General features: G+C 63.5%; 57 protein-coding genes and 1 tRNA gene (2 of these 58 running past the window's edge). 18 read left to right on the top strand and 40 right to left on the bottom strand.

What is annotated here, in order from left to right:
• The 12 genes from nuoI to tpiA form a co-directional block, all read right to left on the bottom strand.
• Positions 1-138, bottom strand: partial view of an NADH-quinone oxidoreductase subunit NuoI gene (gene nuoI / locus AC3WG5_RS09445; RefSeq protein ID WP_198019650.1) — the 5' end (the start) only. It extends 342 nt beyond the left edge of the window; only the first 138 of its 480 coding nucleotides appear in the window; the start codon lies at positions 136-138; the stop codon falls past the left edge of the window.
• Between the two features lie 28 nt (positions 139-166).
• Positions 167-1,216: an NADH-quinone oxidoreductase subunit NuoH gene (gene nuoH / locus AC3WG5_RS09440; RefSeq protein WP_008953445.1), complete on the bottom strand. Its 1,050-nt coding sequence runs from the start codon at positions 1,214-1,216 to the stop codon at positions 167-169.
• Positions 1,217-3,574 carry an NADH-quinone oxidoreductase subunit NuoG gene (gene nuoG, locus AC3WG5_RS09435; protein WP_492568503.1) on the bottom strand — a complete coding sequence of 786 codons (2,358 nt, stop codon included), beginning with the start codon at positions 3,572-3,574 and terminating at the stop codon, positions 1,217-1,219.
• Positions 3,575-3,577: 3 nt separating this feature from the next.
• Positions 3,578-4,873 carry an NADH-quinone oxidoreductase subunit NuoF gene (nuoF, locus tag AC3WG5_RS09430; protein WP_014085964.1) on the bottom strand — a complete coding sequence of 432 codons (1,296 nt, stop codon included), beginning with the start codon at positions 4,871-4,873 and terminating at the stop codon, positions 3,578-3,580.
• Complete coding sequence (gene nuoE / locus AC3WG5_RS09425; protein WP_008953448.1) at positions 4,873-5,373, bottom strand: NADH-quinone oxidoreductase subunit NuoE; 501 nt, start codon at positions 5,371-5,373, stop codon at positions 4,873-4,875. Before nuoE ends, nuoF begins: the two co-directional genes overlap by 1 nt.
• On the bottom strand, positions 5,373-6,626 hold the full coding sequence (locus tag AC3WG5_RS09420; RefSeq protein ID WP_008953449.1) for an NADH-quinone oxidoreductase subunit D: 1,254 nt from the start codon (positions 6,624-6,626) through the stop codon (positions 5,373-5,375). Before AC3WG5_RS09420 ends, nuoE begins: the two co-directional genes overlap by 1 nt.
• Positions 6,619-7,212, bottom strand: a complete 594-nt coding sequence (locus AC3WG5_RS09415) for an NADH-quinone oxidoreductase subunit C (RefSeq protein WP_492568502.1) — start codon at positions 7,210-7,212, stop codon at positions 6,619-6,621. The genes AC3WG5_RS09420 and AC3WG5_RS09415 overlap by 8 nt, the downstream gene beginning before the upstream one ends.
• An 11-nt stretch (positions 7,213-7,223) precedes the next feature.
• Complete coding sequence (locus tag AC3WG5_RS09410; RefSeq protein WP_008953451.1) at positions 7,224-7,700, bottom strand: NuoB/complex I 20 kDa subunit family protein; 477 nt, start codon at positions 7,698-7,700, stop codon at positions 7,224-7,226.
• Positions 7,691-8,047 (bottom strand): NADH-quinone oxidoreductase subunit A, encoded by a 357-nt coding sequence (locus AC3WG5_RS09405; RefSeq protein WP_008953452.1) that lies wholly within the window; start codon positions 8,045-8,047, stop codon positions 7,691-7,693. Before AC3WG5_RS09405 ends, AC3WG5_RS09410 begins: the two co-directional genes overlap by 10 nt.
• A gap of 90 nt (positions 8,048-8,137) precedes the next feature.
• Positions 8,138-8,222 (bottom strand) — tRNA-Leu (locus AC3WG5_RS09400).
• A 14-nt stretch (positions 8,223-8,236) separates the two neighbouring features.
• Positions 8,237-8,581 carry a preprotein translocase subunit SecG gene (gene secG / locus AC3WG5_RS09395; protein WP_081455941.1) on the bottom strand — a complete coding sequence of 115 codons (345 nt, stop codon included), beginning with the start codon at positions 8,579-8,581 and terminating at the stop codon, positions 8,237-8,239.
• 1 nt (position 8,582) lies between these two features.
• Positions 8,583-9,329 carry a triose-phosphate isomerase gene (gene tpiA, locus AC3WG5_RS09390; RefSeq protein WP_492568501.1) on the bottom strand — a complete coding sequence of 249 codons (747 nt, stop codon included), beginning with the start codon at positions 9,327-9,329 and terminating at the stop codon, positions 8,583-8,585.
• A 156-nt stretch (positions 9,330-9,485) separates the two neighbouring features.
• Between tpiA and pstS the strand changes: the two genes are divergently transcribed.
• From pstS to AC3WG5_RS09365, 5 genes are all read left to right on the top strand, one after another.
• Positions 9,486-10,526, top strand: a complete 1,041-nt coding sequence (gene pstS / locus AC3WG5_RS09385) for a phosphate ABC transporter substrate-binding protein PstS (protein WP_008953454.1) — start codon at positions 9,486-9,488, stop codon at positions 10,524-10,526.
• A gap of 120 nt (positions 10,527-10,646) precedes the next feature.
• Positions 10,647-11,609, top strand: coding sequence for a phosphate ABC transporter permease subunit PstC (gene pstC / locus AC3WG5_RS09380; RefSeq protein ID WP_008953455.1), 963 nt, complete (start codon positions 10,647-10,649; stop codon positions 11,607-11,609).
• Positions 11,610-11,686: 77 nt separating this feature from the next.
• On the top strand, positions 11,687-12,535 hold the full coding sequence (gene pstA, locus AC3WG5_RS09375; protein ID WP_050773221.1) for a phosphate ABC transporter permease PstA: 849 nt from the start codon (positions 11,687-11,689) through the stop codon (positions 12,533-12,535).
• 12 nt (positions 12,536-12,547) lie between these two features.
• Entirely contained in the window at positions 12,548-13,312 is a 765-nt protein-coding gene (gene pstB / locus AC3WG5_RS09370; RefSeq protein ID WP_008953457.1) for a phosphate ABC transporter ATP-binding protein PstB, read from the top strand.
• A 216-nt stretch (positions 13,313-13,528) separates the two neighbouring features.
• Entirely contained in the window at positions 13,529-14,989 is a 1,461-nt protein-coding gene (locus AC3WG5_RS09365; RefSeq protein WP_492568500.1) for an inorganic phosphate transporter, read from the top strand.
• Between the two features lie 46 nt (positions 14,990-15,035).
• Here AC3WG5_RS09365 and recG read toward each other — a convergent pair whose 3' ends face one another.
• The 3 genes from recG to AC3WG5_RS09350 form a co-directional block, all read right to left on the bottom strand.
• Positions 15,036-17,084: an ATP-dependent DNA helicase RecG gene (gene recG, locus AC3WG5_RS09360; RefSeq protein WP_492568499.1), complete on the bottom strand. Its 2,049-nt coding sequence runs from the start codon at positions 17,082-17,084 to the stop codon at positions 15,036-15,038.
• A gap of 80 nt (positions 17,085-17,164) precedes the next feature.
• Positions 17,165-17,599, bottom strand: coding sequence for a DUF2147 domain-containing protein (locus tag AC3WG5_RS09355; RefSeq protein ID WP_492568498.1), 435 nt, complete (start codon positions 17,597-17,599; stop codon positions 17,165-17,167).
• A gap of 82 nt (positions 17,600-17,681) precedes the next feature.
• Positions 17,682-18,527 (bottom strand): PhzF family phenazine biosynthesis protein, encoded by an 846-nt coding sequence (locus tag AC3WG5_RS09350; RefSeq protein WP_492568497.1) that lies wholly within the window; start codon positions 18,525-18,527, stop codon positions 17,682-17,684.
• Between the two features lie 337 nt (positions 18,528-18,864).
• Here AC3WG5_RS09350 and sstT point away from each other — a divergent pair, with 337 nt between their 5' ends.
• Complete coding sequence (gene sstT / locus AC3WG5_RS09345) at positions 18,865-20,115, top strand: serine/threonine transporter SstT (RefSeq protein ID WP_492568496.1); 1,251 nt, start codon at positions 18,865-18,867, stop codon at positions 20,113-20,115.
• Between the two features lie 118 nt (positions 20,116-20,233).
• On the opposite strand, the gene AC3WG5_RS09340 is transcribed toward sstT, so the two are convergent.
• The 17 genes from AC3WG5_RS09340 to AC3WG5_RS09260 form a co-directional block, all read right to left on the bottom strand.
• Positions 20,234-20,617, bottom strand: a complete 384-nt coding sequence (locus tag AC3WG5_RS09340) for a RidA family protein (protein ID WP_008953463.1) — start codon at positions 20,615-20,617, stop codon at positions 20,234-20,236.
• A 2-nt stretch (positions 20,618-20,619) separates the two neighbouring features.
• Positions 20,620-21,804 (bottom strand): radical SAM family heme chaperone HemW, encoded by a 1,185-nt coding sequence (hemW, locus tag AC3WG5_RS09335; RefSeq protein WP_492568514.1) that lies wholly within the window; start codon positions 21,802-21,804, stop codon positions 20,620-20,622.
• Positions 21,805-21,916: 112 nt separating this feature from the next.
• Positions 21,917-22,510 carry an RdgB/HAM1 family non-canonical purine NTP pyrophosphatase gene (rdgB, locus tag AC3WG5_RS09330; protein ID WP_492568495.1) on the bottom strand — a complete coding sequence of 198 codons (594 nt, stop codon included), beginning with the start codon at positions 22,508-22,510 and terminating at the stop codon, positions 21,917-21,919.
• A 249-nt stretch (positions 22,511-22,759) separates the two neighbouring features.
• Positions 22,760-23,797 (bottom strand): tRNA dihydrouridine(20/20a) synthase DusA, encoded by a 1,038-nt coding sequence (gene dusA / locus AC3WG5_RS09325; RefSeq protein WP_492568494.1) that lies wholly within the window; start codon positions 23,795-23,797, stop codon positions 22,760-22,762.
• A 328-nt stretch (positions 23,798-24,125) separates the two neighbouring features.
• Complete coding sequence (locus AC3WG5_RS09320) at positions 24,126-24,698, bottom strand: peroxiredoxin (RefSeq protein ID WP_492568493.1); 573 nt, start codon at positions 24,696-24,698, stop codon at positions 24,126-24,128.
• A complete protein-coding gene (locus tag AC3WG5_RS09315; RefSeq protein ID WP_492568492.1) occupies positions 24,695-25,666 on the bottom strand; it encodes a hypothetical protein in 972 nt (323 codons plus the stop codon). Before AC3WG5_RS09315 ends, AC3WG5_RS09320 begins: the two co-directional genes overlap by 4 nt.
• Positions 25,667-25,677: 11 nt before the next feature.
• Complete coding sequence (locus AC3WG5_RS09310) at positions 25,678-27,141, bottom strand: hypothetical protein (protein WP_492568491.1); 1,464 nt, start codon at positions 27,139-27,141, stop codon at positions 25,678-25,680.
• Positions 27,142-27,206: 65 nt separating this feature from the next.
• Positions 27,207-27,404 carry a hypothetical protein gene (locus AC3WG5_RS09305; protein WP_492568490.1) on the bottom strand — a complete coding sequence of 66 codons (198 nt, stop codon included), beginning with the start codon at positions 27,402-27,404 and terminating at the stop codon, positions 27,207-27,209.
• Between the two features lie 395 nt (positions 27,405-27,799).
• Positions 27,800-29,098 carry an NAD(P)/FAD-dependent oxidoreductase gene (locus AC3WG5_RS09300; RefSeq protein WP_492568489.1) on the bottom strand — a complete coding sequence of 433 codons (1,299 nt, stop codon included), beginning with the start codon at positions 29,096-29,098 and terminating at the stop codon, positions 27,800-27,802.
• A gap of 70 nt (positions 29,099-29,168) precedes the next feature.
• Positions 29,169-29,999: an ABC transporter permease subunit gene (locus AC3WG5_RS09295; protein ID WP_492568488.1), complete on the bottom strand. Its 831-nt coding sequence runs from the start codon at positions 29,997-29,999 to the stop codon at positions 29,169-29,171.
• A 10-nt stretch (positions 30,000-30,009) separates the two neighbouring features.
• The gene (locus AC3WG5_RS09290; RefSeq protein WP_492568487.1) at positions 30,010-30,981 is read right to left on the bottom strand and encodes an ABC transporter permease subunit; all 972 of its coding nucleotides are present in this window, start codon (positions 30,979-30,981) and stop codon (positions 30,010-30,012) included.
• Positions 30,978-32,108 carry an ABC transporter ATP-binding protein gene (locus AC3WG5_RS09285; protein WP_492568485.1) on the bottom strand — a complete coding sequence of 377 codons (1,131 nt, stop codon included), beginning with the start codon at positions 32,106-32,108 and terminating at the stop codon, positions 30,978-30,980. The genes AC3WG5_RS09290 and AC3WG5_RS09285 overlap by 4 nt, the downstream gene beginning before the upstream one ends.
• Before the next feature lie 66 nt (positions 32,109-32,174).
• A complete protein-coding gene (locus AC3WG5_RS09280; RefSeq protein ID WP_294864325.1) occupies positions 32,175-33,275 on the bottom strand; it encodes a polyamine ABC transporter substrate-binding protein in 1,101 nt (366 codons plus the stop codon).
• Between the two features lie 81 nt (positions 33,276-33,356).
• A complete protein-coding gene (locus AC3WG5_RS09275) occupies positions 33,357-34,775 on the bottom strand; it encodes an aspartate aminotransferase family protein (protein WP_492568484.1) in 1,419 nt (472 codons plus the stop codon).
• Positions 34,776-34,794: 19 nt separating this feature from the next.
• Positions 34,795-36,123 (bottom strand): glutamine synthetase family protein, encoded by a 1,329-nt coding sequence (locus AC3WG5_RS09270; protein ID WP_492568483.1) that lies wholly within the window; start codon positions 36,121-36,123, stop codon positions 34,795-34,797.
• A gap of 47 nt (positions 36,124-36,170) precedes the next feature.
• Entirely contained in the window at positions 36,171-36,917 is a 747-nt protein-coding gene (locus tag AC3WG5_RS09265) for a gamma-glutamyl-gamma-aminobutyrate hydrolase family protein (protein WP_492568482.1), read from the bottom strand.
• Positions 36,918-36,936: 19 nt separating this feature from the next.
• Complete coding sequence (locus AC3WG5_RS09260; protein WP_492568481.1) at positions 36,937-37,161, bottom strand: hypothetical protein; 225 nt, start codon at positions 37,159-37,161, stop codon at positions 36,937-36,939.
• A 303-nt stretch (positions 37,162-37,464) separates the two neighbouring features.
• Here AC3WG5_RS09260 and AC3WG5_RS09255 point away from each other — a divergent pair, with 303 nt between their 5' ends.
• The 6 genes from AC3WG5_RS09255 (at position 37,465) to AC3WG5_RS09230 (ending at position 43,093) form a co-directional block, all read left to right on the top strand.
• Positions 37,465-38,013, top strand: coding sequence for a cupin domain-containing protein (locus tag AC3WG5_RS09255; RefSeq protein ID WP_008953488.1), 549 nt, complete (start codon positions 37,465-37,467; stop codon positions 38,011-38,013).
• Between the two features lie 40 nt (positions 38,014-38,053).
• Positions 38,054-39,544: an aldehyde dehydrogenase gene (locus AC3WG5_RS09250; RefSeq protein ID WP_492568480.1), complete on the top strand. Its 1,491-nt coding sequence runs from the start codon at positions 38,054-38,056 to the stop codon at positions 39,542-39,544.
• 208 nt (positions 39,545-39,752) lie between these two features.
• The gene (gene rstA, locus AC3WG5_RS09245; protein WP_492568479.1) at positions 39,753-40,460 is read left to right on the top strand and encodes a two-component system response regulator RstA; all 708 of its coding nucleotides are present in this window, start codon (positions 39,753-39,755) and stop codon (positions 40,458-40,460) included.
• Between the two features lie 3 nt (positions 40,461-40,463).
• Positions 40,464-41,801, top strand: coding sequence for a two-component system sensor histidine kinase RstB (rstB, locus tag AC3WG5_RS09240; protein ID WP_492568478.1), 1,338 nt, complete (start codon positions 40,464-40,466; stop codon positions 41,799-41,801).
• An 81-nt stretch (positions 41,802-41,882) separates the two neighbouring features.
• The gene (locus AC3WG5_RS09235) at positions 41,883-42,215 is read left to right on the top strand and encodes an acid-shock protein (RefSeq protein ID WP_482583289.1); all 333 of its coding nucleotides are present in this window, start codon (positions 41,883-41,885) and stop codon (positions 42,213-42,215) included.
• A gap of 74 nt (positions 42,216-42,289) precedes the next feature.
• Complete coding sequence (locus AC3WG5_RS09230) at positions 42,290-43,093, top strand: trypsin-like serine peptidase (protein ID WP_482583290.1); 804 nt, start codon at positions 42,290-42,292, stop codon at positions 43,091-43,093.
• A gap of 48 nt (positions 43,094-43,141) precedes the next feature.
• Here the strand turns inward: AC3WG5_RS09230 and rph are convergent, their stop codons facing one another.
• The 3 genes from rph to AC3WG5_RS09215 form a co-directional block, all read right to left on the bottom strand.
• Entirely contained in the window at positions 43,142-43,858 is a 717-nt protein-coding gene (rph, locus tag AC3WG5_RS09225) for a ribonuclease PH (protein ID WP_008953494.1), read from the bottom strand.
• A gap of 191 nt (positions 43,859-44,049) precedes the next feature.
• The gene (locus tag AC3WG5_RS09220; protein ID WP_492568477.1) at positions 44,050-44,928 is read right to left on the bottom strand and encodes a PP2C family protein-serine/threonine phosphatase; all 879 of its coding nucleotides are present in this window, start codon (positions 44,926-44,928) and stop codon (positions 44,050-44,052) included.
• Between the two features lie 10 nt (positions 44,929-44,938).
• A complete protein-coding gene (locus tag AC3WG5_RS09215; RefSeq protein WP_008953496.1) occupies positions 44,939-45,907 on the bottom strand; it encodes a serine/threonine protein kinase in 969 nt (322 codons plus the stop codon).
• 99 nt (positions 45,908-46,006) lie between these two features.
• Between AC3WG5_RS09215 and AC3WG5_RS09210 the strand changes: the two genes are divergently transcribed.
• From AC3WG5_RS09210 to cyoE, 6 genes are all read left to right on the top strand, one after another.
• Positions 46,007-46,873, top strand: a complete 867-nt coding sequence (locus tag AC3WG5_RS09210) for a YicC/YloC family endoribonuclease (protein WP_492568476.1) — start codon at positions 46,007-46,009, stop codon at positions 46,871-46,873.
• Between the two features lie 918 nt (positions 46,874-47,791).
• Complete coding sequence (gene cyoA, locus AC3WG5_RS09205; RefSeq protein ID WP_014085856.1) at positions 47,792-48,724, top strand: ubiquinol oxidase subunit II; 933 nt, start codon at positions 47,792-47,794, stop codon at positions 48,722-48,724.
• A gap of 8 nt (positions 48,725-48,732) precedes the next feature.
• Positions 48,733-50,778, top strand: a complete 2,046-nt coding sequence (cyoB, locus tag AC3WG5_RS09200; protein ID WP_008955579.1) for a cytochrome o ubiquinol oxidase subunit I — start codon at positions 48,733-48,735, stop codon at positions 50,776-50,778.
• A gap of 6 nt (positions 50,779-50,784) precedes the next feature.
• The gene (gene cyoC / locus AC3WG5_RS09195) at positions 50,785-51,399 is read left to right on the top strand and encodes a cytochrome o ubiquinol oxidase subunit III (protein ID WP_294864315.1); all 615 of its coding nucleotides are present in this window, start codon (positions 50,785-50,787) and stop codon (positions 51,397-51,399) included.
• Positions 51,399-51,722 (top strand): cytochrome o ubiquinol oxidase subunit IV, encoded by a 324-nt coding sequence (cyoD, locus tag AC3WG5_RS09190; RefSeq protein WP_492568475.1) that lies wholly within the window; start codon positions 51,399-51,401, stop codon positions 51,720-51,722. The genes cyoC and cyoD overlap by 1 nt, the downstream gene beginning before the upstream one ends.
• A gap of 11 nt (positions 51,723-51,733) precedes the next feature.
• Complete coding sequence (gene cyoE, locus AC3WG5_RS09185) at positions 51,734-52,660, top strand: heme o synthase (RefSeq protein WP_482583294.1); 927 nt, start codon at positions 51,734-51,736, stop codon at positions 52,658-52,660.
• A 67-nt stretch (positions 52,661-52,727) separates the two neighbouring features.
• Here the strand turns inward: cyoE and AC3WG5_RS09180 are convergent, their stop codons facing one another.
• From AC3WG5_RS09180 to AC3WG5_RS09160, 5 genes are all read right to left on the bottom strand, one after another.
• On the bottom strand, positions 52,728-53,594 hold the full coding sequence (locus tag AC3WG5_RS09180; protein WP_492568474.1) for an NAD(P)-dependent oxidoreductase: 867 nt from the start codon (positions 53,592-53,594) through the stop codon (positions 52,728-52,730).
• 156 nt (positions 53,595-53,750) lie between these two features.
• On the bottom strand, positions 53,751-54,089 hold the full coding sequence (locus AC3WG5_RS09175) for an EscU/YscU/HrcU family type III secretion system export apparatus switch protein (RefSeq protein ID WP_014085852.1): 339 nt from the start codon (positions 54,087-54,089) through the stop codon (positions 53,751-53,753).
• Entirely contained in the window at positions 54,070-55,077 is a 1,008-nt protein-coding gene (gene fliK / locus AC3WG5_RS09170; protein ID WP_492568473.1) for a flagellar hook-length control protein FliK, read from the bottom strand. The genes AC3WG5_RS09175 and fliK overlap by 20 nt, the downstream gene beginning before the upstream one ends.
• Positions 55,074-55,397, bottom strand: coding sequence for a DUF2802 domain-containing protein (locus AC3WG5_RS09165; protein ID WP_148282927.1), 324 nt, complete (start codon positions 55,395-55,397; stop codon positions 55,074-55,076). Before AC3WG5_RS09165 ends, fliK begins: the two co-directional genes overlap by 4 nt.
• Positions 55,398-55,514: 117 nt before the next feature.
• Positions 55,515-55,701: the 3' portion of a flagellar protein FliT gene (locus tag AC3WG5_RS09160; protein ID WP_492568472.1), read on the bottom strand. The gene runs 131 nt beyond the window's last position; 187 of the gene's 318 nt are visible here — the last part of the coding sequence; its start codon lies beyond the right edge, outside the window — the gene reads right to left on this strand; it ends in the stop codon at positions 55,515-55,517.

Here is a 55,701-nt window from a genome sequence, read left to right as displayed (position 1 = left end):
GCCACGGAAGCGAGGCGACAGCGGCGTCTTCTCTTCCGGGAACTGCACGGTAATCTTGCGTGCGAAGAAGTGACGACCCGTCAACATCAGGCCCTGCACCAACTCCACCAGCAAGAACGTTTTGAAAAAATTGCGAATCGTATCCATGCTCTTCACCTAACCCGTATCAGTTCCAGAGCGTCAACGGGCTCATCATCCACACGCCGACGACAAATACCCAAACCAGCGTGACCGGAATGAACACCTTCCAGCCCAGACGCATGATCTGGTCGTAGCGGTAACGCGGGAAGGTCGCGCGGAACCACAGGAAGCAGAACAGAACCAGCGAGATCTTCAGCGCCATCCAGATGAAACCGGAGGCTCCGAGCACGCCCCACGATGCCGGGAACGGCGACAGCCAGCCCCCCAGGAACATCAGCGAGGTCATTGCCGCGACCAGAATCATGTTGGCGTATTCGGCGAGGAAGAACACGGCAAAGGCCATGCCGGAATATTCCACGTGGAAACCAGCCACGATCTCGGACTCACCCTCGGCCACGTCGAACGGGGCACGGTTGGTCTCGGCGACACCGGAGATCAGGTAGACGATGAACAGCGGGAACAGCGGCAGCCAGTTCCACGACAGCGCCGAGCCGCCAGCCACGCCGTGACCCTGCTGGTTGACGATGTCGACCAGGTTCAGGCTGCCGCTCACCATCAGCACGCCCACCAGGGCGAAGCCCATGGCGATTTCGTACGACACGATCTGTGCCGCCGAACGCAGCGCCCCCAAGAACGAATACTTCGAGTTGGCGGCCCAGCCGGCGATGATCACGCCGTACACGCCCATCGAGGTGATGGCCATGATGTACAGCAGCGAGGCGTTGGTATTCGCCAGCACCAGCTTGTCGGTGAACGGCACCACCGCCCAGGCGGCCAGCGCCGGACCGATCGACAGCACCGGCGCCAGCAGGAACAGGCCCTTGCTGGACTGGGTCGGGAGAATGATCTCCTTCAGCAGCAGCTTGATGCCGTCTGCCAGCGGTTGCAGCAGGCCGAAGTAGCCGACCCGGTTCGGGCCGATACGCACCTGCATGTAACCGATCACCTTGCGTTCGGCCAACGTGAGGTAGGCCACCGCACCCATCATCGGCGCCACGATGGCGACGATCTTGAGCAGGGTCCACACGGTGAGCCCCGCCTCATTGCCAAGAATGCCTTGCAAGAACTCCATCATTTACCCCTGCTTGATCTCGATCGGGTCAAACATGCCGCCCAGTGCGATGGTGGTCGGATGCGCGGTAGCCAGGCGTACGACGCCGGCCGGCAGCGCAGCGTCGGCCTCCAGCGCCACACGCACCTGGCCCTCGCCCTGCTTCAGCACCACGACGGCACCGGACTGCACGCCGGCGGCGTCCAGCACGCTCTGCGCTGCATGCGCCACCGGCACGGCGGCGGCACGCGTCGCCTGCAGCGACGAGGCGCGGCGGCAGATAGCATCGGCCTGGTACAGCGGCACTTCGCCGACGCGCACCAGCGCGGAGGCGGCGGGCTGAACGTTGGCCGAAACGGAGGCCAGCACATTATTCAGGCTCGGTGCGATCTCGCCCTTGCCCTGCCATTCGGCGCGGACTTCTTCGACACTGGTGTACTCGAAGCCGGACAGGCCGAGCATGTTGCCTAGCACGCGCAGCACCTTCCATGCCGGGCGCGCTTCACCCAGCGGGCGCACCACGCCGTTGAAGGTCTGCAGGCGGCCTTCCATGTTGACGAAGGAACCGGCGGTCTCGGAGAACGGCGCGATCGGCAGCAGCACGTCGGCGTAGTCAAGCAGGCCCTCGGCCTTGAACGCGGCCAGCGCGATCACGGTCTCGGCCGACTTCATCGCGGCGACGGCGGCTTGCGGGTTGTAGCTGTCGAATTCGACTTCGGTGTTCAGCAGCACGTAGGCCTTGCGCGGCTCGGCAATCATCTGCTGGGCGTTGAGACCCGCCGATACGGCGGCACCGAAGACACCGCGCGTCGGCACGGCACCGACCAGTTCGGCGCCAACGCTGTTGGCGGCCTCCGCCGGCAAGCCGAAGCGGGCACCGCTCAGACGGGCGATTTCCTGGGCCAGCGACAACAGTTCGGAGAACGCCGGATGATGCTGCGCCACGTTGCCCAGCACCACCGAAGCGGTCTCGGCGCCACACAAGCTATCGGCGATACGCTGCGCGTCGGCCGACACGGTCACGGCGGCCAGATCGATCGCGCTCTCACCCGACTTGATCGCCACCACGGCTTTCAGCACCTGGGCCAGCGCGTTCACCAGCGCCTGCGGCGACACGATCAGCTTGGCGTTGAGCTTGGTCAGCAGTGCGTCGTCGGCAACGTGGATGACGTTGAGCTCGCTGCCCTTCTTAACCGCCTGACGCAAACGCGAGGCCAGGAGCGGCTGCTCCTGACGCTGGGTACTGCCCACCACCAGCACGGACTTGGCCGAAGCCAGCTGGACGATGCTGGAGCCCAGCCACAGCGCCCCCTGCTGGGCGGCGTCGGCGCGGAAATCGGAGCGGCGCAGACGGTAGTCGACGTTGTTCACGCCGAAGCTGCGCGCCAGTTTTTGCACCATGAACAGTTCTTCGGTGGTGCTGTGCGGGCTGGCCAGCACGCCGATGGCGTCCTTGCCATGATCGCGCGACACGCCGTTCAGACCCTTGACCACGTATTCCAGTGCGGTCTGCCAGTCGGCTTCGTGCCACTTGCCGTCGTGCTTGATCATCGGCTTTTGCAGACGCTCGGCGCTGTTCAGGCCTTCGTAGGAGAAGCGGTCACGGTCGGCGATCCAGCACTCGTTGACGTCTTCGTTCTCGAGCGGCAGCACGCGCATCACCTGGTTGCCCTTGACCTGGACGATCAGGTTGGCGCCGAGGCCATCATGCGGGCTCACCGACTTGCGGCGCGACAGCTCCCAGGCGCGGGTGCTGTAACGGAACGGTTTCGAGGTCAGCGCGCCGACCGGGCACAGGTCGATGACGTTGCCGGAGATTTCCGAATCCACGGTCTTGCCGAGGAAAGGCAGGATTTCCGAGAACTCACTGCGGTTGGCCATGCCGATTTCCTGGAAGCCGCCGATTTCTTCGGTGAAGCGCACGCAGCGGGTGCAATGGATGCAGCGGCTCATTTCCTCGGCGGAAACCAGCGGCCCCATGTCCTTGCCCACCACCACGCGCTTCTCTTCCTGGTAGCGCGAAGCGGAATTGCCATAGCCCACGGCGAGATCCTGCAGCTGGCATTCGCCGCCCTGGTCGCAGATCGGGCAATCCAGCGGGTGGTTGATCAGCAGGAACTCCATCACCCCGGCCTGGGCCTTCTTGGCCATGTCGGAGTGAGTGTGCACCTTCATGCCGTCCGTCACCGGCGTGGCACAGGCCGGCAGCGGCTTGGGAGCCTTCTCTACCTCGACCAGGCACATGCGGCAGTTGGCCGCGATGGAGAGTTTCTTGTGGTAACAAAAGTGAGGGATGTACGTGCCCACCGAGTGGGCCGCATCCATGACGGTGCTACCCTGCGGGACCGTCAGTTTCTTACCGTCGATTTCAATTTCTAGCATCGCTCAACACCATTTGTGGTCCACCAAGGTCTTTCCGTGTTCGATTGCGTATTCGAACTCGTGACGGAAATGCTTGGTGAAACTGCGAACCGGGAACACCGCGGCATCGGCCAGGGCGCAGATGGTGCGGCCCGCCATGTTGTTGCCAACGGAATCCAGAAGCTCCAGATCGCCCGGACGGCCTTCGCCGTTGGCGATGCGATGGATCACGCGATAGAGCCAGCCGGTGCCTTCACGGCACGGCGTGCACTGACCGCAAGACTCTTCGTGGTAGAAGTAGGCCAGACGCTCCAGCGCCTTGATCATGCACACGTCTTCGTTCATCACGATCACGGCACCGGAGCCCAGCATGGAGCCGGCCTTGCTGATGCTGTCGTAATCCATGGTGCAGCTCATCATGATTTCGGCCGGCAGAATCGGAGCGGAAGAACCACCCGGGATCACCGCCTTAAGCTTCTTGCCGTCCCTCATGCCGCCGGCCATTTCCAGCAGCGTCGAGAACGGGGTGCCCAGCGGAATCTCGTAGTTGCCCGGACGATTGACGTGACCGGAGACCGAGAACAGCTTGGTGCCGCCGTTGTTCGGCTTGCCCGCCTCGAGGAACTTCTGCGCGCCGTCGCGGATGATGAACGGCACCGAGGCGAACGACTCGGTGTTGTTGATGGTGGTCGGCTTTCCGTAGAGGCCGAAGCTGGCCGGGAACGGCGGCTTGAAGCGCGGCTGGCCTTTCTTGCCTTCCAGCGACTCCAGCAACGCGGTTTCCTCGCCGCAGATGTAGGCACCGTAGCCGTGGTGGGCGTACAGCTCGAAGCTGAAGTCGGTGCCGAGGATGTTCTGGCCAAGGAAGCCGGCCTTGCGGGCCTCTTCCAGCGCCTCTTCGAAGCGCTGATACTCGGCGAAGACCTCGCCGTGGATGTAGTTGTAGCCGGCCTTGGTGCCCATCGCGTAACCGGCGATGATCATGCCTTCGATCAGCGCGTGCGGGTTGAAGCGCAGGATGTCGCGGTCCTTGAAGGTGCCCGGTTCGCCCTCGTCGGTATTGCACACGACGTACTTGTCGCCCGGGAACGAACGCGGCATGAAGCTCCACTTCAGGCCGGTCGGGAAGCCGGCACCGCCACGACCGCGCAGGCCGGAGTTCTTCACCTCGGCGATCACGTCTTCCTGCGGCAGCTTGCTGTCGAGAATCTTGCGCAGCGCCTGGTAGCCGCCACGTGCCACGTAGGCATCAAGGCGCCAGGCATCGGCGGCGGCCGTGTCCACCCCGTCGAAAATCACACCATTGACGAAGACTGCCATTATTTCAACTCCGCCAGTTTTTTATCGATAGCTTCGGGCGTCATGAAGCTGCACATGCTGTGGTTGTTCACCAGCAGCACCGGCGCGTCGCCACAGGCACCCATGCACTCCCCTTCCAGCAGGGTGTACATGCCGTCGGTACTGGTTTCGCCGATGGCGATGCCCAGCTTGCCCGAGATGTACTCGGCCGCGTTGACGCCGCCGGACAGGGCACAGGGCAGGTTGGTACAGACGGTGATCTTGTATTTGCCCACCGGCTTCATGTCATACATGTTGTAGAAGGTGGCGACTTCGTAGGCAGCTACCGGGGGAATTTCCAGGTAGTTGGCGACGAACTCGATCACCTCTTGATTCAGGCAGCGGGCTTCCGGGGTTTCACCGGTGGAACGCCGCTCTTCCAGCGCGATGCGCAGAGCACCCATGACGGCGGAGCGCTTCTGGTCGGCCGGATATTTGGCGACCTCGCGGTCGATCAAGGCAAGCGATTGTGCGGACAGCATCAGCGGTCAATCTCCCCAAACACGATATCCTGTGTACCGATGATCGCCACCACGTCGGCGATCATGTGGCCGCGCGACATTTCGTCCAGGGCCGCCAGATGGGCGTAACCCGGCGCGCGGATTTTGAGACGGTACGGTTTGTTGGCGCCATCCGACACCAGGTAGATGCCGAATTCACCCTTGGGGTGTTCCACCGCGGCGTAGGCTTCGCCTTCCGGCACGTGCATGCCTTCGGTGAACAGCTTGAAGTGGTGGATCAGCTCTTCCATGTTGCTCTTCATGCCTTCGCGCGAAGGCGGAGCAACCTTGAAGTTGTCGGTGATGACCGGCCCCGGATTTTTCTTGAGCCAATCCACGCATTGCTTGACGATGCGGTTGGACTGGCGCATTTCCTCGATGCGTACCAGATAGCGATCGTAGCAGTCGCCATTGACGCCAACCGGGATGTCGAAATCCATGCGGTCGTAGACGTCGTAGGGCTGCTTCTTGCGCAGGTCCCACTCGATACCCGAACCGCGCAGCATCGGCCCGGAGAAGCCCAGGTTCCGTGCGCGCTCCGGCGATACGACGCCGATGCCGACGGTACGCTGCTTCCAGATGCGGTTGTCGGTCAGCAGGGTCTCGTACTCGTCCACGTAGGTCGGGAAACGCTGGGTGAAGGCGTCGATGAAGTCGAGCATGCTGCCCTGGCGGCCTTCGTTGAGTTTGGCCAGTTCACGCGCGTTCTTGATCTTGGAAACGGTGTACTGCGGCATCGAATCCGGCAGGTCGCGGTAGACGCCACCCGGACGGAAGTACGCCGCGTGCATGCGCGCACCGGAAACGGCCTCGTAGCAGTCCATCAGGTCCTCGCGCTCACGGAACGCGTAGAGGAACACGGTCATCGCACCGATGTCGATGGCGTGGGCCCCGATCCACAGCAGGTGGTTCAGGATACGGGTGATCTCGGCGAACATGACGCGGATGTACTGCGCCCGCTCGGGAACTTCTACCCCCAGCAGCTTCTCGATCGCCAGGCAGTAGGCATGCTCGTTGCTCATCATGGAGACGTAGTCGAGACGGTCCATGTACGGCAGCGACTGGATGAAGGTCTTGCTTTCGGCCAACTTCTCGGTGCCGCGATGCAACAGACCGACGTGCGGGTCGGCGCGCTGGATCACTTCACCATCCAGCTCCAGCACCAGGCGCAGTACACCGTGTGCCGCCGGGTGTTGCGGACCGAAGTTGAGCGTGTAGTTGCGAATCTCAGCCACCGTAGGTCTCCTCGCGAATGATGCGCGGGGTGATTTCCCGCGGTTCGATGGTGACCGGCTGGTAGATCACCCGTTGTTGCGTCGGGTCATAGCGCATTTCGACGTAGCCGGACAGCGGGAAGTCCTTGCGGAACGGGTGGCCGACAAAGCCGTAGTCGGTCAGCAGGCGGCGCAGGTCCGGATGGCCGTCGAACACGATGCCAAAGAGGTCGAACGCTTCGCGCTCGAACCAGTTGGCGGAATTCCACACGCCGACGACGGAATTCACCACGGGGAAATCGTCTTCCGGTGCGAAAGTCTTAAGGCGGATGCGCCAGTTGTACTTGAGGGACAGGAGATGAGAAACGACGGCAAAGCGCGGACCATCCCAGGGCTGGTCCTTGTAGCTGCTGTAATCAACGCCGCACAGATCGATCAGTTGCTCGAACGACAACTCGGCGTGATCACGCAGCAGGGAGGCTACTTCGACGATGTTTTCTGCCTTGCAGACGATGGTCAGCTCATCGAGCGCCAGCGTGCTCTGGACAAGCCTGTCGCCCAGCACCTGCTCGACAACCGACTTGAGCGCTTCCATTTTGGAGGCCATGGGTTTCTACCTTAGCGGGCAATGGTGTTAGTACGTTTGATCTTGTTCTGCAGCTGGATGATGCCGTACAGCAGCGCTTCGGCAGTCGGCGGACAGCCCGGCACGTAGACATCAACAGGAACGATTCGGTCGCAGCCCCGCACCACGGAGTACGAGTAGTGGTAGTAGCCACCGCCGTTGGCACAGGAGCCCATCGAAATGACCCAGCGCGGCTCGGCCATCTGGTCGTACACCTTGCGCAGGGCGGGGGCCATCTTGTTGCACAGCGTACCGGCCACGATCATCAGGTCAGACTGGCGCGGACTCGGGCGGAACACCACGCCGAAGCGGTCAAGGTCATAACGGGCCGCACCCGCATGCATCATTTCCACCGCACAACAGGCAAGACCAAAGGTCATCGGCCACAGCGAACCGGTACGCGTATAGTTGATGAGCTTATCGGCGGTAGTGGTGATGAAACCTTTTTCGAGAATGCCTTCTACTCCCATTCCAGGGCTCCCTTTTTCCACATGTAGACGAAGCCGAGCGTCAGAACCGCAATGAACTCCACCATGACACCAAAACCGAACGCACCGAGTTCCTTCAGCACGACGGCCCAAGGGAACAGGAAGGTGATTTCGAGATCGAACAAAATGAAGAGGATGGCTACGAGGTAATAACGCACGTCGAACTTCATGCGCGCGTCTTCAAAGGCCTCGAAGCCGCACTCGTAAGGAGAGAGTTTTTCAGGATCAGGACGATTAGGAGCAACCAGCCACCCCAGCAGGATGGGGCCGACACCAACCAAGAGCCCTACTATGACGAACAACAGAATGGGAAAGTAATTTTGCAGCATTTCCCGTATACCCCCAAAAAAAGGAGGTATGACCCTCCTTGGCTCGAAATAAAACAGGCCACCGGAATCCCGGTGGCCTGTTTTTTACGGTGGTGCCGACAGTGAGACTCGAACTCACACAGCTTTCGCCACTACCCCCTCAAGATAGCGTGTCTACCAATTTCACCATGTCGGCACATAACTAAACTTTTATTCCGGTATCTTCGAACCGGCAGGCTTCTGATTCGCGGCACCGCCCGGGAGTTGCGGCACTACTTTTTCAATTTGCCCACCCATCACACCCAGCTCGCTAGAGGGACCAGCAGAGAGCTTAACCAAGGCAAGACAGGTCGAGAAAAACACAATAGCTGCAACAGCAGTGGTGCGACTCAGAAAGTTTGCCGAACCAGAGGCTCCAAACAAACTACCGGACGAACCTGCGCCGAACGCCGCCCCCATATCCGCACCCTTGCCGTGCTGCATCAGGACAAGAACAATAATTGTTACTGCGGATATGATATTAATTACCCAAACGAGCGTTTTTAGAATTTCCATACTATATCAATTTTCTAGCGGTTTGGCAAATCATCGAAAACGACTCTGGAACCAGGGATGCACCCCCTACCAGCGCCCCGTCAACATTATCGAGAGACAGGATTGCCATCGCATTGTCTGCTTTGACGCTGCCGCCGTAGAGGACGCGAATATTAGCAGAGCCCTTGAGCCGGCGCAAGCATTCGGCTTTTATTTCACGGTGGATTTCGTCGATCTGCTCGAGACTGGCCACCTTGCCCGTACCGATCGCCCATACCGGCTCATAGGCCACCACCACCTGCCCGCCGTCGATGCCGTCGAGCACCGACAACTGCTCGCGGATTACGGCGAGATGACGATCCGCTTCGCGTTCAGCCAGAGTCTCGCCAACGCAATATACCGGAGTGAGGCCGGCCGCGATGGCGTTGCGCAGCTTCAGACTCAGCGCCTCACTGCCTTCACCAAGATACTGACGGCGCTCGGAATGGCCTACCAGCACGTAGCGGCAGCCAACGTCAGCCAGCATGTTGGCCGAGCTTTCTCCGGTAAAGGCACCGTCTTCGGCGAAGCGACTGACGTCCTGGGCCGCCAGCACTAGGCCCTGCCCGCCAAGCAAGGATCCGACCGATACCAGGTAGGGAGTGGGAACCGCGATGGCGACGCCGGAACGGTTGACCGACTCAGACGCCAACAATTGCGCCACCAATTGCGCGTTGAACGCATGGCGCCCATGCATTTTCCAGTTTCCAATCACCAACTTATCAGCCATAACACCCCCATATTATTTCGACGCGCATTATATCCCCGATCTAAGGAGCGTCAAATCGCCTACCGGCAGCGCCCAAAAGACAACTTGTAATATTTCTGCAAAATACGAGGACTAGGATGCGTCCATCGTCAACTGTGTCGCTCACACGGAGTAAGCATGAAACAGTCCATTCGCCTGGCCGCCTCGTTGGTTCTGACGGGGGCCGTTGTGTCCGGAACGGCTTTCGCCGCAGACATTACCGGTGCCGGCGCTACCTTCCCTTACCCGCTGTATGCAAAATGGGCCGAAGCCTACAAGGCGGCCAGCAACAACAGCATGAACTACCAGTCGATCGGTTCGGGCGGCGGCATCAAGCAGATCCAGTCGAAGACCGTTGATTTCGGTGCTTCCGACATGCCGTTGAAGCCGGAAGAACTGGCCAAGTCGGACCTGACCCAGTTCCCGACCGTGATCGGTGGCGTGGTGCCGGTGTACAACCTGCCGGGCGTGGCTGCAGGCCAGGTCAAGTTCACCGGCGCGCTGCTGGCTGAGATATTCATGGGCAAGGTCAGCAAGTGGAACGACCCGGCCATCGCCAGCCTGAACCCGGGCGTGAAGCTGCCGGATCAGAAGATCACCGTGGTGCGCCGTTCGGACGGCTCCGGCACCACCTTCATCTTCACCAACTACCTGTCCAAGGTGTCCAGCGACTGGGCCGGCAAGGTGGGCTCCAACACCGCCGTGAACTGGCCGACCGGTGTGGGCGGCAAGGGTAACGAGGGCGTGGCCAACTACGTGACCCGCATCAAGGGTGCCATCGGCTACGTCGAGTACGCCTACGCCAAGCAGAACAAGCTGTCCTACGGCCAGCTGCAGAACCAGGCTGGCGCCTATGTTGCCCCGAGCGAGGAGAGCTTCAAGGCCTCTGCCGGCAACGCCGACTGGAAGAACGCCCCGGGCTTCTACCTGATCCTGACCAACCAGCCGGGCAAGACCAGCTGGCCGATCTCCGGCGCCACCTTCATCCTGATGCACAAGAAACAGGACAAGCCGGTACAGGGCAGCGAAGCGCTGAAGTTCTTCGACTGGGCGTACAAGAACGGCGATAAGACCGCGCTGGATTTGGATTACATTCCGATGCCGGCCAACGTCAAGGCCACCATCCGCGACAGCTGGAAGCAGATCACCGACAACAGCGGCAAGGCCATCTGGAAGTAAATCGCCATATCAGACGGCGGCTGGCACAATGGGGGTTACGCCCTGCCAACGCCGGGCGATCAGGCCGGGGAGACGACTCTCCCCGGCTTTTTGTCTGGATCGAAATACATAGAGCCATACATGGAAAAGTACAATAACGAGCAGCGGATGAACCGTCAGATGATGCTCGACAAGCTGTTCCGGAACGTCACGCGAATGTTCGCGTTCCTGGTTCTGGCGTTGTTGGTCGGCATCCTGATTTCTCTCGTCATTGGCGCCCTGCCCAGCATCAAGGCCTTCGGCTGGCAGTTCTTCATGACCAGCGACTGGGACCCGGTATCCCAGAAGTTCGGCGCGCTGGTGCCGATTTACGGCACTCTGGCCACCTCGCTGATCGCCCTGTTGATCGGCGTGCCCGTCAGCTTCGGCATTGCCCTGTTCCTCACCGAACTGTGCCCGACCTGGCTCAAGCGCCCGCTGGGGATTGCCGTGGAGCTGTTGGCAGGCATTCCGTCCATCATCTACGGCATGTGGGGCTTGTTCGTGTTCGCACCGCTGTTCGCCGACCATGTGCAGCCGATGCTGATCGACAACCTGGGCGAGCTGCCGCTGATCGGTTTCCTGTTCCAGGGTGCGCCGATGGGTATCGGCATCTTCACCGCCGGGCTGATCCTGGCGATCATGATCATTCCGTTCATCGCCTCGGTGATGCGCGACGTCTTCGAAGTCGTGCCAACCCTGCTCAAGGAATCGGCATACGGCCTGGGCTCCACCACCTGGGAGGTGGTGCGTTACGTGGTGCTGCCCTACACCAAGACCGGCGTGGTCGGCGGCATCATGCTGGGACTCGGCCGTGCCCTGGGGGAAACCATGGCGGTGACCTTCGTGATCGGCAACTCGTCGAATTTCGCCACCGGTCTGTTCGAGCCGGGCAACTCGATTGCCTCGTCGCTGGCCAACGAATTTGCCGAGGCGAGCGGCGAACTGTACATGTCCTCGCTGATTCAACTCGGCCTGATTCTGTTCTTCATCACCTTCGTCGTGCTGGCCTGCTCCAAGATGCTGTTGCTGCGCCTGAAAAAGCAGGAAGGGAAGGCATCATAATGAATGATCGTACACATATCCCTGCGGCCATCCCGTCCCCTGCGACCGAGAACCCGGGACAGACTGGGCGCTTTGCCATGGATCCATCGATTTACCGCCGCCGCCGCCTCATCAACGCCATCAACATGGGGGCGTCGATGATGGCGATGATGTTTGGCCTGTTCTGGCTGTTCTGGATCCTGTGGACCCTGATCGACCAGGGCCTGGGCGGACTGTCGCTCGACGTGTTCAGCCGCAGCACGCCACCCCCGGGCAGCGTCGGCGGCCTGGCCAACGCCATCTACGGCAGTCTGCTGATGACGCTGTTCGGCACCCTGATCGGCACCCCGATCGGCATCCTGGCCGGCATCTACCTGGCGGAGTTCGGCCAACGTGGCTGGCTGGCGCCGGCGACCCGTTTCATCAACGACATCCTGCTGTCGGCACCGTCGATCGTGATCGGCCTGTTCATCTACGAGATGTACGTGGTCAGCGTCGGCCATTTCTCCGGCTGGGCCGGGGCGCTGGCCTTGTCGATCCTGGTGATCCCGGTGGTGGTGCGCACCACCGAGAACATGCTGCGGCTGGTGCCGGGCAGCCTGCGCGAAGCCGCGGCGGCCCTGGGGGCACCGCAGTGGAAGGTAACGCTGTACGTGACGCTGCGCTCGGCCAAGGCCGGGGTGCTGACCGGCATCCTGCTGGCGGTGGCGCGCATTTCCGGCGAGACCGCACCGCTGTTGTTCACCGCGCTGAACAACCAGTTCTGGAACAGCAATATGAACCAGCCGATGGCCAACCTGCCGATCGTGATCTTCCAGTTTGCCATGAGCCCCTACGCGGACTGGCACACCCTGGCCTGGGCCGGGTCGCTGCTGATCACCTTCAGCGTGCTGGCGCTGAACATCGTTGCCCGCTGGATGGGCAGTCAGAAAACCCAATCGCATTAAGGCTTGACGGACATGGCTGAAAACAACATCAAGCTTCAGGTCAAGAATCTGAACTTTTACTACGGCAAGTTTCACGCCCTGAAGGGCATCAACCTCGATATCGCCTCGCGCAAGGTGACCGCCTTCATCGGCCCCTCTGGCTGCGGCAAATCGACCCTGCTGCGCACCTTCAACCGCATGTTCCAGCTCTATCCCGGGCTGAACGCGGAAGGCGAAATCCTGCTCGACGGCCACAACATCCTCGGCCGCGACGTCGACATCAACCTGCTGCGCGCCAAGGTCGGCATGGTGTTCCAGAAGCCGACGCCGTTCCCGATGTCGATCTACGACAACATCACCTTCGGCGTGAAGCTGTACGAGAAGCTGTCGAAGGCGGAGATGGACGATCGCGTGGAATGGGCGCTGCGCAAGGCGGCGCTGTGGAACGAGGTGAAGGACAAGCTGAAGCAGTCGGGCAACTCGCTGTCCGGCGGCCAGCAACAGCGCCTGTGCATCGCCCGTGCCGTGGCTTCGCGTCCGGAAGTGCTGCTGCTCGACGAGCCGACCTCGGCGCTGGACCCGATCTCGACCGCCCACATCGAAGAGCTGATCCACGAGCTGAAAGAGGACTACACCATCGCCATCGTGACCCACAACATGCAGCAGGCGGCGCGGGTGTCCGACTACACCGCCTACATGTACCTGGGCGAAATGGTCGAGTTCGGCGATACCGATGCGATCTTCACCACGCCGAAGAAGAAGGCGACCGAAGATTACATCACCGGCAAGTTCGGCTGATCGCCGTTACCTCACGTCATTTGCCACGCCCCTGCCTGCAGGGGCGTTTTGCTTTGGGGATGCTCCGTGGCGAGACTATGACAGAATGCTGGATTTGACGCCGTCAAGTTGGCGTGGCGCACCCGGCCTCCATTGCCACACCCGGCGTGAAAAACTTGACGTTCCCACGGCCAAAGCCAACAATTCCGCCCTTCTTTCATCTTATTGAAACTTATCATGCTGGACATCTTTTCAGGGCTGGAAACCCATGTGGCCCTGACCCTGATCCTGTCACTGGGCTTCGTTCTGGCCTTCGAATTCATCAATGGCTTCCATGACACCGCCAACGCCGTGGCGACGGTGATCTATACCCAGTCGATGAAACCGCAGGCGGCAGTCATGCTGTCGGGCATCTTCAACTTCCTCGGGGTGCTGACCGGCGGTCTGGCCGTGGCCTACGCCATCGTTAACCTGCTGCCGGTGGACCTGCTGGTGGCGGTCAACTCGAACCGCGGCATGGTAATGGTGTTCTCGCTGCTGGCCTCGGCCATCATCTGGAACCTCGGCACCTGGTATTTCGGCATCCCCTCCTCCAGTTCGCACACCCTGATCGGCTCGATCCTCGGCATCGGCATCGGCAACTCGCTGATCAACGGCACCGATGTCAGCACCGGCATCAACTGGGGCAAGGCGATCGACGTCGGCATGTCGCTGCTGTTTTCGCCGCTGTTCGGCGCCGGCCTGGCCGGCCTGCTGCTCTACCTGCTGATGAACTGGTGGCCGCGCAGCAACATCCACAAGAGCCCGTTCCAGCGCCAGCAGATCGAAGGCCGCAAGCATCCGCCGTTCTGGGCGCGCTTCATGCTGATCGTGTCGTCGATGGGGCTGAGCTTCTCGCACGGCTCGAACGATGGTCAGAAGGGCGTCGGCCTGGTGATGCTGGTGCTGATCGGCATCGTGCCGGCGCAGTTCGTGGTGAACCTGGACAGCGACCCGATCCAGATCGAACACACCAAGATCGCCGCGCTGCAGCTCAAGGAGCTGTACCAGCGCAACGAAGCGGCGATCCTGGCGCAATACCCGGCCTCCGCCAAGCCGAAGCAGGCGTTCAGCTGCAGCCCGGCGGCCACGCAACAGTACGCCGGCACGCTGCTGTCGGCGATCGGCGAGGCCCGAAGCTTCCAGCAGTTGCCGGAAAGCCAGCGCTGGGCTATCCGCACCCAGCTGATCTGCCTGGCCGACAGCGCCAAGAAGATCGCCAAGATCGCCAGCATCGGCGACGTCGAGAAGAAACAGCTCAAGGGCATCCAGCGCGACCTGACGGTCACCACCGAGTACGCCCCGATGTGGGTGATCGCGGCGGTGGCGCTGGCCATGGGCATCGGTACCATGGTGGGCTGGAAGCGCGTGGCACTGACCGTGGGCGAGAAGATCGGCAAGAAGGACATGACCTATTCGCAGGGGATGTCGGCACAGATCGTCACCGGCGTGGCGATCGGTCTGGCCAGCCTGGTGGGGGCCCCGGCCTCGACCACCCACGTGCTGTCGAGCGCGGTGGCGGGCACCATGGTGGTGGGCCGTTCCGGCCTGCAGCTGTCGACGCTGAAAAGCATCCTGATGGCGTGGATTCTGACGCTGCCGGTGTGCATCGGGCTGTCGATCGGCTTCTACTACCTGGGCGTGCATCTGTTCGTCTGAGCGTTGCCGCAGGACAAGACCAGGGCCGCTGCAAGCGGCCCTTTTTTCATGCCTTGAGGAAGTGTTCGCGCCCGGCCAGCCAGCGCGTGAGATGGGCCGCGGCTTCGTTCGGCCAACGTTTGAGCAGTTCGGGGGCCAGTTCCTTGGCCGCTTCCAGCAGTTCGATATCCTGCTCCAGGTCGGCGAAGCGCAGCATCGGCAGGCCGCTCTGGCGCGCGCCGAGGAATTCGCCGGGCCCGCGGATGTTGAGGTCCTGGCGAGCGATCTCGAAGCCGTCGGTGTTTTCGTAGATCACCTTGAGCCGTGCCTTGGCCAGTTCCGACAGCGGGGTATCGAACATCAGCACGCAGGCGCTCTTGGCGGCGCCGCGCCCGACGCGGCCGCGCAACTGGTGCAGTTGCGCCAAGCCCATGCGCTCGGCGTGCTCGATCACCATCAGGCTGGCGTTGGGCACGTCGACGCCGACCTCGATCACCGTGGTGGCCACCAACACCTGCAGCTCGTTGGCGGCAAACGCCGCCATCACCGCCGCCTTTTCTGCCGGTTTCATGCGGCCGTGCACCAGGCCGACGCCCCATTGCGGCAGGTCTTCGGCCAACTGGGCGTGGGTGTCGACCGCGGTCTGCAGCTGCAGCGTTTCCGATTCCTCGATCAGCGGGCACACCCAGTAGGCCTGCTGGCCGCCGCTGCAGGTGCGGTCGACGTAGGCCACTACCTCGTCGCGGCGCGCGCTGTTGATCAGCTTGGTGACGATCGGGGTGCGCCCCGGCGGCAATTCGTCGATCACCGAGACGTCGAGGTCGGCGTAGAAGCTCATCGCCAGGGTACGGGGGATCGGCGTGGCCGACATCATCAGCTGGTGCGGCTCGCCGCCCTTGCCCTGCAGCGCCAGGCGCTGGCCGACGCCGAAGCGGTGCTGCTCGTCGACGATGGAGAGGCCCAGGTTGTCGAACACCACCTCGTCCTGGAACAGCGCGTGGGTGCCGATCACCAGCCGCGCCTGGCCGCTGGCGACCTGCTCCAGCGCCGCGCCCTTCTGCCTCTTGCGCAGCGAGCCGCTGAGCCAGGCCACCTCGATGCCAAGCGGCGCCAGCCAGGCGGCGAGCTTGAGGTAGTGCTGCTCGGCGAGGATCTCGGTCGGCGCCATCAGCGCCACCTGGAAGCCGGCCTCAATCGCCGCCAGGGCGCTCAACGCCGCGACCACGGTCTTGCCGCTGCCGACGTCGCCCTGTAGCAGACGGTGCATGGGGTGGGGCTGCGCCAGATCGGCGGTGATTTCCCCCAACACCTTCTGCTGCGCCGCAGTCAGCGCGAACGGCAGGCTGGCGGACAGCGCGGCGCGCAGCCGGCCGTCGCCGGCAATCACCGGCGCCTTGCTGCGCCGCCGCGCCCGGTACGCCAGCCGCATCGACAGCTGCTGCGCCAGCAGTTCATCGAACTTGAGGCGCTGCCAGGCCGGCAAGGCCGGGTCGGCAAGCTGGGTGGCGGAGTATTCCGGCGTCGGCGCGTGCAGCAGGCGGATGCAGTCGACGAACGGCAGCAGCCGGTGTTGCTCGCGTACCGCCTCCGGCAGGGTGTCGCTCAGGCTCTGCGCCTTCAGTTCGGCGTGGATCAGGCGACGCAGCACCGGCTGGGTCAGGCCGTTGACGGTGGGGTAGACCGGCGTGAGGCTGTCGGCCAGCGGATCGCCCTCCAGCACCTCGCGAATTTTCGGATGCACCATTTCGTCGCCGCGAAAACCGCGCCGCACCTCGCCCAGCGCGCGCACACGCTGGCCTTGCGCCAGCTGCTTGAGATGATTGGGATAGAAATGGATGAAGCGCAGCATCAGCGTGCCGCTCTTGTCCTCGAGCTGCACCAGGAGCTGCTTGCGCGGGCGGTACTGCACTTCGTGCGCCACCACCTCGCCCTCCACCAGCACCGCCTGGCCATACGGCGCCTGGGCGATCGGGTAGAGGTGCGTCTCGTCCTCGTAGCGCAGCGGCAGATGCAGGACGAGATCGAAACGGCGGCGAATGCCCAGCTTCTCCAGCCGCTTGGCGGTGGCGGGCGCCACGGCGGGCGGCTGGCTGGCGATATCGGGAAAGGTGCTCATCACCGGCCGATTGTACCGAAAAACAAAAAGGCGGAAGACACTGCGGTGTCATCCGCCTCGTCGGGCGTCGGCATGCAGCCTTATTGACGTTCCCACACCTGGGTCCGCCCCAGCAGCGACACGCCGAGGAAACCGCGCACCTCCAGCTTGTTGCCGCCCTCCACCAGCTTCATCTTGGCGCTGTAGACCTTGCCCGACTTGGGATCGAGTATCTCGCCGCCGTTCCAGACTTCACCGTCCTTCTTCAGGCCCCAGACGATGGTCAGGCCGTTGATCGGCTTGCCCTTGTTGGCGCCGTCGCACTTCTCGCACACGGCGTCCGGCTTGTTGAACAGCTTGACGATCCGGCCCGAGAGCTGGCCGTCGGCGCCCTCGCTGATCTGCACCAACGCCTTGGCCTGCTTGGTTTCGTCGTCGATGGTCTTCCAGGTGCCGGCGGCGCTTTGCGCCCAGGCCGCCGGTGTCAGCAGCGCGCAGGCCAGGACCAGCAGGGTTGCTCTTGTCGCGTTTTTCATGGTGTTTTCTCCTCGTGTCAGCCCACTATTTAAACGTTGGTTTGGAGCCGTGACTCGAGGATGCCCGTGCACCGGGCCAGCGTCAAGAATCGGGTAGCTCGAACACCCCGGACGCGACAAAAATGACACGCCCGCCCACCCTCACGCGTCCCGCCGCATCGACCGACAGTTGCAGCACGTTGAGGCGGTCGATGGCGTGCCCCTGCTCGATGCGCCAGGCCAGAGGATGGCGCCCGTTCAGCGCGCACCAGCCGCCCAGGTTGGCACAGGCCGAACCGGTGCCCGGATCCTCGATCACCGCGCCGTGCTGCTCGAAGAACAGCCGCACCGTGGCGACGTTGTCGCTCTCGTGCCACAGGTAGGCAACGCTGCGCCCGGGCTGAAGCGTGGCACGCTGCATGAACAACTGGGGGTCGGGGCGCGCCGCCAATACCGCCTCACAGCTGGCGATACGCACCAACAGCTGCTCGGCGCCGGTGTCGAGCCATTCCGGTGCGGCGACGATGTCGGCTTCGGCCAACCCGAGCATCTCGGCGGTATCCGCCAAGCCGAGTCCGGACGGGCGTGCCGTGGCGGCGTTGGCCTGCAGCGTGAACACGCCATCGCGCTGCGTCAGCGGAATCGGCCCGGCCTCGGTTTGCAGCACGAAGTCGTCGCCGGCCCGCCCCAGCCGATACAGCACCGCGGCGCTGCCGAGCGTGGGGTGGCCGGCGAACGGCATTTCGTAACTTGGGGTGAAGATGCGCAGGCGTGCCGCCGCCTTACTGGAGGGGAACAAAAACACCGTTTCCGACAGGTTGAACTGGCGCGCGATGGCCTGCATGGCCGCATCGTCGAGCCCTTCGGCATCGGTGAAGACTGCCAGCGGGTTGCCGCCGAAGTGGCTTTCGGCAAACACGTTGACAAGCTGGAAGGGGAACAGGCGCATCGCGACTCCTCGGCAGGCAATGAAAATGCTTGATTAGGCCATAGCCCCTCGCCTCACGACAGATGACGCCGCCAAACAGTCTGTTCTGCGCCGGCGTCATGACACGCTACCGCGCGGACCCGCGCGCAGCGGATGCTGCATTTTTTCTCATCAGTGAAATTTGTTATGATCATCCGCTGATGCGCTTGTTTTCCATTGCTTTATCGTCGTAAAACACACACCTTTCACTACGGAAAAGCCGAAAGCCATCGATCAGCGGACTGTCATGCATCAGCTCCAAAAGCGCTGCCGGCATCCTGTCCGCCCTTGCCAACCCACGATCTGCGACAGGGACCTTATGCAGCAGAAATCTTCCATCTTCAGCCGGATCACGAGCGGCAGCATCGTGCTGCAGATTCTGCTCGGCATGCTGGCCGGCATGGCACTCGCCATGACTGCGCCGGAAGCGGCCAAATCCGTTACCTTCCTCGGCAGCCTGTTCGTCAAGGCGCTGAAGGCCATCGCCCCGCTGCTGGTCTTCGTGCTGGTAGCCAGCGCCATCGCCAGCAAGAAGCAGGGGGTGCAGACCAATATGCGCCCGGTGCTGACGCTGTATCTGGTCGGCACCTTCCTGGCCGCGCTGACCGGCGTGATGGCCAGCTTCCTGTTTCCGACCCAGCTGACCCTGGCGGCGGCGGCCACCGGCACCACGCCGCCGGGCGGGATCGCCCAGGTGATCAACAACCTGGTGTTCCAGATCGTCGACAACCCGATCAACGCCATCGCCAGCGCCAACTACATCGGCATCCTGGCCTGGGCGGTGGCGCTGGGCATGACGCTGAACCATGCCAGCGACAGTACCAAGCAGATGCTGAACGAAGTCGCCGACGCGGTGTCGCGCATCGTGCAGATCATCATCCGCTTCGCCCCGGTCGGCGTATTCGGCCTGGTGTCCGACACCATCGCCACCACCGGTTTTGGCGCGCTGTTGGGCTACAGCCAGCTGCTGCTGGTGCTGGTGGGTTCGATGCTGTTCATCGCGCTGGTGGTGAACCCGGTGATCGTGGCGCTGACCCTGCGTCGCAACCCGTTCCCGCTCGTGTTCACCTGCCTGCGCGAAAGCGGCGTGACCGCGTTCTTCACGCGCAGCTCGGCGGCCAACATCCCGGTCAACATGAACCTGTGCAAGAAGCTGGGTCTGAACGAAGACACCTACTCGGTATCGATTCCGCTGGGCGCCACCATCAACATGGCCGGCGCAGCGATCACCATCTCGGTGCTGAGCCTGGCGGCGGTGCACACCCTGGGCATCCATGTCGACCTTCCCACCGCGCTGCTGCTGTCGGTGGTGTCGACCGTCGCCGCCTGCGGCGCTTCCGGCGTGGCCGGCGGCTCGCTGCTGCTGATTCCGATGGCGTGCAGCCTGTTCGGCATCAGCAACGACGTGGCGATGCAAGTGGTGGCAGTCGGCTTCATCATCGGCGTGGTGCAGGACTCCGCCGAGACCGCGCTCAACAGCTCCACCGACGTGCTGTTCACCGCGGCGGCCTGCCTGGCGGCCGGCGACGTCGCCGACTGCGAACCGGAGCTGGCCAGCAACGAGGCCTGAGCGTCGCGCCCCCCCCTCCGAAGGCACCCGCGCGGTGCCTTTTTTGCGTGCCAAGGTTGGCCGAAGGCAAAGAAAAAGCGGCCACCTGGGCCGCTTTGACGCCGATTCGGGCGGGCGCTTATTCCAGCACCAGCACCGCGTCGGCTTCGACCTGCACGCCCTTGGGCAGGCTGGCCACGCCGATGGCGGCACGCGCCGGGAACGGCTGGCTCATGTACTGGCCCATCACTTCGTTGAACACGGCGAAGTTGGACAGGTCGGTCAGGTAGGCGTTGAGCTTGACGATCTGGTCGAGCGAGCCGCCGGCGGCTTCGCACACGGCCTTGAGGTTCTTGAACACCTGGTGGGCCTCGGCGGCGAAACCGCCTTCCACCACGGTCATGGTGGCCGGGTCGAGCGGGATCTGCCCCGACAGGTACACGGTGTTGCCGGCCTTGACGGCCTGCGAGTAGGCGCCGATGGCGGCCGGGGCGTTATCGGTGTGGATGATTTCTTTTGCCATGCTTATTCTCCTTCTTTCAGAAACAGGGTTAACAGGTCGTTGAGGAAACGCTGGCCTTTCAGCGTCGGCTTGAGTTCGTTCAGACCGCGTTCGATCAGGCCCTGCGCCTCAGCCTCGGCCAGTTCGCGCTGTATGTGCGTCAGCGGCAGGCCGGTGCGCTCGGCGAACAGGCGCAGCTCGAAGCCGTCGGTCAGGCGCAGCAGGTTCATCATGAATTCGAACGGCAGGTCGGCGCGGGCGATGCGCTCGCGGCTCTGCGTCGGCCGGCCCTCGGCCACCGCCTTGAGGTAGGCCGCCGGCTGCTTGTAGCGCATCTCGCGCACGATACCGTCGTGGGCGCTGATCTTGGCGTGCGCCCCGGCGCCGATGCCGAGGTAGTCGCCAAACTGCCAGTAGTTCAGGTTGTGGCGGCACTCCCGGCCGAGCCGCGCGAAGGCCGAGGTCTCGTAATGGCGAAAGCCCGCCTCGGCCAGGCGCGCTTCCAGCGCCTCCTGCATGTCGGCCGACAGTTCGTCGTCCGGCAGCTTGGGCGGCAGGTAGCGCGCGAACAGCGTGTTGGGTTCGATGGTGAGGTGATACGCGGAAACATGCGTGACGCCAAACGACAAGGCAGTGCCCATATCCGTCAGAGCCTGCTCCAAGGTCTGGCCGGGCAGCGCGTACATCAGGTCGAGGTTGACGTTGTCGAAGTGCGTCAGCGCGATATCCACCGCGCGACGGGCCTCGTCGCCGTCGTGGATGCGTCCGAGCGCCTTGAGGTGCGCCGGATCGAAGCTCTGGATGCCGATCGACAAGCGGTTGATGCCGGCCTCGCGGAAGCCCTTGAACTTGTCCGATTCGAAGGTGCCGGGATTGGCTTCCATGGTGATCTCGGCATCCGGATAGAGCCGCACGCGGGCGCGGATGCCGGCCAGCAGCGTGTCCATCGCCCGGGCCGAGAAGAGGCTCGGGGTGCCGCCGCCCATGAAGATGGTGTGCACCGGCCGCCCCCACACCGCCGGCAAGGCGCTTTCGAGATCGGCGAGCAGCGCCGCGACGTAGGCGTCCTCGTCGAAGCCGTTCTTGGCCTCGTGCGAGTTGAAGTCGCAGTACGGGCACTTCCGCACACACCAGGGGAAGTGGATGTACAGCGACAGCGGCGGCAGTTCGCGAAATCCGCTTAGCCCTGAAAGCGATATCTTTGTCACCGTCACTGCGCGGCTCCTCGCCCTACTTCTCGTACTGCCTCGTCGCGGCTCGCTCGGTTTCGCGATCTCGCTTCCAGTGCGTTGTGGCTTACCATTTTGTCATTCGCCTGGCTCATGCCAGCGCCTTGAGCTTGGCCATCAGCGCCTGCACCGCCTGGCCGCGGTGGCTGACGCGGTTTTTCTCGGCGGCGTCGAGCTCGGCGGCGGTGCGGCCGTAGCTGGGCAGCAGGAAGTACGGATCGTAGCCGAAACCGCCCTCGCCACGCGCGCTGTTGATCACCTCGCCGTACCAGACGCCGTCGGCGACGATGGGCTGCGGGTCGTCGGCGTGGCGCACCAGCACCAGCACGCAGTAATACCAGGCGCGGCGGTTGGCCTCGCCGGCCAGCTTTTCCAGCAGCAGCGCGTTGTTGCGCGCGTCCGATTTCGGTTCGCCGGCAAAACGTGCCGACTGCACGCCGGGGGCGCCGGCCAGCGCCTCGACGCAAATGCCAGAATCATCGGCCAGTGCCGGCAGGCCAGTGATGCGGCTGGCGTGGCGCGCCTTCTCCAGTGCGTTCTCCAGGAAGGTGTGGTGCGGTTCCGGGCACTCCGGCACGTCGAACTCGCCTTGCGGATGCACGGCAACGCCGAGTTCGGCGAACAAGGCGGAAAATTCTTTCAATTTGCCGGCGTTGTTGCTCGCCAGCACGATACGGTCGAACATGCGTTCTCCTGGAGTGAAACCTGCTACCGGCTGCGATTTAGCCATAGATACGCGCGCATCGGAAGCGAAAAATCAGGAACAGTCAATTCAGCAGAAAAATTCCTAATAATTAGAAATTATTGCTGCGTATTTGTTAATAAATGGTTATTTACACCAAGAAAAACAAGATAGAAGCGACATAGCCCTGATGCAAAAATAACGGACGGAGGGACGCGGGAGTCCCGCCGGCCGCTTGCCGCTCGCCATGCTTCAGTCGCGGCGGGTCGCGTCGCGCGCCGCCAGCAGCAGGCCGGCATCGGCCCCCTTGAGCAAGGCGGCGTCGGACAGCATGCGGCGCCAGGCTCGGGCACCCGGCAGGCCCTGGTAGAGCCCCAGGATATGGCGCGCGACGTGGCGCAGCTGGGTGCCGGGCTCGGCCAGACGCTGCTCGATATACGGCAGCATCGCCTCGACCACGGCGTCGCGGGTGGCCTCGGTGTGGGCGTCATCGTAGAAACGCGCGTCCCAGTCCGCCATCAGCCACGGGTTGTGGTAGGCCTCGCGTCCCACCATCACGCCATCCACATGCTGCAGATGGCGGGCGATCTCGTCGTTGCTCTTCACCCCGCCGTTGAGCAGGATTTCAACGTCGGGAAAATCACGCTTGAGACGGTAGACGTAGTCGTATTTCAGCGGCGGGATTTCGCGGTTTTCCTTGGGCGACAGGCCCTTGAGGATGGCATTGCGGGCATGCACGATGAAGGTGGCGCAACCGGCCTCGACGATGTGGCCGACGAAGTCGCGCACGTAGCCGTAGTCTTCCACCGCGTCGATGCCGATACGGTGCTTGACTGTGACGTCGATGCCAACCGCATCGCGCATCGCCTTGACGCAGTCGGCCACCAGTTGCGGCTCGGCCATCAGGCAAGCGCCGAACGCGCCCTTCTGCACCCGTTCCGAGGGACAGCCGACGTTGAGGTTGACTTCGTCGTAGCCCCATTCTTCGGCCAACCTGGCGCAGCGTGCCAGCTCGTCCGGCTCCGAGCCGCCCAGTTGCAGCGCTACCGGGTGCTCGCACTCGTGATAGCGCAAATGGCGGGCGACATCGCCGTACAGCAGCGCCCCGGTGGTGACCATCTCGGTGTAGAGCCAGGTGTGCCGGGTGATCTGGCGGGCGAAGAAGCGGTAGTGGCGGTCGGTCCAGTCCAGCATCGGTGCCACGCTCAGGCGCCGGGGTGGCAATTTGACCGGATTTCCTTGCTGGGCGCGGTTTTCGATACCGCTGCCGAGGAGTTCTTTACTGTTCATGTAGGCCGATTGTTGCCCGGTTTCGACGCGTTGGCACGACGGCGACGGCCGCTTCGGGGTGTCAGCGCACCGCCCTGAAGTGCCCCATGCCCTACTCGCGGCAAATACTGCTAAGCAATTGAAAAAACGGAAGATTATTCCATCCCACCTAAGGCATGGTCAAGCATGGCGGAAAGATCATCTTGGCAAGTCCAGCCGCTTCGCAGAGGAAAAGCGGGTGCGCGCTTCGGACACGCAATGGGAATTCGACCAGTAACGAACAGGATACCCACGAAAAGTACAATAGGGCTCCGGAATCGGCACTGCATCGCCATTGCGCTCGGGATGGTCAGCCCGTTTCTTTTAGCCGCGCCAGCACCATGGCTGCGCATTGGTCAGGAGGGAACACCGGGTAAAACACCCGGTGGATTTTACCGGCTCGCAGCACCAGTACCAGGCGTTTATAGAACTCTTTGCCGTGAGCCTGAAAAGTGGGCAAACCGAGCCGATCACGCAACTGAAACTGTGGATCGCTCAGTAATACCAGCGGCAAAAGGGTACGGTGTTTGAATTCGGCCTGCTCCTCCGAGCATTGGCCGCTGATGCCAAAGAGCGGGTAACCCAGTTCCTGAAATTCAGGGTAGTGGTCTCGAAAGCCGAGCGACTGCAAGGTGCAGCCTGGTGCACCCGGAATAGCGTCCCAATCAGGGATGGGATCTTTGCCCGGCACCCCGGTTGCCGGATAGACATAGACGACAGCCCGCGCTTGAGCAATGTGCGCCAGATTCCACTGCTCGCCCTCCGTTGCCGTCAGCATGATATCCGGCACTACCCTGTCGGGCAGATGCGCACATGCGCCATCGTCTTGTGGAACCGGTAAATCAGGGGGGAGGGAATAAGGGTTCGGGTCGGATTTACTCATGATTGCTCCTTGCTGGCCGCTTGCTGATTCATCACTGAGGCGAAACGCTGGGCCAAGGTATGGTGATCCAGGCGCAGCCGCACATAACGGGCGGCGGCGATGGCGCGATCCAATGGTGACCTCACCGCCATTTCCGGGGTGTTCAATTGCTGCTCAGCATGGAGTGCGCAGGCCTGCATGACCTCGATCAGGTTTTGGCTATCGAGGCTGCCGAGGGTAAAGCAATATCGCCCCCGCAACTCCCGCACAGCGATAAAGTCCAGTTGATACAGCAAGTAGAACAACAGATAAGGCACGAGTCCGTATGGCGCTTGTCGCGCACTCAACAGGCCTTCGCGGTGCACGCCAAAGCGCAGCATCAGATTGTAGAGAAAGATTTGAGCCGCCTGCTCCTGCGGCAGCAGTTGGACGGCAAAGCCGAAGGCATTGAGATCGGCGCGCAGTTCTTCCAGATAAACCAGTGGCCAGGCCGTTTTACCGGCGATGGAAAAATAACCGTCACGTTGTTTGGTGAACACGTCGTAGGAGAGAAAATGTCCAGCCTCATGCAGCATGTATTCATTGGCGATGATCAGCTCAAGATGGCACAGATACCGGAAGATGCGAGGAAAATCGTCGGGAAACAACGCTTTGATGTAGCGGGCCCTGCTCAGCCAATTTTGCTGGGATTTGAGCACGTCGACGATATCCGCCGGCATGCCGTCGGCGCCTGGCTCGGGAATGAACAGATCGCGCTTGTAGAGGATGTCAGGCTCGCTGGCAAACTTTCCACTGCGCCGGCTGACCAGCACGGGCAGCAGGGAAACCTGGGTATGGCCGGCCCATCGCGGATGGCGGCGTAAGGCACCATTGATTTGTTCGTTACTGACAAGGCCATGGTCGCAATACCATTCGCCCTCCAGCGCCGAGGGGGCGTAATCGCGCCGGCTCTGCACGCGGTAGTCGCCTCGTAATGAAAAGTGGTTCATGGTGTGCAGGCTCAGACATTGAGCAAACTGGCCGGTACCCGATCGTGGTTCGCGGCGCAGCGAGCTATCAGTTCATCCAGTTGCAGCAGGGCGGCCGGCGCTCGGCGGACCGCAGGTGTACGGCCAAGCTCACGTTCCAGCGCGGCGCCCCACTCCCCCCCCAGCTTGAAATCCTGAACGCGTTCGGCCAGCAGGCTCGCCAGCATCAGCCAGGTAGACGGGCAATGCGCCGCCTCCTGCATATGATTGACAAGGGCTACACACCATGGCCCGGGTGCAGGCGTTTTATCCATTGCGGGCAAACGGCGCGAGAGTTTCTGCGCATATCGCCCGCAGGCGATGAGCTGGTCGTGGCCACGCGCAAAGCCAAGCGCGCGAAAGGCACTTGCATGAAGCCCATGGTGGAGATGGGCCATGTCCGTGGCGGATAGCCGAGGAGAGATGTCCATCGCCTGAACCTGCCTACCTAGGCATCCGAGCATGGTATCTTGGTCGGCATCCGGCACAGGTGGCTGTCTCAGTTGTAACCGCCCAGAGTCATCCTGCTGCAGGATGTCATCAAGGCCGCTGCGCAAGAAGTAGAAGGCCAACCAGGCATGGCTCAATGCCCGCTCCAGTTGCGCGGCGTCCACTTCGGCATCGGACACCAATAATTGGCCAAGTCCATCGGCATGCTCTTGCTCCACATCGATTTGGATGTGCTGCTTCCACGGGGTGAATAAGCCTTGTACCTGGTACTGCTGTTCCACCGTCTGATAAAAATCGTCGCTATCGCTCTCGAAGGCGATGCTAGACTCCTGAAAATAGGCAATCAGCACATGACCCAAGGGATCGGATTCGGCGACTTGCAGCGTGTGTTCTTCAAAGGCCAATGATGACGGCAGCGGCAGATACGCTTTGATCTCCCCCGGCCCCACATCATGTAGCAAGGGGGTATCGAGCGAGTAATAGGCATCGCAATGCCAATACTCCTCCAACGCGTCCTGCCGGAAGAATGTGGACCAGCCCGGATGCTTGCCGAGCGAGGCCATGCGTGCCGCAACAATGCCGGCCGCACGCGAGATGTGGTAGTTGTGGATCAGCCAGGCGAGCAAGCCGTTGCGACTGGCTTGGCCATGGCGCAGACGTTGCCAGGCCGGATGCGCGTAATAGGCGGCGTACCATTCGGAACGAAGCGGATCGAACAGGGCTTTCACTTCCCTTAGCGAATAGCGTGGCTTGGGCGGTGAAGTAAAACAGCCCTGGGCATTGAGCAAGGACACGAGAGGTTCGGCCACCGGGTGGGCAAGCGCCTCGGCGCGGGCGATTTTCCGGTGGAGCAGATCATCGATCACCGGGTGTGACTTCACCCAAGCCATGGGCAGCGCCACTTCCCACAAAGCGTAGGAGATTGTCGCCTTGTCCTCAGAAAAGACCACCGAAACATCTTTTTTCAGTTGTCCGCCGATGAGACTGCCGGATACACCGTTGTACATGGAAGAAGCATTCCTACCTGGGAGAGTGGCCCCTGCACAAGCGCCCTTGTGCAGGGGCCACTGCATCAGCGCACAATGACCGAAGCCGCCCTGGTGATGACTCTTACCTCGGTACCTTTCGGCAGTTCGAGGAGATCCAGCAGTTGATGGATTTTTCCCGGGTTGTCATGAAGCGAAGTCAGATCGCCTGTCATGGTAATTGGCTTGTCACCCTGTTTCGACAGGATGTGGATTTCAGTTTCCGCGTTTGATTTTTCTTGCATGATGCAACTCCTCATGATTGATGATCACATCTGGCGAGCGCCTCTTAATGGGCCGGTAGAGCCATACGCACATTGGCATCAAATATGATTTTGTCGTCGCCAATGGAATAGTAGCTCTCGACACTCGCAATACAAGCTCATAATCAGTCAGGGGATTTTTAAACCAAGCGCTTGAATTTGCGGGATTTGTAGCCGCCGCGTCCTTGCTGCAAAACCGTTAGCGACGCTAACCAAACCCGACGATACCATACCACTCGGCGTCACCAGAATCAGTGACGATATGGCTCACGGGAAGTCCGGATAAGCGTCCTGACACGTGGCATTAGCCTCGCTAACCGATCTCCTGTCGTCGAAGGCCGACGCAGAACGCTCGACCAGTGTGGCTTGGAAACTGCTTACAGACAGTCGCGCAGGCGGTAGTAGCTGGTAGCCATCAGCAGCGCCGGGGTGCGCAGCAGTGCGCCGCCCGGGAAGCGGCGATGCGACAGGCGTGCGAACAGGTCGAAGCGCTCGGGATCACCGTGAATCGCCTCGGCCATCAGCCGTCCCGCCAGCCCGGTGAGCGCCACGCCGTGGCCGGAGAAGCCCTGGGCGAAAAAGATGTTCGGGCGCAGCCGGCCAAAGTGCGGCGCACGGTTCATGGTGATGTCGACGAAGCCGCCCCAGTCGTACTCGACTTTGACGTCAGCGAGACTCGGAAACACCTTCAGCATACTGCGGCGCATTGCGTCCCGGAGTCCCAGCGGCGTCATGCCGGTGTAACTGACCCGGCCGCCGAACAGCAGGCGGGTGTCGCGCGTGCAGCGGAAGTAGTCGAGCACGAAGTTGGCGTCGCACACCGCGAGGTTGCGCGGGATCAGCTCACGGGCGCGTGCTTCACCCAAGTGCTCGGTGGCGATGATGTAGGTCCCGACCGGCATGATCTTGCTGTCGAGCTCGGGCACCATCTTGCCGAGGTAGGTGTTGCCGGCCAGCACCAGCGATTCGGCACGCACCTCGTGCCGGCAGGCCTTCACCCGCACCGTCGCACCCGGCACGATCTCGCCGACCGCACTGTGCTCGAAGATGCGCACCCCGGCGGCCTCGGCGGCGCGCGCCAGGCCCTGCGCGTACTTGAGCGGGTGCAGGTGGCCGGCATCGGGCTCGAAGAGGCCGCCGACGTAGCGCGTCGAATTCACCATCTCCGGCAGGCGCTCCTTGCCGATCAGCTGGAAGCGGTCATAGCCGTAGTGGCGCGCCGCGTCTTCCTGCCAGGCCGCCTGCTCGCGCAGCTGGCGCGCCTTGAGCGCGGCGTGGAAATAGCCCCACACCAGATCGGCGTCGATGGCGTACTTCGCACAGCGCTCGCCCACCAGGGTGACCGCCTCGCGCGTCATGTTCCATATCTCGCGCGCTGCCTCCTGGCCGAGGGCGTCGCGCACCGGATTCATGCCGCAGGCGAGGTCGGACAGCACCTGGCCGCCGTTGCGCCCGGAGGCGCCCCACCCCACCCGCGCGCCCTCCAGCACCACCACGCGGTAGCCGCGTTCGACCAGCTCCAGCGCGGCCGACAACCCGGTGTAGCCGGCGCCGAGCACGCACACGTCGGCCGAAAGCGACTCGCTCAGGCGCGGCCTGGGCGCGAGCGGGCCGGCGCTGGCGGCGTACCAGGAATCGACGTGTTCCTGACCGGCAAACTGCAAAGACCCGAACATGACTCCTCCTTATCAAAGACGATAAAAAAGCCCGCGGCGACGAGAGCGTGCCGCGGGCAGTCAGACGACGTCAGGCCGCGGCGGCGAGACGGGCGCGGCGCCGTTCCGCCTTCACCATCATCCGGTTGGCGCCGACCACCAGCAGCGTGACCACCAGCACCGTCATGGTGGCCAGCGCGTTGATCTCCGGATTTAGCCCCAGGCGCACGCGCGAGAAGATCAGCTGCGGCAACGTGGTCGAGCCCGGCCCCGACAGGAAGGCGGTGATCACCAGGTCGTCGATCGACAGCGTGAACGCCAGCAGGAAGCTCGACGCGATCGCCGGCGCGATGATCGGCAGCGTGATCTGGAAGAAGATCTTGAACGGGCGCGCCCCCAGGTCCATCGCCGCCTCTTCCACCGAGCGGTCCATCTCCACCAGGCGCGAACGGATCACCACCGTGACGTAGGCCATGCACAGGGTGACGTGGCCGACCCAGATCGTCAGCATGCCGCGCTCGGCCGGGAAGCCGAACCACTGCTGCAGTTCGACGAACAGCAGCAACATCGACAGGCCGGTGATCACCTCGGGCATCACCATCGGCGCGGTGAGCATGCCGGCGAACAGGCTCTTGCCCTTGAACGGACCGAAGCGCGCCAGCACCAGGCCGGCGATGGTGCCCAGCACCACGCTCATCGCGCTCGACAGCAGCGCGATCTTGAGGCTCAGGCCGAACGCCGAGATCACCGCGTCGTCGTTGAACAGCACCCCGTACCAGTGCGTCGAGAAGCTGGCCCACACTGTCACCAGTTTGGAGGCGTTGAACGAGTACACGATGAGGATCAGGATCGGCACGTACAGGAAGGCCAGCCCGGCGCCGAGCGTGAGCTTGCCAAAGCCGCTGATGTCTTGGTCTTGCATGATCTGCCTCCTAGCGTTGGGCCGCCCGCGCCAGCGCTTTCTCTTCGCGCTTGTGCAGGTAGATGATGGGCGCGATCAACAGCGCCACCATGACGATGGTCACCGACGCCGCCATCGGCCAGTTGTTGTTGTCGAAGAACTCCATCCACAGCACCTTGCCGATCATCAGCGACTCGGGCGTGCCGACCAGTTCCGGGATCACGAACTCGCCGACCGCCGGGATGAACACCAGCATCGAGCCGGCGATCACCCCGTTCTTGGAGAGCGGCAGGGTCACGCGCAGGAAGGTCTGCCACGGCCGGCAGCCGAGGTCGGCCGAAGCCTCCAAGAGGCGCCCGTCGAGCTTCACCAGGTTGGAAAACAGCGGCAGGATCATGAACGGCAGGTAGGCGTACACCATCACGATCTGCACCGAGAGCTGGGTGTGCATCAGTTGCAGCGGCTCGTCGATCAGCCCGAGCGCCAACAGCGCCTGGTTGAGCAGGCCCTCGTTGTCGAGAATCCCCATCCAGGCGTAGACGCGCACCAGGAACGAGGTCCAGAACGGCAGCATCACCAGCATCAGGAGCGTGTTGCGCTTGGCCTCCGGCGCGCGCGCGATGGTGTAGGCGATGGGGTAGCCCACCACCAGGCAGATCAGCGTGGTCACCCCGGCCATGTAGAGCGAGCTGAGGTAGGCGTCGAAGTACAGCGGATCACCGAAGATGTACCGATAGTTGCCGAAGTTGAGCGCCAGGCTGACCACGTCTTCGGCACGTGAGAGCAGCGCCCGGTACGGCGGCGAGGCGATCTCGACGTCGGAGAAGCTGATCTGCAGCACGAACAGGAACGGCACCAGGAAGAACAACAGCAGCCAGCCGTAGGGAATCGCCGTCACCAGCGATTGACCACGCGGCAGGGCGCGCTGCCACCAGGCGGACCGGCGCGCAGGGCGCGCCGCCGCTGCGCGGGAATCCCGCAGCGAAAGGAGTCGGCTCATCATTGCGTCAGCACCACGGCGTCGTTGTCAGTCCAGCTGACGAATACCGGCTCGTTCCAGGTCGGAGCCGCCTCTTCCCGCCAGTGCGTGGCGGGCACGCTGGCCTTGACCACCTTGCCGGAGTCGAGGCGCACGTGGAAGATCGAGAAGCCGCCGAGGTAGGCGATGTCGCCCACCGTGCCGGCCGCCCAGTTGCCGGCGGCCGCCGGCTGGCGCCGCGACACGCCGACACGCTCGGGACGCAGCGACAGCCACACCGGCATGCCCATGGTGCCGGTGATGCCGTGGCCGACGCGCACCGGGCGCGGCAGCTCGGTGGAGTGGATGCAGACGTGGTCCGGCTCGTCCTCGACCACGTGGCCGCCGAACAGGTTGGTCTCGCCGATGAATTCCGCGGTGAAGCGGCAGTTGGGGTGCTCGTAGATTTCGCCCGGGGTGGCGACCTGCAGCAGCTGGCCTTCGGACATGATGCCGATGCGCCCGGCCATGGTCATGGCCTCTTCCTGGTCGTGCGTCACCATGATGCAGGTCACGCCGACCTGTTCGATCATGTTCACCAGCTCGAGCTGGGTCTGCTGCCTGAGCTTCTTGTCGAGCGCGCCCAGCGGCTCGTCGAGCAGCAGCAGTTTCGGGCGCTTGGCGAGCGAACGCGCCAAGGCGACGCGCTGCTGCTGGCCGCCGGAGAGCTGGTAGGGCTTGCGGTGGGCGTACTTCTTCATCTGCACCAGTTCCAGCATGCGCTCGACGCGCTCGGCGATGTCGCTGCGCGACAGGCGGTCCTGCTTCAGGCCGAAGGCGATGTTCTGCGCCACGGTCATGTGCGGGAACAGCGCGTAGCTCTGGAACATCATGTTGATCGGGCGCTCGTACGGCGCCAGGGCGGTGATGTCCTCGCCGTCAAGAATGATCTTGCCCGAGGTCGGCGTTTCCATTCCGGCCAGCATGCGCAGCAGCGTCGACTTGCCACAGCCGGAGCTGCCCAACAGCGCGAAGATGTCGTTCTTCGCGATCGACAGGTTGATGTGGTCGACGACGGTGTTGTCGCCGAATTTCTTCACGACGTCGACGATTTGCAGGTAGGACTTGGCACCGGCCGTCTTGGCGGCCTGGTGCAAGGACGATTCAGCCATGTTCACGATTCTTCCCCTCCGGGTCGGCCGCCCGCGCACGGGTGAGCGGGCGGCCGCGCCTTCAGCTCACTTGCGGGTTTTCACTTCGGTCCAGAGACGGGTCTGCAGGCGCTGGGTCTTGGCCTCGAGCGGCAGCTGGATGAAGCTCTTCTGCTGGATTTCCGCGGTCGGATAGATCGAGGCGTCGTGCAGGAACTTGGCCTCGATCTGCCCCTTGGCGGCCTTGTTCGGGGTGGCGTAGCTCACCGCCTTGGCGTTGGCGGCGGCCACCTCGGGGCGCATCACGTAATTGATGAAGGCGAGCGCGTTGTCGACGTTCTCGGCGTCCTTCGGGATCGCCATGCTGTCCATCCACAGCATCACGCCGGACTTGGGCGCCAGCACGCGCAGCACCTGGCCGTTCTTGGCCTCCTCGGCGCGGCGCTTGGCGATGTTGAGGTCGCCGCCGTAGCCCAGCACCAGGCACAGCGAGCCGTTGGCCAGCTCGTTGATGTAGCCCGACGAGGAGAAGCGCGTGATGTAGGGGCGAATCTGCTTGAACAGGTTGGCCGAAGCCTGCCAGTCGGCGTCGGCGTTGCTGTTGGGGTTCTTGCCCAGGTAGTGCGCGGCGATCGGCAGCACCTCGGCCGGGCTGTCGAGCACCGACACGCCGCAGGACTTGAGCTTGGAGACGTACTCGGGCTTGAACAGCAGGTCCCACTCGTTGGCCGGCAGCGGGGTCGAGCCCAGCGCGGCCTTGACCTTGCCGGCGTTGATCGCCAGGGTGTTGATGCCGTAGAAGTACGGCACGGCGTAGGCGTTGTTGGGGTCGAACTTGGTGGCCTGCGCCAGCACGTCCGGGTCGAGGTTCTTGTAGTTGGCGAGCTTGGCCTTGTTGAGCGGCTGGTAGACGCCGGCCTTGATCTGTTTGGCGAGGAAGGCGTTGGTCGGCACCACGATGTCGTAGCCGGAACGGCCGGTGAGTATCTTGGCCTGCAGCACCTCGTTCGAGTCGTAGACGTCGTAACGCACCTTGATGCCGGTTTCCTTCTCGAAGTTCTTCACCGTGTCCGGCGCGATGTAGTCCGACCAGTTGTAGATGTTGAGCACCTTGCCGTTGGCGAAGGCCGGTACGGCGGCCGCTGCCAGCACCCCGGCAGCGATGACGTTGAACATGCGTTGGCGCATGGTTTTCTCCTGTGTAGACATGCGGGCGAATCGGAGGGGCCGTCTGTTATCGATGGTGTGGGCGGCCCGCTCCGACCGCGGTTACAGACGACCGAGTTCGCGCGCGAGCTGGTCGAGACACTTCTTGGCGAGGCCGACGAACTCCCTGGCCTCGGCACGGCTCATGGTGAGCGGCGGCGCCGAGATCATGCTGTCGCCGGTGGCGCGCATCACCAGGTTGTTCTGGAAACAGATGTCGCGGCAGCGCAGCGCCAGCTCGCCGCCGTTGGCGAAGCGCTGGCGGCGAGCCTTGTCCTCGACCAGGGTCACGGCGAAGAAGAAGCCCAGGGTGCGCACGTCGTCCACCAGCGGGTGGTCGTCGAAGGCGTTGTGCCACAGCTGGTGGGCGTACGGCATGACGTCCTCGCGCATCTTGTCGATGATGCGTTCGTTCTTGAGGATCCTCAGGTTCTCGGCGGCGACGGCGCAGGCCACCGGATGGCCCGAGTAGGTGAAGCCGTGGTTGAAGTCGCCCGACTCGGCGATGACCTTGGCGACCGTGTCGTGCACCAGCACGCCGCCGATCGGCTGGTAGCCCGAGGACAGGCCCTTGGCGATGGTCATCAGGTGCGGGCGGATGCCGTAGTACTGGCTGCCGAACCAGTGGCCGGTGCGGCCGAAGCCGCAGATCACCTCGTCGGCGATCAGCAAGATGCCGTACTGGTCGCAGATGCGCTGGATCTCGGGCCAGTAGGTGGCCGGCGGGATGATGATGCCGCCGGCGCCCTGCACCGGCTCGCCGATGAAGGCGGCGACGTTCTCGACGCCCAGTTCCAGAATCTTCTTCTCCAGCTCGCGCGCCGCCTTGAGGCCGTATTCCTCCGGCGTCAGGTCGCCGCCGTTGGCGTACCAGTAGGGCTGCTCGATGTGGGCGATGCCGGGGATCGGCAGGTCGCCCTGCTCGTGCATGTACGTCATGCCGCCGAGCGAGGCGCCGCCGATGGTGGAGCCGTGGTAGCCGTTGACGCGCGAGATGATGGTCTTCTTCTGCGGCTGGCCCAGGCTCGCCCAGTAGTGGCGCACCATGCGGATCACGGTGTCGTTCCCCTCGGAGCCCGAGTTGGTATAGAACACGTGGTTGAAGCCGTCCGGCGCGATCTCGGCCAGCAGCGCCGACAGCTCCACCACCGGCGGGTGGGTAGTCTTGAAGAAGGTGTTGTAGAACGGCAGCTCGCGCATCTGCCGGTAGGCGGCTTCGGCCAACTCCTCGCGGCCGTAGCCGATGTTGACGCACCACAGGCCGGACATGGCATCGAAGATCTTGTTGCCGTCCGAATCCCACAGGTAGACGCCGTCGGCGTGGGTGATGACGCGGCTGCCCTGGGCGTTGAGCGCGGCGGCGTCGGAGAACGGGTGGAAATGGTGCGCGGCGTCCAGCGCCTGCCACTCGCGCGTGCTGCGCTGGCCGGCCTTGCGCTCCGTGACCTGGCGTACTTCGGCAAAGTTCATATTCAGATTCATGATTCGCTCCTTCTCGTTCTCACACGTGCAGCAGCAGGAACTTGCGCTCCCACGGGCTGATCACGCGCGCGTATTCGATGTATTCGGCTTCCTTCACGGCGCAGAACGCCTTGACGAAGTTCTCGCCCAGCACCTCGGTGATCGGCTTGCAGTGCTGCAACTGGGTGATCGCCTCGTCGAGGCCGCGCGGGAAGGCGAACGGCAGGCCGTAGGCGTCGCCGCTCAGCGGCTCGCTCGGCTGCTGCCGCTCGACGATGCCGAGCCAGGCGCAGGCCAGCGTCGCGGCGAGCGCGATGTACGGGTTGCAGTCGACGCCGGGCAGGCGGTTCTCGATGCGGCGCCCGGCCGGGCCGGAGTGCGGCACGCGGATGCCGCAGGTGCGGTTGTCGTAGCCCCACTGCACGTTGATCGGCGCGGCGGTGTGGCGCACCAGGCGGCGGTAGCTGTTGACGAACGGCGCGAACAGCGCGATCGCCTGCGGGAAGTACTTCTGCATGCCGCCGATGCTGTGGAAGAACGCCTCGCTCGGGCTGCCGTCAGCGTTGGAGAACACGTTCTTGCCAGTGTGCTTGTCGACCACGCTCATGTGGATGTGCATCGCCGAGCCCGGCTCGCTCTCCATCGGCTTGGCCATGAAGGTGGCGTACATGTTGTGGCGGATCGCCGCCTCGCGCACGGTGCGCTTGAACAGGAACACCTGGTCGGCCAGATCGAGCGGGTTGCCGTGCAGGAAGTTGATCTCCATCTGGCAGGCGCCGACCTCGTGGATCAGGGTGTCGATCGCCAAGTTCTGCGCGTCGCAGAAGTCGTAGATCTCCTCGAACAGGTCGTCGTACTCGTTGACGGCGTCGATCGAGTACGCTTTGCGCCCGGTCTCCGGGCGGCCGGTGCGGCCGATCGGCGGCTGCAGCGGCAGGTCCGGGTCGCGGTTGACGTCGACGATGTAGAACTCCATCTCCGGCGCCACCACCGGCTCCCAGCCCCTGTCCTCGTACAGCTTGAGCACGCGGCGCAGGATGTGGCGCGGCGACTGCTCGACCGGCGAGCCGTCGAAGTGGAAACAGTCGTGGATCACCTGCGCCACCGGGTCCTTGGCCCACGGCACCAGGCGGATGGTGTTGGGGTCCGGCACCAGCACCATGTCCGGATCGGTGTCGGCGGAAATGCCCTCGGCGTACTCGCCGGTCACGGTCTGCACCAGTACTATCTCGGGCAGGCGCATGCCCTCTTCTTCGCTGAATTTCTCTTTCGGCACGATCTTGCCGCGCGCGATGCCGGTGAAATCAGGGATCACGCATTCGACTTCGGTAATTCGGTGTTCTCGCAGCCATTCGCTCAGAACGCTCATGGTTGCCTCCTTTGTAGCGATTCAGTTTTTGGGTGTTGGGGCAAGTCTCAGCCGCGTCGATCCCGACGAGCGGCACAAGCCTTGCCAAACGCTTCGAGAATGGCCAGCGACAGGGGGTTGTCCTGGTACTGCCATTCCGGGTGCCACTGCACGGCGAGCGCGAAACCGCGCGCGCCCTTGACGCTGAACGCCTCGACCAGCCCGTCCGGGGCATGCGCCTCGGCTTGAAGCGCCGGCGCCAGGCGGGCGATGCCCTGCCCGTGCAGCGAATTGACCTGGGCTTCCGTGCGGCCGGTGAGGACCTGCAGCACGCCGTCGTCGACGAAGCGCACCGGGTGCGCCAGCGCATACATCTCGTCGAGCGTGCCGCCCGGGTCGCGGTGGTCGCTCATGCCCGGCTCCTCGTGCACCTTGCGGTGCAGGGTGCCGCCGAGTGCGACGTTGATTTCCTGGAAGCCGCGGCAGATGCCTAACACCGGCACCCCGGCGTCGATCGCGGCGCGGATCAAGGGCAGCGTGGTGGCGTCGCGCTCGGGGTCGTTGAAGTCGCCGTCGACGCTGGCCGCGCCGTAGTGGTGCGGCTCGATGTTGGACGGGCTGCCGGTGAACAACAGGCCGTCGACCAGCTCGAGCATTTGTTCGAGCGGCGTCGCCTCGCCCAATGCCGGCAGCAGCAGCGGCAGACCACCGGCACCGACCGCGGCGCGCACGTACTTCTCGCCGACCAGGTGGAAGAACTGGGACTCCTTGAGCCACCAGCGACAGCAGGGAATTCCGATGACAGGGTGTTTCATCGCGATCGCACGCTCGCCGTCACACGGCGGCGCGCCTCCTTTGCAGCGTTGCGGGAATAAAAAAAGCGGCGCCCCTAAAGGGCACCGCACAGAGGAGATCGAAGGACGCCGCCGCAAACACGCGGCGAGCGTGAATCAGGTACTCCGCCAGAACGCCCGGCGCCAGCCGCGCGCCACTCGCACCATGCGCCAGACACCACGCAGCGGCGAGCGGGGCGAAGCGGCGGATCGAACGGTTCTGCATCGGGTGCTCCTTGGGTGGGTGCGGCATGTTCCGACAGGCGGAACGCCGTATCGGGCTAAATTCAGTCTAAGCTCGTTAAATATAATTGACAAGCACCGTCAATTAAATTTTTACACACCTCCCTAACCACCATCGTTTCCACACCTTTCACGCCCCGTTTCAGTGCTGCATAGCGTCAAATTTGTGCACCACAACAAGCGATAAGCGGGTTGTGATATACTTTGCCGGCCCATTACGCCTCGGCGGCGTCGTCAAAAATAATTTGACACAAGCCGTCAATTATTATCAACATTCGGAAACAACATGGACATCGGACCACGACTCAAGCTGGTGCGCGAACGCTACAAGCTGTCGCAACGGGAGCTGGCAAAACGGGCTGGCGTCACCAACGCCACGATCTCCCTGATCGAACAGAACCGGGTCAGCCCGTCGGTCAGCTCGCTGGTAAAGCTGCTCGAGGGCATCCCGATGTCGCTGGCGGATTTCTTCACCTTCGACGAGCCGCCGCGTGAAAACCGCTACGTGTTCCGGCCGGGCGAACAGCCCGACCTCGGCAACAACGGTCTGCGCCTGTTGCTGGTCGGCGCCACCGTGCAGGACCGCCAGATGCGCATGCTGCGCGAGCTGTACGCGCCGGGCGCCGACACCGGCCCGGAGGCGATCACGCACAGCGAAGGCGAGGAATGTGGAATCGTGGTGCGCGGCACCGTCGAATTGACCATCGACGGCCAGGTCAACGTGCTGCACGCCGGCGACGGTTACTACTTCCCGAGCACGCTGCCGCACCGCTTCCGCAACATCGGCCAGGACGAGGCCGAAATCATCAGCGCCAACACGCCGGCCAACTTCTGATCCGGGGCGGCGGCTGGCGCGCTACTTAGGAGAACGTGTTATGCCCCGCCTCACCCACGAGCAATGGCAAGCGCTGGCCGCGCGCCAGGTCTTCGAGGGCCGCGCCTTCATCGACGGCGCGTACGTCGCCGCCGCCGACGGCAAGACCTTCGCCACCGTCAACCCGGCCAACAGGCAAACGTTGACCGACATCGCCGAGTGCGGCGAAGCCGACGTGAACAAGGCCGTGGCCGCGGCGCGTGCCGCCTTCGAGGACGGCCGCTGGTCGGGCCTCGCGCCGTTGCAACGCAAGACCGTGCTGTTGACGTTCGCCGCACTGATCCGCGAGCACGCCGACGAGCTGGCGCTGCTGGAGACCCTGGACACCGGCAAGCCGATCGCCGATGCGCTGGGCGTCGACGTCGCCGGCACCGCCTACTGCGTGCAGTGGTTCGCCGAAGCGATCGACAAGGTCGGCGGCGAGGTGCCGCCCTTGGCGCCGAACCTGCACGGCACCGTCACGCGCGAGCCGATCGGCGTGGTGGCGGCGGTGGTGCCGTGGAATTTCCCGCTGTTGATGGCGAGCTGGAAGTTCGCGCCGGCGCTCGCCGCCGGCAACTCGCTGCTGCTCAAGCCATCGGAAAAGTCCCCGCTCACCGCGATCCGCATCGCTGCGCTGGCGCAACAGGCCGGCATCCCCGACGGCGTGTTCAACGTGCTGCCCGGCGCCGGCGAGACCGGCCACCTGCTGGCGCTGCACAGGGACGTCGACTGCCTCGCCTTCACCGGCTCCACCGCGGTCGGCAAGCGCATCATGGCGTGCGCGGCGGAATCGAACCTGAAGCGGGTGTGGCTGGAGCTGGGCGGAAAATCGCCGAACATCGTGCTCGACGACTGTCCGGACGTGGCGCAGGCGGCGCGCGCCGCCGCCGGCGGCATCTTCTTCAACCAGGGCGAGATGTGCTCGGCCGGTTCGCGCGTGCTGGTGCAGCGCGGCGTCTACGCCGAGTTCATGGCGGAACTGAAGAAGGCCGCCGAGGGCTATCGCCCGGGCGACCCGCTCAATCCCGCCAGCGGCATGGGCGCGATCGTCGACGAGCTGCAGTACCGCCGCGTGCTCGACTACATCGCCATCGGCAAGCAGGAAGCCAAACTCGCCTTCGGCGGCCACGCGGTGCACACCGACACCGGCTACTACATCGCGCCGACCGCGTTCGAGACCACGCCCGACGCCCGCATCGCGCGCGAGGAGATCTTCGGCCCGGTGTGCGCCGTGATCCCGTTCGACACGGCGGACGAGGCGATCGCCATCGCCAACGACAGCGACTACGGCCTCGCCGCCGCGGTGTGGACACGCGACGTCAGCCGCGCTCACCGCCTCGCCCGCGCCTTGCGCGCCGGCACGGTGTGGATCAACTGCTACGACGAGGGCGGCGACCAGAACCTGCCGTTCGGCGGCTACAAGCAGTCCGGCAACGGCCGCGACAAGTCGCTGCACGCGCTGGAGAAGTACACCGAACTGAAGTCGACGCTGCTGAAGCTGTACCCCTGAAGCAGCGCGCTCCGAACCACCCGCCACGGTGTTGCGGGCCACTGTCCGGTGGCCCGCTTTTTTACGTCCGCCCGCTGCTAAGGTTGGCCGAAGCCGGAGAAGGCGCCATCCACAGCGCCACGCCGCCACCGGCCCCCCGGCGCCGGCTTGAGAAGCGCCGGAACAAGGACGATACTGCCAGCCATCCCCATCCCCTCGCTGAATGCCCATGAACTACCGCCTGGTTTTTGTCGAAGACGATGCCGAACTGGCCGAGCTGATCCGCGACTTCCTGTCGCGCCACGACATGGAAGTGCAGATCGAGCCGCGCGGCGACACCGCGCTCGCCGCCATCGCCGCCGCCCAACCCGACCTGGTCTTGCTCGACATCATGCTACCCGGCAAGGACGGCCTGACGCTGTGCCGCGAACTGCGCCCCACCTTCCCCGGCCCGATCGTGATGCTGACCTCGCTCGACAGCGACATGCAGCAAATCCTCGGCCTGGAGCTGGGCGCCAACGACTACATCCTGAAAACCACGCCGCCGGCGGTGCTGGCGGCACGCCTGCGCGCCCAGTTGCGCCAGCACCGCCCGGCCGCCGCCGCCGAAACGCCGGCCGCCATGACACGCAAGCAGTTCGGCCAGCTCAGCATCGACCCGATCAGCCGCGAAGTGACGCTGGCCAGCGAGCACGTCCCCCTCTCCACCGCCGACTTCGACCTACTGTGGCTGCTGGCCAGCCACGCCGGCGAAATCCTGGACCGCGAAGTGCTGTTCAAGGAGATGCGCGGCATGGAATACGACGGGCTGGACCGCAGCATCGACGTCGCCATCTCGCGGCTGCGCAAGAAGCTCGGCGACAACCCCGCCGAACCCTTCCGCATCAAGACCGTGCGCAACAAGGGCTATCTGTTCGCCCCGGCCGGCTGGAACTGAACCATGCGCCGCCTGTTCGTGCAGTTCTATCTGATGCTGATGGCGTGCTTTCTCGGCGGCGTGCTGCTGGTGGGCGTGGTCTACAAGCAGGCGGTGGACAAGGTCGGCGAGCGCTACCTGTCCGACCTCTTGGGCGCCTCGCTGTCGATGATCCAGAGCGAACTCAAGGGCGTGCCGCCGGAGCTGTGGAGCGAAACGCTGGAAGAGTTCGACCACGGCCTGACCTTCCCGCTGCGCATCGAGGGCGACGCCGCCTACACCCTGGACGACGACGCCCGCGCCGCGCTGGCACGCGGCGAGATCGTGATGCTGGAAGACAACTTCCTGTTCCTGCAGCGCATCCCCAACAGCAACTTCCTGCTGGTGGCGGGCCCGCTGCGCTACCTGTTCTTCCTGCACCAGCTCAAGTGGGTGGATTACGTGCTGCTGCTGCTGGTCGGCCTGTCGCTCGGCATCCCGGTGCTGCTGTGGCTGCGCCCGCACTGGAACCAGCTGATGCAGCTGGAGCAGACCGCCGTGCGCCTGGCCGAAGGCGACCTCAGCGCGCGGGTGCAGTTGCCGCCGGGCTCCGGGGTACGCCGCGTGGGCGAGGCGTTCAACCGCATGGCCGACAGCATCGGCGCGCTGCTGGCCGGGCGCAAGGCGCTGATCGACGCCGTGGCGCACGAGCTGCGCACGCCGCTGGCGCGGCTGCGCTACCGCCTGGCGCTGTTGGAGGGCGACCCGGACAGCCCGCCGCGCCAGGCCATCGAACGCGACCTTGCCGCCATCGACTCGCTGCTGCAGGAACTACTGCTGCACGCGCGTCTCGACCGTCCGCAAGTACCGCTGACGCTGAGTCGCTTCGACGCCCGGGAATGGGTGGCCGAAAGGTTGGCCGAACAGGCGCCCTTGGCCAGCGGCATCGACTGGCGCGACGACAGCCGCGGCGAGATCGAGCTGGAGGGTGACCGCTACCTGCTGTCGCGCGCCCTCGACAACCTGCTCAGCAACGCGCGCCGCTACGCCCAGCACACGGTGCGCGTGCTGCTGGAACAGGACGGCAACGGCTACTGCCTGCACGTCGACGACGACGGCCCCGGCATCCCGGCGGAGGAGCGCGAGCGCGTGCTGGAGCCGTTCGTGCGCCTCGACCAGAGCCGCGGCCGCGACAGCGGCGGGCACGGCCTCGGTCTCTCCATCGTGCAGGGCATCGCGCGCGCGCATCAAGGCACGCTCGGCATCGAAGACAGCCCGCTGGGCGGCGCCCGCTTCGTGCTGCGCTGGCCCGGCACGGCGGGCGTACATAGCGTTACACAGGGAAACATTCCACTCACAGACGCCGGAAACGGGCGCGCCTAGGATACAACTCATGGAAGGCCCCCACAGCCAACCGAGACCACGACAGACTCGAACCCTCACGGTTCCACAAGGAGTATCACCATGAAAAAGCTGACCCTGCTCGCCCTCTCCGCCGCCTTCGGCCTGACCTCGATCGGCAGCTTCGCCGCCACCCCGGTCACCCCGGCCTCGCCGGCGGTGAAAGCCGAAGCCTCCGCTCCGGCCGCCAAGGCCGCGATGAAACCGGCCGCCAAACCGGCCGTGAAGAAGATTCACAAGTCGCGCGCCAAGAAGGCCGTGAAAAAGCCGATGGTTGAGAAAAAGGCCGCTTCCGCCCCGGCACAAAAAGCCCAGGCGCTGAAAAAGCATCACAAGATCGTCAAGCACCACAAGCATCACAAAGTGATGGTGAAAAAGCCGGCTGCGGCTAACTAAGCCGGAACAGGCCGCGGCCTGTTCCAACCCAGCACAACGGGGCGCCACGGCGCCCCGTTTCGCATTGGATCGCCATGTCTACCCGACTGCTGACCGCCCTGCTGCTCGCCAGCCTGATTCCCGCCGCCGGCGCCGGCCCCCTGAGCGCGGAACGGCGCACCCTGTTCTTCGGCCACGACGACCGGGTACGCGTGCACCCGGACCACGGCCCCTGGCAAGCCATCGGCCAGATCGAAACCGCCTCGGGCAACCTGTGCACCGCCACGCTGGTCGCCCCCGACGTGGCGCTCACCGCCGGGCACTGCTTCGTCGGTCCCCACGGCCGGCTCGATCCGGCGCGACGCTTCACCCTGGCGCTGGACGGCCGGAACAGCGCCCGCCACACCGCCGCCCGCCGCGTCTGGCTCGACCGGCGCCTGTTGCGCGGGCTGATCCGCCAAGGAGGCGACCTGATCGTCCCGCCCGCCGTGGCACGCTACGACTTCGCCTTCGTCCGGCTCGCCGCGCCCCTGCTCGCGGCAGAACACACCGTCACGCCGTTCGACGGTGACCGCGCCGCCCTGCGCCAGGCGCTGACCCAGGCCAGCTGGCGCGTCAGCCAGGCCGGTTACCCGGAAGATGCCCCCGACCAGCTGATGCTGCACCGCCACTGCCGCGCCACCCGGCTCGAGGCCGACGGCCGCCTCGCCCACCGTTGCGATACGTTGCCCGGTGACAGCGGCTCGCCGCTACTGCTCGAGGTTGCCGGCCAGCCACGGCTTGTCGCCATCCAGAGCTCGGCGCCGGACGCGCGCTGGCGCTACCGTGCCGACAACATGGCGCTGTCGGCCCCCAGCTTCCAGCCGGCCCTGCGCCGCTTCCTCGCTAAGCCCAAATAGCAAAAACCGCCTCGCGGGCGGTTTTTGCTGTCCATCGCTGTCTCGGCTCTAGCCGGCCAGGGCCGCCTTCTGTATCGCGATCAGCTCGCCCACGCCCTGCTCGGCCAGGCGCAGCATGGCGTCCAGTTCGGCGCGGCTGAACGGCACCCCCTCGGCGGTGCCCTGCACCTCGACAAAATGACCGCTGCCGGTCATCACCACGTTCATGTCGGTCTCGCAGGCGGAATCCTCGAGGTAGTCGAGGTCCAGCACCGGACGCCCCTCGAACACGCCGACCGACACCGCCGCCACGAAATCGCGGATCGGGCTTTCCTGCAGCTTGCCCTGCGCGATCAGGCCGCTGATGGCGTCGTGCAGCGCGACGAAGGCGCCGGTGATGCTGGCGGTACGCGTGCCGCCGTCGGCCTGGATCACGTCGCAGTCGATCTGGATCTGGCGCTCGCCCAGCTTGCCCAGGTCGACCACCGCACGCAGGCTGCGGCCGATCAGGCGCTGAATCTCCTGGGTACGCCCGGACTGCTTGCCGCTGGCCGCCTCGCGCCGCATGCGGCTGCCGGTGGAGCGCGGCAGCATGCCGTACTCCGCGGTCACCCAGCCCTGGCCCTTGCCCTTGAGGAAGCCCGGCACGCTCTCGTCGACGCTGGCGGTGCAGATCACCTTGGTATCGCCGAACTCGACCAGCACCGAGCCTTCGGCATGCTTGGTGTAGCCGCGGGTCAAAGTCACCCGGCGCAGGGCATCGTTGGGGCGGGAAGAAGGTCGCATGGTCGCAGTCCGTCGAAATCAAAAACGCGATTATACCCCGCTCCCCCTCAGAACCTGTTCACGATCTGTCGCGAGCAGCCCTCAGCGGGGTGAAGAGCAGCACAGAAACAGGAATGGACTGGAGTCCATGAGGATTTCGAGCAGCACATGAGCCCCGATCAGGGATGCGCAGCAAGATCGGGAACTGGTTCTCACACGGGTTTATCCGGCCGGCTGGCCAGGATTTCGCGATGCATCTCCTCTTCCTGTACCCGTGCCGGCGTCGACGAGCGGCGCCGGCTCAGCGCCAGGTGGGTATCCAGTACATCGCTGCGCTGGCTGACATCGAGTGCCTCGTCCAGCAGCGTCACCGCCACCGCCGACAGATTGTCGCCGTGCCGGCCGCCGCGCCGCTCGGCCACGTTCATCAGCGCCGGCAGCACCTGGCTCACCGCACGGCCGACAAACACCTTGGTCAACTCGGCGTCCTGGATCTGCGACCACAGACCGTCGGAACAGAGCAGCACCGAGGCCCCCGGGAACAGCAGTTGGCGCTCGCCGATGTCGATGTCCGGGTCGGAAGAGGCCCCCAGACAGTTGTAGATCTTGTTGCGGTCGGGGTGGGTGCGCGCGCCCTCCTCGGTCAACAGCCCCTGGTCGATCAGCCGCTGCACCTGCGAATGATCGCGTGAGCGCAAGCGCAGGCCGCTGTTGTCCAGCAGGTACAGCCGGGAGTCGCCGACGTGGCACCAGTACAGCATGTCCTGCTGGATCACCGCCGCCACCACCGTGGTGCTGGGCACCTCCGGCAGGTGATGCTCGGTGGCGTAATCGAGAATCGCCTGATGGGCCGAACTGATGGCGTTGACCAGAAAGCGGTTGGGATGGCTCAGCGACGGAGTGGCCTGCTGGTAGAACAACTCGCTCATCAGATCGATGGCGATCTGGGCCGCCACCTCGCCCTGCAAGTGTCCGCCCATACCGTCGGCCACCACCAGCAACACCGACTCCAGCGAGTGGGCGATCACCACACGGTCTTGATTGTAGGAACGGCCGCCGACGCGGCTGTCCTGGAAGATCGACAATTTCATGCACACACTTTCAGGAAGAACGACTGCCCGTCAGGCTGCGAAGCCAGCCGGCCAGCTTGTGCGTCACCGCCTGCGACTCGGGGAGGGCGACAGGCTCACTGTAATGGGGGTCCATCAGTCGCTTTTGCACCTCCATCAGGGTCGCCGGCCGCCGCTCGGGCTCCATGTCCAGACAGCGATCGACCAGCTCGCACAACTCGCGCGAATAAAGACGCACAAAGCGCCGGGACGCCGGTTCTAGCAAGTCCTTCACCGCCCGCTCCTTCGCCCCTTGCGGCGTGCCGCCCCCCATGCAGGAGTAGAGGCAGGCACCCAGGGCATAGATATCGGTCCATGGTCCCTGCGCCATATCGCTCTTGTACTGTTCCGGCGCGGCGTAGCCCGGCGTGTACATCGAGGCGAACTCCCTGCTGCGCTGGTTCAGCGTCTGGCGCGCGGCGCCGAAGTCCAGCAATAGCGGACCGCCGCCGCGCCGCAGATAGATGTTGGCTGGCTTGATGTCCAGATGCAGCAGACGGTGCAGATGGACCTCGCGCAGGCCGGACAAGAGCGCGGCGAACCAGCGTCGGATACGGCGCTCGTCGAGCCGCCCGCCGGCAATCTCCAGCTCGCGGGTCAAGGGACGGCCATCGGCGTACTCCATCACCAGGTAGACCGTCTGGTTGGCGCGGAAGAAATTGGCGACCCGCACCACGTTCGGGTGGTTGATCCCGGCCAGGATGCGCCCTTCCTCGAAGAAGCACTTCAACCCTAGGTTGAACGCCTCCTGGTCAAGCTCGTGCTGCACCGTCACCTGGCCATTGTCACCGCGGCACGCCAAGTGGCCGGGCAGGTATTCCTTGATGGCGAATTTCTGGTCGTCGTCATCCAGAGCCAGATAGACCACGCTGAATCCGCCCACGGAAAGCAGGCGGACGATGGTGTAATCGGCCAGCCGGTAGCCGGCCGGCAATGCGGTTTCTTGCCTGGATTGAGTCATAGGATGGCTGTTGCTATAGTGTCCGGGGCCATGGATTGAGCTTAGCAAAGCAATTCGGGCCCGGTCTTGATATTTGTCCAGTTTAACCGGGAGTTCAGCATGATTTTAAGTATGACAGGCTTCGCCGCCATTAGCAGGGAATTTCCCGGTGGCATGCTCAATCTGGAACTGCGCGCCGTCAACCACCGCTATCTGGACGTCCAGATGCGCCTGCCGGAAGAGCTGCGCGTCATCGAAGCCCCCCTGCGCGAAATGATCGGCGCCAAGGTCACCCGCGGCAAACTCGAATGCCGCGTCGGCTTCAACCAGTTGGAAAACGCCACCCCCACGTTGGAAGTCAACCACGAGCTGCTGCAGCAATTGCTGGCGGTCTCCCGCACCATCAAAGAGAACGCACCGGAAGCCGACACCCTGTCGCTGGGTGAACTGATGCGCTGGCCCGGCGTGATGAAATCGAACGAACTCAAGCCCGAAGTGCTGCAACAGCTGTGCCTGGAAAGCCTGACCAAGGCACTGGCCGACTTCAACGCCTCGCGCGAACGCGAGGGTGAGAAGCTCAAGGCGGTACTGCTGGAGCGTGTCGCCTCGATCGAGACCATCGTCGCCAGCCTCAAGCCCAAGCTGCCGCAGATTCTGGCCGCTTACATGGAGAAGCTGTCCAACCGCCTGCGCGATGCACTGGAGAGCGTTGATGAAGACCGCCTCAAGCAGGAATTCGCCCTGTTCGCCCAGAAGATCGATGTCGACGAGGAACTGTCGCGCCTGAGCACCCACCTGAGCGAAGTCCGCCGCATTCTCAAGGCCGGGGGCCAAGCCGGCAAGCGGCTCGACTTCCTGATGCAGGAACTCAACCGCGAAGCCAACACCCTCGGCTCCAAATCGGTATCGACCGAAACCACCCAGGCCTCGGTCGAACTCAAGGTGCTGATCGAGCAGATGCGCGAGCAGATCCAAAACATCGAATAAGCCATCGCGCCACTTCGGCCAACGTCTCGGAAAGCCCCGCCCGTCGGGGCTTTTTTCATGCCGGCGTGGCCACGCCACTGCCATTTCCAGCAACTATTGATCCAAATCAAGGGCGCCCGGCCCGATAGAGTGGAACATCCTGCCTGTGAACGGCTCTGAAGACGACAGGGCCCGCCTCCTCTCCCGCCCATCTGCACTGGACAGCAGTTATTGCGACGGCGAGTCATTCCCAGGGTCTCTCCCTGTCTAGCCCCGTTGGCGATTATTTCATCAGAATTTTGTAACAGTTTGTAACAAGGCCACACCTCGTTTCGGACACATGCGAAATTCATAGAACCCTAATATATCTGGCGCTTGCGGCAACGCATCAAAACGGGACGCGCATCATCACCATCCGCACCAGGCCAATCCGGCCTCCAGCGCCGCGCCTGCGCTATTGAACAAGCATCAAAAATGGCTTTCAATACGACCCGTCCAGTTCAGATCCTAAGGATGGAATGACCACCCCATTCCATTCGCTTTTCCTTATCTAAAGCGAAGTAATCGACAAGCATCGCCGTATCGTCAACGGCTCGCCAGGAGCGCGGCTACCCACCTCGCAAGAGGTCTTTCCGCCCGCTTCCAGGCTCGAGCTCGTGCAAGTCGAACAGTGAATTTCTGCTGTCACGCCATCTATCTGAACGATCGCCAAATCGTTCTTATCAAGTGATCACCGGGGCCATCGCGAAGTTGGAATAGCCGTTGCCGGCTACGTCGCGGCGTGCCGTTTTGACCGGGACTGCGGCGTTTGGCCAAGTCATTCCGCCTTGGGCGGAGTGCGCGTTTTCTACCCGGCCAGATCGACAAGACAGCGCATGCTGTCACGTCGGCCTGGAAGGGAATGACTACAAGCCACTTTCAATTCACTAAGGTCGTAGGATGATAAACAGTAAACACCCACGCATTTTACGAGGGCTTCCGCTGGCCGCCGCCGCCCTGCTCTCCGGCTGTCAGGGAGGTATTCTTGACCCGAAAGGCCAGATCGCCGCAGACGAGAAATCGCTGATCATCACGGCCACCGTGCTGATGCTGCTGGTGGTCGTCCCGGTGATTTTGATGACGCTCGGTTTCGCCTGGAAGTATCGCGCCAGCAACAAGAGCGCCACCTACGATCCGAAATGGTCTCACTCCGGCAAGATCGAGGCCGTGGTCTGGATCATCCCGATCATCATCGTCTCCTTCCTCGCCGTCATCACCTGGAACAGCACCCACAAGCTCGACCCGTACCGCCCGCTCGACTCGGACAAGAAGCCGATCACCATCCAGGTCGTGTCGCTCGACTGGAAATGGCTGTTCATCTACCCCGAACTGAACATTGCCAGCGTCAACCAGTTGGCCTTCCCGGCCAACACCCCGGTGAACTTCAAGATCACCTCCGATGCCGCGATGAACTCCTTCTTCATCCCCCAGCTGGGCGGCCAGATCTACTCCATGGCCGGCATGCAGACCAAGCTGCACCTGATCGCCAACGAACCGGGCAGCTACGACGGCATGTCCGCCAACTACAGTGGCGCCGGTTTCTCGGGCATGAAGTTCAAGGCCATCGCCACCGCCTCCCCGGCCGAATTCGACGCCTGGGTGAAGCAGGTCCGCAGCGGCAAGCCGCTGGACCCCACCAGCTACGCACAACTGCTGAACCCGAGTGAAAACAACCCGGTGCAGCATTTCTCGTCCGTCACCCCGGGCCTGTTCTACGGCGTACTGAACAAGTACATGGCCGGCCATCAGACCGCCATGGAAGCCGGACTCAGCCCCATCCAGCTTGCCGCGCTCACCAAGAGCCTGTGCAAGACGCCGGTCGTTAAGGAGTAAATACAGAAATGTTGTTAGGTAAACTGACGCTGGACGCCATACCGTTCCACGAGCCCATCATCATGGGAGCGCTCTCGGGCGCCGGCCTGATGGGGCTTGCGGTCATTGCCGCCATCACCAAGTTTGGCAAGTGGGGCTACCTCTGGAAAGAATGGCTGACTTCGGTCGACCACAAGAAAATCGGCGTGATGTACATCATCGTCGCGCTGGTGATGTTGCTGCGCGGCTTCGCCGATGCCGCCATGATGCGGACCCAGCTCGCCATGGCCACCAATGGCCACCTCGGCATCTTTCCGCCCGAGCACTACGACCAGATCTTCACCGCCCACGGCGTGATCATGATCATCTTCATGGCCATGCCGTTCATGACCGGCCTGATGAACATCGTGGTGCCGCTGCAGATCGGCGCCCGCGACGTCGCCTTCCCGTTCCTGAACTCGCTGAGCTTCTGGCTGCTGGTGGCAGCTGCGGCGCTGGTGAACCTCTCGCTCGGGGTGGGTGAATTCGCCCGTACCGGCTGGGTGGCCTACCCGCCGCTGTCCGAGCTGGCCTACAGCCCGGGCGTGGGGGTGGATTACTACATCTGGGCCCTGCAGATATCCGGGATCGGCACGACACTGACAGCGATCAACTTCCTGGTGACCATCCTCAAGATGCGCACCCCGGGCATGAAGCTGATGCAGATGCCGATCTTCACCTGGACCTGCACCTGGGCCAACGTGCTGATCGTGACCTCGTTCCCGATCCTGACCGGCGCGCTCGCCATGCTGACGCTGGACCGCTACCTGGACTTCCACTTCTTCACCAGTGAAGCCGGCGGCAACCCGATGATGTACCTCAACCTGTTCTGGGCCTGGGGTCATCCGGAGGTATACATCCTGGTTCTGCCGGCCTTCGGCATCTTCTCGGAAGTGGTCTCCACCTTTGCCGGCAAGCGCCTGTTCGGCCACACCTCGATGATCATCGCCTCCGGCGTGATCTCGGTGCTGGGCTTCATGGTCTGGCTGCACCACTTCTTCACCATGGGCTCCGGCGCCAACGTCAACGCCTTCTTCGGCATCGCCACCATGGTGATTTCGGTGCCGACCGGCGTGAAGCTGTTCAACTGGCTGTTCACCATCTACCGCGGCCGCCTGCGCTTCACCTCGCCGGTACTGTGGACCCTGGGCTTCATGGTCACCTTCTCCATCGGCGGCATGACCGGCGTGCTGATGGCGGTGCCGGGCGCCGACTTCGTGCTGCACAACAGCCTGTTCCTGATCGCCCACTTCCACAACACCATCATCGGTGGCGCGGTATTCGGCTACCTGGCCGGCTTCGTGTTCTGGTTCCCGAAAGCCTTCGGTTTCAAGCTGGACGAGCGCCTGGGCAAAGCGGCGTTCTGGTTCTGGCAGACCGGCTTCTACTTCGCCTTCGTGCCGCTCTACATCCTGGGCTTCATGGGCATGACCCGTCGCCTCAACCACACCGACAACCCGCTGTGGACCCCGTGGCTGTACGCCGCCTGCATCGGCGCGGTCCTGATCGCGCTGGGCATCGGCTGCCAGCTGCTGCAGATCGTCGTCAGCCTGCGCAACCGCAAGCAGCTGGCTGACGTGACCGGCGACCCGTGGAATGCCCACACCCTGGAGTGGTCCACCTCCTCGCCGCCGCCGTTCTACAACTTCGCCAAGCTGCCGCAGGTGCATGACATCGACGCCTTCACCGACATGAAGGAAAAAGGCGTGGCCTACCAGGTACCGCAGCAGTACGCACCGATCCACATGCCGAAGAACACCGCGGCCGGCGTCTACATCGGGGGCTTCACCCTGGTGTGCGGTTTCGCCCTGATCTGGCACATCTGGTGGCTCGCCATCGTGGGTCTGATCGGCATCATCGGCAGCATGCTGGCACGTGCCTACGACAACGATATCGACTACTACGTCCAGCCGGACGAGATCGAAGCGATCGAACGCGAACGCTTCGAGAAGATGGGTATCGACTTCGACCGCTACGACGAACGCGACCAAGGCACGGCCCGTCCGCGCCCGGCAAAAACTCTGGAGCAGGTGTAAACAGCCATGACTTCGCACGCAACCGCACTACACGATACGCACGCTCACGACCATGAGCATCACGACAGCGGCGCCAGCACCCAGCTGGGCTTCTGGCTCTACCTGATGACCGACTGCATCCTGTTTGCCAGCGCCTTCGCTGCCTACGCGGTGCTGTTCGGCAACGTCAACGGCGGCGTCGCCGGCAAGGAGATCTTCGAGCTCAAGTACGTGCTCGTGGAAACCTTCGCCCTGCTGTTCTCCAGTATCACCTATGGCTTTGCCATGATCAGCGGCCACAAGGGCAGCAAGGCCGGCCTCCTGGGCTGGCTGGCCGTCACCTTCCTGTTCGGTGCCGTGTTCATTGGCATGGAACTGCACGAGTTCGGCGCGCTGATCGCCGAGGGCCACGGCCCGGACAAGAGTGCCTTCCTGTCCGGCTTCTTCGCCTTGGTCGGGATGCACGGTCTGCACGTGACCGCCGGCCTGATCTGGATGGCGGTGATGATGCTGGAAGTGATCAAGACCGGCCTGACCGGCCGCGCCATGACCCGCCTGAACTGCCTGAGCATGTTCTGGCACTTCCTCGACATCGTGTGGATCTGCGTCTTTACCGTCGTCTATCTGAAAGGGGCCATCTGATGAGCCAAGCTCACGATCACGCGGCCAGCCACGGCAGCGTCAAATCCTACCTGACGGGCTTCGTGCTGTCGGTCATCCTGACCGTGATCCCGTTCTGGCTGGTGATGAACGGCAACCTGAACCTGCACGATACGCTGCTGACCATCGCCGGCTTCGCCGTGGTGCAAATCCTGGTGCATCTGAAGTACTTCCTGCACCTTGATTTCACCACCGAAGGCCGCGTCAACACCCTCGCCTTCCTGTTCACCGCGCTGGTGATCGTGCTGCTGGTGGGGCTGTCGGTCTGGATCATCTTCAGCGCCGACGCGCTGATGATGCCCTGAGAGAGCCTGACGTGAAACTCAAGCGCTACCTGCAGGTCACCAAGCCGGGCATCATCTTCGGCAACCTGATCTCGACGGCGGGAGGTTTCCTGCTCGCCGCGCGAGGCCATGCCGACCTGGGGCTGCTCCTGGCCACAGTGATCGGGCTGTCGCTGGTGGTCGCCTCCGGTTGTTCCCTGAACAACTGCATCGACCGCGACATCGACTGCAAGATGGCACGCACCCGGAACCGCGTACTGGTCACCGGCGCCATGTCGTTCAAGGCCGCCCTGATGCACGGCATGCTGCTGGGTCTCGCCGGGTTCTGGACGCTGTGGCACTGGACCAACCCGCTGGCCTTCGCCTGCGCGCTGTTCGGCTTCGTGATCTACGTCGGCGTCTATAGCCTGTACATGAAGCGCAAGTCGGTCTACGGCACGCTGGTGGGCAGCCTGTCCGGCGCGGTGCCGCCGGTGGCAGGTTACTGTGCGGTCAGCGGCCAGTTCGACATGGGTGCCGCCATCCTGCTCTTGATGTTCTGCCTGTGGCAGATGCCGCACTCGTACGCGATCGCGATCTTCCGCTTCAAGGACTACGAGGCCGCCAACATCCCGGTGCTGCCGGTGGTGAAAGGCATCTCGGCCGCCAAGCAGCAGATCGTGCTCTATATCCTGGCCTTCGCGGCGGCTACGGTGATGCTGGCATTTGGCGGCTACGCCGGCTATGGCTACCTTGCTGTGGCCTGTGCCACCAGCCTGTGGTGGCTCAAGATGGCGCTGTCGGGCTACAAGAGCAGTACCGATGACCGGGCGTGGGCGCGTCAGGTGTTCTTCTTCTCCATCATCACGATTACCGCACTCTCGGTGATGATGGCGGTGGATTTCCAGATTCCCGAGCTGTGCTGCACCCCTGCCCCCGGCAGCGGCGTGCTGGCGGCCTTGAGCAAGCTGGTCGCCTGAGTCCCCTACGAAACAAACAGGGCCCCGCTTGGGGCCCTGTTTGTTTGTATCGAGCGTGTCGTCCGGCTCAGTTCTTTTCCCAGATCAGCCGGGCGATGGCCGACGAATCCAGCTCGCCCTCCCCCTTCTCGACCAATTCGCCGATCAGGCCCGCCACCCGCTCCGCCTCCGGCAGTTTGATGCCCAGCTCGCGCGCGGTATCGAGTACGATGCCCATATCCTTGAGGTGCAGCTTGGCCTTGAAGCCCGGCGCGTAGTTGTCGTCGATCATGCGCTGGCCATGAACATCCAGCACCCGACTCTGGGCGAAACCGCCGAGCAGCGCCTCGCGCACCGGTGCCGGATCGACGCCGCACGCCTTGGCCAACTTCATCACCTCGGCCACTGCCGCCACACCGACGCCGACGGCAATCTGGTTGCACGCCTTGGCTACCTGCCCCGCTCCTGACTCGCCGATATGGGTGATGGTCTTGCCCATCGCCTGCAGCGCCGGCCGTGCCTTCTCCAGCGCCTCGGCCTTGCCACCGACCATGATGGTCAGCGTGCCGTTGATGGCGCCGACCTCACCGCCCGACACCGGGCAATCGAGGAAGTCGATGCCCTTTTCGGCCAGGCTGGCCGCGATCTTGCGCGCACCTATTGGAGAAATCGTGCTCATGTCGGCGCACACCAGACCCGGCTTGGCCCCCAGCGCCACGCCGTTGTCACCAAGCAGCACCGCCTCCACGTCGGCAGTGTCGGACACATTGGTCACCACCAGCTCGACGCCCGCGGCCAGTTCGGCCGGGGAGTCGCACCAGCAGGCACCGGCAGCGAGCAGCGGCTCGGCCGATTCGCGCCGGCGCGCCCACACGCTGACCTGATGTCCCGCCTTGAGCAGATTGAGCACGCAAGGGCGGCCCATGATACCCAGTCCGATATAGCCTACTTTCATCTATCCATCTCCGGCTGAAGCCCAGTTGATTGAACGGCTGACGCGTCACGACCGCGCATGACACGCCGATGGCGCCCTGCCGTCGATCACATCGGGCTCAAGTTGCACACAAGGGGAAAGCATACGGAAAGCCGACCGTTCAAGCCAGCCGGGGTATCAGTTTTCAGGCGGTGGGGATGGGCGCTGCGACAGCCACGCGTCGAACTCGAAATCACGGCCCGCCGCCTGGTGCTCCAGAAAATAGACAAAGGCCAGCACCTCGGCCACCGCCCGGTACAGCTCCGGAGGAATTTGCTGATCCAGATCGACCTGCATCAGCAAGGACACCAGCGCCGGCGAGTCATGCACGAATACGCCGGCCTCTTGGGCTCGTTCAATGATGCGTTCGGCCAACTCGCCGTAGCCCTTGGCCACCACCTTTGGCGCACGTGCACCGTCCTGGTAGCTCAGGGCGATGGCGGAGCGGCGCGCCGGATCAGCTGGCGGCTTCGTCATGGCTCACCGACAGTGTTGCAAGATTCAGTCCGGCAGCCCCCAGGCCCGCCTCGAGCCGAGGCGCATGGTCGCGGATCAACTGCTCCGTCGCCGCCTCCTCGGTGGCAAAAGACAGCTGTACCGTCCCGCCGACGATACGGATACGGGCAGACAGGCCACCGAGCACCGGAAGTTCCAGCGCCAGACGGGTAGACCAGGCCGCTACCGCTTCTGCACCGCCCGCCTCTCGCTCTCGCGTCTCGTCCTGCTGAATGCTCAGCTGCAGCGGCTGCCCCGGCCAGGCCCAGCCCTGCAGTTGAAGCTGGTGGTTCTCCAGGGTGTCGAGCTGCCGTTGCACCAGGTTACCCAGCTCCGCCAAGGCCGCTTTGCCATGGGGAGAGGGAGTCGTCTGCGCCGAATCAAGGCTTTGCCCGAGCCTGGCTTGCGGCTCGTCCTTGAGGCTCTCCAGCGACAAACGACCATCGACCCAAGCCTTGACGTGCGACTCGTAGAACAGCCCGCTCTTGTCGGTCCCCTGTTTCAGTGCTGCGGCCACATCCGCCGGATCCTGGCGCGAGGCATCCAGCTGCAGTCCCGCCTGCGTCGGCGCGCTCTTGGCGCTGTGCAGCAGATCGGTCAGATAACGCGAGGCGGGGCTCAGCGAAACATCGACCGAACCATTCGCCACCTCACTATCCGCAGCCTGCTCGACCAGCGCGAAGGTCAGTTTTGGCGACAAGCTGGCCACCCGCAGCGTGAGCGCCTCGCCATTGAGCTGCATGCCCTTGGGCAGATTCAACGTGAACAAACCATTCTTGATCAATGCGGCGAACTGCCCATTGTCCAGACGTTCAGCAACCCGGGCCGAAACCAGTTCGCCAATACTCAAGGACGGCGCCTTGGCCGGCAGGACCGAGGCTTCCAGCAGCAGCCGGCCGCCTTCGCCCAGCAGCCGGACACCGGAAACCGCCGCGGCGCCGAGTGCTTTGCCAGAAAGGGGGGAAATCATGAAGTGGAATTATTACGGTACAGGGACACGATCAGCTCGGCCTCACTGCGGGAAATGCCACAGCGCTCGGCCACCTCCGCCGCCGACAAGCCATGTTTGACAAGCTCGATAGCCTGATTGTAAGGCGTAGAGGTCAAGTCCTCCCCCTTGCTCTGCGGCCTGGGCAGGGATTTGCTCTTGGCCAGATGCTCCATGTCACGCTGCAGCATGCTGAGTTGCTGCTGCAGGTGATCGAGGTGAAGAGCAGTCAGCCTTGCGCTGCTCTCTCCATCGCGTTTCGCGCGCCACCACAGGTACCCCAAAGCAATCAGGGTACCCACAGACACCGCCAAGGATACTATCGTCCAAATAGACACGTCAGGCCTCTACTCATAACATCTTGCTACTCTTAAGAGTACAGCAGGGTGCTCTGTGGCCCAAGCCCAACTTGCCGAGCCCTAACGATAAATTTTCTGGAGCTTCTGTTGCCGGTTAGTCAATGACAGCGAGTACTGCAACTCGGCACAGCGCTCGACCAGCAAGCTTTCTATCTCCCTGCTTTGGGTCACGACGGTATCGAGTACCTCTCGCAATTCAGGGCTGTTTGCTAGCGCAGGCACATCGACCTCAAGGATGACTTGACGA

This window comes from Pseudogulbenkiania sp. FW507-F1, assembly GCF_058781125.1.
The sequence above is the reverse complement of the archived record's forward strand: the minus strand, read 5'-3'. Positions and strand labels throughout refer to the sequence as shown.

Excerpts from the sequence above, each read along its gene's own strand:
- AC3WG5_RS09270 (WP_492568483.1), bottom strand. The coding sequence starts at position 36,123 with ATGAGCGTTCTGAGCGAATGGCTGCGAGAACACCGAATTACCGAAGTC.
- pstS (WP_008953454.1), top strand. The coding sequence starts at position 9,486 with ATGAAACAGTCCATTCGCCTGGCCGCCTCGTTGGTTCTGACGGGGGCC.
- pstC (WP_008953455.1), top strand. The coding sequence starts at position 10,647 with ATGGAAAAGTACAATAACGAGCAGCGGATGAACCGTCAGATGATGCTC.
- AC3WG5_RS09180 (WP_492568474.1), bottom strand. The coding sequence starts at position 53,594 with ATGAAAGTAGGCTATATCGGACTGGGTATCATGGGCCGCCCTTGCGTG.
- AC3WG5_RS09315 (WP_492568492.1), bottom strand. The coding sequence starts at position 25,666 with ATGAACCACTTTTCATTACGAGGCGACTACCGCGTGCAGAGCCGGCGC.
- pstB (WP_008953457.1), top strand. The coding sequence starts at position 12,548 with ATGGCTGAAAACAACATCAAGCTTCAGGTCAAGAATCTGAACTTTTAC.
- AC3WG5_RS09290 (WP_492568487.1), bottom strand. The coding sequence starts at position 30,981 with ATGATGAGCCGACTCCTTTCGCTGCGGGATTCCCGCGCAGCGGCGGCG.
- pstA (WP_050773221.1), top strand. The coding sequence starts at position 11,687 with ATGGATCCATCGATTTACCGCCGCCGCCGCCTCATCAACGCCATCAAC.
- AC3WG5_RS09285 (WP_492568485.1), bottom strand. The coding sequence starts at position 32,108 with ATGGCTGAATCGTCCTTGCACCAGGCCGCCAAGACGGCCGGTGCCAAG.
- nuoH (WP_008953445.1), bottom strand. The coding sequence starts at position 1,216 with ATGATGGAGTTCTTGCAAGGCATTCTTGGCAATGAGGCGGGGCTCACC.
- AC3WG5_RS09405 (WP_008953452.1), bottom strand. The coding sequence starts at position 8,047 with ATGCTGCAAAATTACTTTCCCATTCTGTTGTTCGTCATAGTAGGGCTC.
- cyoB (WP_008955579.1), top strand. The coding sequence starts at position 48,733 with ATGTTGTTAGGTAAACTGACGCTGGACGCCATACCGTTCCACGAGCCC.
- secG (WP_081455941.1), bottom strand. The coding sequence starts at position 8,581 with ATGGAAATTCTAAAAACGCTCGTTTGGGTAATTAATATCATATCCGCA.
- AC3WG5_RS09250 (WP_492568480.1), top strand. The coding sequence starts at position 38,054 with ATGCCCCGCCTCACCCACGAGCAATGGCAAGCGCTGGCCGCGCGCCAG.
- recG (WP_492568499.1), bottom strand. The coding sequence starts at position 17,084 with ATGAGCACCTTTCCCGATATCGCCAGCCAGCCGCCCGCCGTGGCGCCC.
- AC3WG5_RS09295 (WP_492568488.1), bottom strand. The coding sequence starts at position 29,999 with ATGCAAGACCAAGACATCAGCGGCTTTGGCAAGCTCACGCTCGGCGCC.
- cyoD (WP_492568475.1), top strand. The coding sequence starts at position 51,399 with ATGAGCCAAGCTCACGATCACGCGGCCAGCCACGGCAGCGTCAAATCC.
- AC3WG5_RS09365 (WP_492568500.1), top strand. The coding sequence starts at position 13,529 with ATGCTGGACATCTTTTCAGGGCTGGAAACCCATGTGGCCCTGACCCTG.
- AC3WG5_RS09355 (WP_492568498.1), bottom strand. The coding sequence starts at position 17,599 with ATGAAAAACGCGACAAGAGCAACCCTGCTGGTCCTGGCCTGCGCGCTG.
- rph (WP_008953494.1), bottom strand. The coding sequence starts at position 43,858 with ATGCGACCTTCTTCCCGCCCCAACGATGCCCTGCGCCGGGTGACTTTG.
- AC3WG5_RS09175 (WP_014085852.1), bottom strand. The coding sequence starts at position 54,089 with ATGACGAAGCCGCCAGCTGATCCGGCGCGCCGCTCCGCCATCGCCCTG.
- AC3WG5_RS09340 (WP_008953463.1), bottom strand. The coding sequence starts at position 20,617 with ATGGCAAAAGAAATCATCCACACCGATAACGCCCCGGCCGCCATCGGC.
- AC3WG5_RS09275 (WP_492568484.1), bottom strand. The coding sequence starts at position 34,775 with ATGAATCTGAATATGAACTTTGCCGAAGTACGCCAGGTCACGGAGCGC.
- AC3WG5_RS09210 (WP_492568476.1), top strand. The coding sequence starts at position 46,007 with ATGATTTTAAGTATGACAGGCTTCGCCGCCATTAGCAGGGAATTTCCC.
- AC3WG5_RS09215 (WP_008953496.1), bottom strand. The coding sequence starts at position 45,907 with ATGACTCAATCCAGGCAAGAAACCGCATTGCCGGCCGGCTACCGGCTG.
- fliK (WP_492568473.1), bottom strand. The coding sequence starts at position 55,077 with ATGATTTCCCCCCTTTCTGGCAAAGCACTCGGCGCCGCGGCGGTTTCC.
- cyoC (WP_294864315.1), top strand. The coding sequence starts at position 50,785 with ATGACTTCGCACGCAACCGCACTACACGATACGCACGCTCACGACCAT.
- rdgB (WP_492568495.1), bottom strand. The coding sequence starts at position 22,510 with ATGTTCGACCGTATCGTGCTGGCGAGCAACAACGCCGGCAAATTGAAA.
- cyoA (WP_014085856.1), top strand. The coding sequence starts at position 47,792 with ATGATAAACAGTAAACACCCACGCATTTTACGAGGGCTTCCGCTGGCC.
- AC3WG5_RS09260 (WP_492568481.1), bottom strand. The coding sequence starts at position 37,161 with ATGCAGAACCGTTCGATCCGCCGCTTCGCCCCGCTCGCCGCTGCGTGG.
- nuoG (WP_492568503.1), bottom strand. The coding sequence starts at position 3,574 with ATGCTAGAAATTGAAATCGACGGTAAGAAACTGACGGTCCCGCAGGGT.
- AC3WG5_RS09255 (WP_008953488.1), top strand. The coding sequence starts at position 37,465 with ATGGACATCGGACCACGACTCAAGCTGGTGCGCGAACGCTACAAGCTG.
- AC3WG5_RS09220 (WP_492568477.1), bottom strand. The coding sequence starts at position 44,928 with ATGAAATTGTCGATCTTCCAGGACAGCCGCGTCGGCGGCCGTTCCTAC.
- rstB (WP_492568478.1), top strand. The coding sequence starts at position 40,464 with ATGCGCCGCCTGTTCGTGCAGTTCTATCTGATGCTGATGGCGTGCTTT.
- AC3WG5_RS09415 (WP_492568502.1), bottom strand. The coding sequence starts at position 7,212 with ATGGCCTCCAAAATGGAAGCGCTCAAGTCGGTTGTCGAGCAGGTGCTG.
- AC3WG5_RS09280 (WP_294864325.1), bottom strand. The coding sequence starts at position 33,275 with ATGCGCCAACGCATGTTCAACGTCATCGCTGCCGGGGTGCTGGCAGCG.
- AC3WG5_RS09235 (WP_482583289.1), top strand. The coding sequence starts at position 41,883 with ATGAAAAAGCTGACCCTGCTCGCCCTCTCCGCCGCCTTCGGCCTGACC.
- AC3WG5_RS09310 (WP_492568491.1), bottom strand. The coding sequence starts at position 27,141 with ATGTACAACGGTGTATCCGGCAGTCTCATCGGCGGACAACTGAAAAAA.
- rstA (WP_492568479.1), top strand. The coding sequence starts at position 39,753 with ATGAACTACCGCCTGGTTTTTGTCGAAGACGATGCCGAACTGGCCGAG.
- AC3WG5_RS09300 (WP_492568489.1), bottom strand. The coding sequence starts at position 29,098 with ATGTTCGGGTCTTTGCAGTTTGCCGGTCAGGAACACGTCGATTCCTGG.
- tpiA (WP_492568501.1), bottom strand. The coding sequence starts at position 9,329 with ATGGCTGATAAGTTGGTGATTGGAAACTGGAAAATGCATGGGCGCCAT.
- dusA (WP_492568494.1), bottom strand. The coding sequence starts at position 23,797 with ATGAACAGTAAAGAACTCCTCGGCAGCGGTATCGAAAACCGCGCCCAG.
- nuoF (WP_014085964.1), bottom strand. The coding sequence starts at position 4,873 with ATGGCAGTCTTCGTCAATGGTGTGATTTTCGACGGGGTGGACACGGCC.
- sstT (WP_492568496.1), top strand. The coding sequence starts at position 18,865 with ATGCAGCAGAAATCTTCCATCTTCAGCCGGATCACGAGCGGCAGCATC.
- AC3WG5_RS09305 (WP_492568490.1), bottom strand. The coding sequence starts at position 27,404 with ATGCAAGAAAAATCAAACGCGGAAACTGAAATCCACATCCTGTCGAAA.
- AC3WG5_RS09350 (WP_492568497.1), bottom strand. The coding sequence starts at position 18,527 with ATGCGCCTGTTCCCCTTCCAGCTTGTCAACGTGTTTGCCGAAAGCCAC.
- AC3WG5_RS09320 (WP_492568493.1), bottom strand. The coding sequence starts at position 24,698 with ATGAGTAAATCCGACCCGAACCCTTATTCCCTCCCCCCTGATTTACCG.
- AC3WG5_RS09265 (WP_492568482.1), bottom strand. The coding sequence starts at position 36,917 with ATGAAACACCCTGTCATCGGAATTCCCTGCTGTCGCTGGTGGCTCAAG.
- AC3WG5_RS09230 (WP_482583290.1), top strand. The coding sequence starts at position 42,290 with ATGTCTACCCGACTGCTGACCGCCCTGCTGCTCGCCAGCCTGATTCCC.
- AC3WG5_RS09410 (WP_008953451.1), bottom strand. The coding sequence starts at position 7,700 with ATGGGAGTAGAAGGCATTCTCGAAAAAGGTTTCATCACCACTACCGCC.
- nuoE (WP_008953448.1), bottom strand. The coding sequence starts at position 5,373 with ATGCTGTCCGCACAATCGCTTGCCTTGATCGACCGCGAGGTCGCCAAA.